This window comes from Variovorax humicola, assembly GCF_037889915.1.
GTDB lineage: Bacteria > Pseudomonadota > Gammaproteobacteria > Burkholderiales > Burkholderiaceae_C > Variovorax > Variovorax humicola.
In genome coordinates, this window is the sequence record NZ_JBBKZV010000005.1 from 286,428 (window position 1) to 343,628 (window position 57,201).

At 65.1% G+C, this 57,201-nt stretch carries 51 protein-coding genes, 5 pseudogenes and 1 riboswitch (1 of these 57 cut by a window edge); of the genes and pseudogenes, 29 read left to right on the forward strand and 27 right to left on the reverse strand.

Going from position 1 to position 57,201, the window contains the following annotated elements; genetic code table 11:
* The 4 genes in view from WKW80_RS11855 to WKW80_RS11870 are tightly spaced (at most 42 nt apart) and all read right to left on the reverse strand, a layout consistent with a single transcriptional unit that may run on beyond the window.
* Nucleotides 1-617, reverse strand: the beginning of a protein-coding gene (locus WKW80_RS11855) for a class-II fumarase/aspartase family protein (protein ID WP_340363755.1). 730 nt of this gene lie to the left of the window's left edge; only the first 617 of its 1,347 coding nucleotides appear in the window; it begins with the start codon at nt 615-617; the stop codon falls past the left edge of the window.
* 42 nt (nt 618-659) lie between these two features.
* The gene (locus WKW80_RS11860) at nt 660-1,490 is read right to left on the reverse strand and encodes an HpcH/HpaI aldolase/citrate lyase family protein (protein ID WP_340363756.1); all 831 of its coding nucleotides are present in this window, start codon (nt 1,488-1,490) and stop codon (nt 660-662) included.
* A 10-nt stretch (nt 1,491-1,500) separates the two neighbouring features.
* Nucleotides 1,501-2,691 (reverse strand): CaiB/BaiF CoA transferase family protein, encoded by a 1,191-nt coding sequence (locus tag WKW80_RS11865; RefSeq protein WP_340363757.1) that lies wholly within the window; start codon nt 2,689-2,691, stop codon nt 1,501-1,503.
* A gap of 29 nt (nt 2,692-2,720) precedes the next feature.
* On the reverse strand, nt 2,721-3,581 hold the full coding sequence (locus WKW80_RS11870) for an HTD2 family dehydratase (RefSeq protein WP_340363758.1): 861 nt from the start codon (nt 3,579-3,581) through the stop codon (nt 2,721-2,723).
* 351 nt (nt 3,582-3,932) lie between these two features.
* Between WKW80_RS11870 and WKW80_RS11875 the strand changes: the two genes are divergently transcribed.
* From WKW80_RS11875 to WKW80_RS11945, 15 genes and pseudogenes are all read left to right on the forward strand, one after another.
* On the forward strand, nt 3,933-4,904 hold the full coding sequence (locus WKW80_RS11875) for a tripartite tricarboxylate transporter substrate-binding protein (RefSeq protein ID WP_340363759.1): 972 nt from the start codon (nt 3,933-3,935) through the stop codon (nt 4,902-4,904).
* 36 nt (nt 4,905-4,940) lie between these two features.
* Complete coding sequence (locus tag WKW80_RS11880) at nt 4,941-6,410, forward strand: sulfatase family protein (RefSeq protein WP_340363760.1); 1,470 nt, start codon at nt 4,941-4,943, stop codon at nt 6,408-6,410.
* Nucleotides 6,411-6,461: 51 nt separating this feature from the next.
* The gene (locus WKW80_RS11885; protein WP_340363761.1) at nt 6,462-7,385 is read left to right on the forward strand and encodes a LysR family transcriptional regulator; all 924 of its coding nucleotides are present in this window, start codon (nt 6,462-6,464) and stop codon (nt 7,383-7,385) included.
* Between the two features lie 88 nt (nt 7,386-7,473).
* Complete coding sequence (locus WKW80_RS11890) at nt 7,474-8,880, forward strand: FAD-binding oxidoreductase (protein WP_340363762.1); 1,407 nt, start codon at nt 7,474-7,476, stop codon at nt 8,878-8,880.
* Nucleotides 8,858-9,127, forward strand: a complete 270-nt coding sequence (locus WKW80_RS11895) for a hypothetical protein (RefSeq protein WP_340363763.1) — start codon at nt 8,858-8,860, stop codon at nt 9,125-9,127. The genes WKW80_RS11890 and WKW80_RS11895 overlap by 23 nt, the downstream gene beginning before the upstream one ends.
* A gap of 228 nt (nt 9,128-9,355) precedes the next feature.
* Nucleotides 9,356-10,231 carry a tyrosine-type recombinase/integrase gene (locus WKW80_RS11900; protein ID WP_340363764.1) on the forward strand — a complete coding sequence of 292 codons (876 nt, stop codon included), beginning with the start codon at nt 9,356-9,358 and terminating at the stop codon, nt 10,229-10,231.
* Between the two features lie 9 nt (nt 10,232-10,240).
* Nucleotides 10,241-11,437, forward strand: a complete 1,197-nt coding sequence (locus WKW80_RS11905) for an IS91 family transposase (protein WP_422822891.1) — start codon at nt 10,241-10,243, stop codon at nt 11,435-11,437.
* Between the two features lie 771 nt (nt 11,438-12,208).
* Nucleotides 12,209-12,517 (forward strand): hypothetical protein, encoded by a 309-nt coding sequence (locus WKW80_RS11910; RefSeq protein ID WP_340363765.1) that lies wholly within the window; start codon nt 12,209-12,211, stop codon nt 12,515-12,517.
* A 377-nt stretch (nt 12,518-12,894) separates the two neighbouring features.
* Nucleotides 12,895-12,988: riboswitch (TPP riboswitch) on the forward strand.
* 68 nt (nt 12,989-13,056) lie between these two features.
* Nucleotides 13,057-14,160, forward strand: coding sequence for a LuxE/PaaK family acyltransferase (locus WKW80_RS11915; protein WP_340363766.1), 1,104 nt, complete (start codon nt 13,057-13,059; stop codon nt 14,158-14,160).
* Entirely contained in the window at nt 14,157-15,626 is a 1,470-nt protein-coding gene (locus tag WKW80_RS11920; protein WP_340363767.1) for an acyl-CoA reductase, read from the forward strand. Before WKW80_RS11915 ends, WKW80_RS11920 begins: the two co-directional genes overlap by 4 nt.
* 9 nt (nt 15,627-15,635) lie before the next feature.
* Entirely contained in the window at nt 15,636-16,382 is a 747-nt protein-coding gene (locus WKW80_RS11925) for an ABC transporter ATP-binding protein (RefSeq protein ID WP_340363768.1), read from the forward strand.
* Entirely contained in the window at nt 16,379-17,146 is a 768-nt protein-coding gene (locus tag WKW80_RS11930) for an ABC transporter permease (protein ID WP_340363769.1), read from the forward strand. Before WKW80_RS11925 ends, WKW80_RS11930 begins: the two co-directional genes overlap by 4 nt.
* A gap of 11 nt (nt 17,147-17,157) precedes the next feature.
* Complete coding sequence (locus WKW80_RS11935; RefSeq protein WP_340363770.1) at nt 17,158-18,159, forward strand: ABC transporter substrate-binding protein; 1,002 nt, start codon at nt 17,158-17,160, stop codon at nt 18,157-18,159.
* An 11-nt stretch (nt 18,160-18,170) separates the two neighbouring features.
* Nucleotides 18,171-18,938, forward strand: coding sequence for an SDR family oxidoreductase (locus WKW80_RS11940; RefSeq protein WP_340363835.1), 768 nt, complete (start codon nt 18,171-18,173; stop codon nt 18,936-18,938).
* Between the two features lie 487 nt (nt 18,939-19,425).
* Nucleotides 19,426-19,940 (forward strand): annotated as a pseudogene (locus tag WKW80_RS11945) (acyl-CoA dehydrogenase family protein); the annotation flags it as partial.
* A gap of 454 nt (nt 19,941-20,394) precedes the next feature.
* Here WKW80_RS11945 and WKW80_RS11950 read toward each other — a convergent pair.
* From WKW80_RS11950 to WKW80_RS11960, 3 genes and pseudogenes are all read right to left on the reverse strand, one after another.
* Nucleotides 20,395-21,135: an alpha/beta hydrolase family protein gene (locus WKW80_RS11950; RefSeq protein WP_340363771.1), complete on the reverse strand. Its 741-nt coding sequence runs from the start codon at nt 21,133-21,135 to the stop codon at nt 20,395-20,397.
* Nucleotides 21,136-21,369: 234 nt separating this feature from the next.
* A pseudogene (locus tag WKW80_RS11955) lies at nt 21,370-21,558 on the reverse strand (DDE-type integrase/transposase/recombinase); the annotation flags it as partial.
* Between the two features lie 298 nt (nt 21,559-21,856).
* Nucleotides 21,857-22,321: a serine/threonine protein kinase gene (locus tag WKW80_RS11960; protein WP_340363772.1), complete on the reverse strand. Its 465-nt coding sequence runs from the start codon at nt 22,319-22,321 to the stop codon at nt 21,857-21,859.
* A gap of 1,004 nt (nt 22,322-23,325) precedes the next feature.
* Here WKW80_RS11960 and WKW80_RS11965 point away from each other — a divergent pair.
* Entirely contained in the window at nt 23,326-23,661 is a 336-nt protein-coding gene (locus tag WKW80_RS11965; RefSeq protein WP_340363773.1) for a hypothetical protein, read from the forward strand.
* Between the two features lie 261 nt (nt 23,662-23,922).
* Here WKW80_RS11965 and WKW80_RS11970 read toward each other — a convergent pair whose 3' ends face one another.
* Together WKW80_RS11970 and WKW80_RS11975 are read right to left on the reverse strand one after the other, a co-directional pair.
* Complete coding sequence (locus tag WKW80_RS11970; RefSeq protein WP_340363774.1) at nt 23,923-24,738, reverse strand: hypothetical protein; 816 nt, start codon at nt 24,736-24,738, stop codon at nt 23,923-23,925.
* A gap of 608 nt (nt 24,739-25,346) precedes the next feature.
* Nucleotides 25,347-26,051, reverse strand: a complete 705-nt coding sequence (locus WKW80_RS11975; protein ID WP_340363775.1) for a glycosyltransferase family 2 protein — start codon at nt 26,049-26,051, stop codon at nt 25,347-25,349.
* Between the two features lie 298 nt (nt 26,052-26,349).
* Between WKW80_RS11975 and WKW80_RS11980 the strand changes: the two genes are divergently transcribed.
* The 9 genes and pseudogenes from WKW80_RS11980 to WKW80_RS12020 all read left to right on the forward strand — a co-directional run bounded on the left by WKW80_RS11980 (nt 26,350) and on the right by WKW80_RS12020 (nt 33,962).
* Complete coding sequence (locus WKW80_RS11980; RefSeq protein ID WP_340363776.1) at nt 26,350-28,773, forward strand: catalase; 2,424 nt, start codon at nt 26,350-26,352, stop codon at nt 28,771-28,773.
* 2 nt (nt 28,774-28,775) lie between these two features.
* A complete protein-coding gene (locus WKW80_RS11985) occupies nt 28,776-29,888 on the forward strand; it encodes an acyl-CoA dehydrogenase (RefSeq protein ID WP_422822892.1) in 1,113 nt (370 codons plus the stop codon).
* On the forward strand, nt 29,876-30,643 hold the full coding sequence (locus tag WKW80_RS11990) for a PIG-L deacetylase family protein (RefSeq protein WP_340363837.1): 768 nt from the start codon (nt 29,876-29,878) through the stop codon (nt 30,641-30,643). The genes WKW80_RS11985 and WKW80_RS11990 overlap by 13 nt, the downstream gene beginning before the upstream one ends.
* Nucleotides 30,640-31,245 carry a class I SAM-dependent DNA methyltransferase gene (locus tag WKW80_RS11995; protein ID WP_340363777.1) on the forward strand — a complete coding sequence of 202 codons (606 nt, stop codon included), beginning with the start codon at nt 30,640-30,642 and terminating at the stop codon, nt 31,243-31,245. The genes WKW80_RS11990 and WKW80_RS11995 overlap by 4 nt, the downstream gene beginning before the upstream one ends.
* Nucleotides 31,246-31,394: 149 nt before the next feature.
* Nucleotides 31,395-31,870: pseudogene (locus tag WKW80_RS12000) on the forward strand (catalase); the annotation flags it as partial.
* Nucleotides 31,871-32,428: 558 nt separating this feature from the next.
* A complete protein-coding gene (locus tag WKW80_RS12005; protein WP_340363778.1) occupies nt 32,429-32,755 on the forward strand; it encodes a hypothetical protein in 327 nt (108 codons plus the stop codon).
* A 26-nt stretch (nt 32,756-32,781) separates the two neighbouring features.
* Entirely contained in the window at nt 32,782-33,144 is a 363-nt protein-coding gene (locus WKW80_RS12010) for a phage holin family protein (RefSeq protein WP_340363779.1), read from the forward strand.
* Complete coding sequence (locus tag WKW80_RS12015; RefSeq protein WP_340363780.1) at nt 33,137-33,634, forward strand: hypothetical protein; 498 nt, start codon at nt 33,137-33,139, stop codon at nt 33,632-33,634. Before WKW80_RS12010 ends, WKW80_RS12015 begins: the two co-directional genes overlap by 8 nt.
* A 70-nt stretch (nt 33,635-33,704) precedes the next feature.
* Nucleotides 33,705-33,962, forward strand: a complete 258-nt coding sequence (locus WKW80_RS12020) for a hypothetical protein (RefSeq protein WP_340363781.1) — start codon at nt 33,705-33,707, stop codon at nt 33,960-33,962.
* A gap of 110 nt (nt 33,963-34,072) precedes the next feature.
* On the opposite strand, the pseudogene WKW80_RS12025 reads toward WKW80_RS12020, so the two are convergent.
* The 5 genes and pseudogenes from WKW80_RS12025 to WKW80_RS12045 form a co-directional block, all read right to left on the reverse strand.
* A pseudogene (locus WKW80_RS12025) lies at nt 34,073-34,243 on the reverse strand (IS6 family transposase); the annotation flags it as partial.
* Nucleotides 34,244-34,258: 15 nt separating this feature from the next.
* Nucleotides 34,259-36,991, reverse strand: a complete 2,733-nt coding sequence (locus WKW80_RS12030) for a hybrid sensor histidine kinase/response regulator (protein ID WP_340363782.1) — start codon at nt 36,989-36,991, stop codon at nt 34,259-34,261.
* A gap of 322 nt (nt 36,992-37,313) precedes the next feature.
* Entirely contained in the window at nt 37,314-38,582 is a 1,269-nt protein-coding gene (locus tag WKW80_RS12035) for a class I SAM-dependent methyltransferase (protein WP_340363783.1), read from the reverse strand.
* Complete coding sequence (locus WKW80_RS12040) at nt 38,579-39,373, reverse strand: DUF1365 domain-containing protein (RefSeq protein ID WP_340363784.1); 795 nt, start codon at nt 39,371-39,373, stop codon at nt 38,579-38,581. The genes WKW80_RS12035 and WKW80_RS12040 overlap by 4 nt, the downstream gene beginning before the upstream one ends.
* Nucleotides 39,370-40,749, reverse strand: coding sequence for an NAD(P)/FAD-dependent oxidoreductase (locus WKW80_RS12045; protein ID WP_340363785.1), 1,380 nt, complete (start codon nt 40,747-40,749; stop codon nt 39,370-39,372). Before WKW80_RS12045 ends, WKW80_RS12040 begins: the two co-directional genes overlap by 4 nt.
* Before the next feature lie 8 nt (nt 40,750-40,757).
* Between WKW80_RS12045 and WKW80_RS12050 the strand changes: the two genes are divergently transcribed.
* Together WKW80_RS12050 and WKW80_RS12055 are read left to right on the forward strand one after the other, a co-directional pair.
* Entirely contained in the window at nt 40,758-41,495 is a 738-nt protein-coding gene (locus WKW80_RS12050) for a sigma-70 family RNA polymerase sigma factor (RefSeq protein WP_340363786.1), read from the forward strand.
* A complete protein-coding gene (locus tag WKW80_RS12055) occupies nt 41,492-42,151 on the forward strand; it encodes a ChrR family anti-sigma-E factor (RefSeq protein WP_340363787.1) in 660 nt (219 codons plus the stop codon). The genes WKW80_RS12050 and WKW80_RS12055 overlap by 4 nt, the downstream gene beginning before the upstream one ends.
* 11 nt (nt 42,152-42,162) lie before the next feature.
* Here WKW80_RS12055 and WKW80_RS12060 read toward each other — a convergent pair whose 3' ends face one another.
* From WKW80_RS12060 to WKW80_RS12090, 7 genes and pseudogenes are all read right to left on the reverse strand, one after another.
* Nucleotides 42,163-42,582 (reverse strand): DUF2177 family protein, encoded by a 420-nt coding sequence (locus tag WKW80_RS12060; RefSeq protein WP_340363788.1) that lies wholly within the window; start codon nt 42,580-42,582, stop codon nt 42,163-42,165.
* 23 nt (nt 42,583-42,605) lie between these two features.
* On the reverse strand, nt 42,606-43,217 hold the full coding sequence (locus WKW80_RS12065; protein WP_340363789.1) for a DUF6134 family protein: 612 nt from the start codon (nt 43,215-43,217) through the stop codon (nt 42,606-42,608).
* Entirely contained in the window at nt 43,214-44,020 is an 807-nt protein-coding gene (locus WKW80_RS12070; RefSeq protein WP_340363790.1) for a DUF1295 domain-containing protein, read from the reverse strand. Before WKW80_RS12070 ends, WKW80_RS12065 begins: the two co-directional genes overlap by 4 nt.
* Nucleotides 44,010-44,612: a DUF2878 domain-containing protein gene (locus WKW80_RS12075; protein ID WP_340363791.1), complete on the reverse strand. Its 603-nt coding sequence runs from the start codon at nt 44,610-44,612 to the stop codon at nt 44,010-44,012. Before WKW80_RS12075 ends, WKW80_RS12070 begins: the two co-directional genes overlap by 11 nt.
* Nucleotides 44,609-45,652 carry an SAM-dependent methyltransferase gene (locus WKW80_RS12080; RefSeq protein ID WP_340363792.1) on the reverse strand — a complete coding sequence of 348 codons (1,044 nt, stop codon included), beginning with the start codon at nt 45,650-45,652 and terminating at the stop codon, nt 44,609-44,611. Before WKW80_RS12080 ends, WKW80_RS12075 begins: the two co-directional genes overlap by 4 nt.
* 337 nt (nt 45,653-45,989) lie before the next feature.
* Nucleotides 45,990-46,229 (reverse strand): annotated as a pseudogene (locus WKW80_RS12085) (DDE-type integrase/transposase/recombinase); the annotation flags it as partial.
* Between the two features lie 243 nt (nt 46,230-46,472).
* Nucleotides 46,473-47,168, reverse strand: coding sequence for a LysR substrate-binding domain-containing protein (locus tag WKW80_RS12090; RefSeq protein WP_340363793.1), 696 nt, complete (start codon nt 47,166-47,168; stop codon nt 46,473-46,475).
* 110 nt (nt 47,169-47,278) lie between these two features.
* Here WKW80_RS12090 and WKW80_RS12095 point away from each other — a divergent pair, with 110 nt between their 5' ends.
* Together WKW80_RS12095 and WKW80_RS12100 are read left to right on the forward strand one after the other, a co-directional pair.
* Complete coding sequence (locus WKW80_RS12095) at nt 47,279-48,259, forward strand: Bug family tripartite tricarboxylate transporter substrate binding protein (RefSeq protein ID WP_340363794.1); 981 nt, start codon at nt 47,279-47,281, stop codon at nt 48,257-48,259.
* 8 nt (nt 48,260-48,267) lie between these two features.
* A complete protein-coding gene (locus WKW80_RS12100) occupies nt 48,268-49,896 on the forward strand; it encodes an FAD-dependent oxidoreductase (protein WP_340363795.1) in 1,629 nt (542 codons plus the stop codon).
* Nucleotides 49,897-50,271: 375 nt separating this feature from the next.
* On the opposite strand, the gene WKW80_RS12105 is transcribed toward WKW80_RS12100, so the two are convergent.
* From WKW80_RS12105 to WKW80_RS12130, 6 genes are all read right to left on the reverse strand, one after another.
* Entirely contained in the window at nt 50,272-51,333 is a 1,062-nt protein-coding gene (locus tag WKW80_RS12105; RefSeq protein ID WP_340363796.1) for an Ldh family oxidoreductase, read from the reverse strand.
* A gap of 49 nt (nt 51,334-51,382) precedes the next feature.
* Nucleotides 51,383-52,657 carry a fumarylacetoacetase gene (gene fahA, locus WKW80_RS12110; RefSeq protein WP_340363797.1) on the reverse strand — a complete coding sequence of 425 codons (1,275 nt, stop codon included), beginning with the start codon at nt 52,655-52,657 and terminating at the stop codon, nt 51,383-51,385.
* A gap of 26 nt (nt 52,658-52,683) precedes the next feature.
* On the reverse strand, nt 52,684-53,976 hold the full coding sequence (gene hmgA / locus WKW80_RS12115) for a homogentisate 1,2-dioxygenase (protein WP_340363798.1): 1,293 nt from the start codon (nt 53,974-53,976) through the stop codon (nt 52,684-52,686).
* A gap of 2 nt (nt 53,977-53,978) precedes the next feature.
* Complete coding sequence (locus WKW80_RS12120) at nt 53,979-55,421, reverse strand: MFS transporter (RefSeq protein WP_340363799.1); 1,443 nt, start codon at nt 55,419-55,421, stop codon at nt 53,979-53,981.
* Between the two features lie 127 nt (nt 55,422-55,548).
* Nucleotides 55,549-56,634 (reverse strand): 4-hydroxyphenylpyruvate dioxygenase, encoded by a 1,086-nt coding sequence (gene hppD, locus WKW80_RS12125; RefSeq protein ID WP_340363800.1) that lies wholly within the window; start codon nt 56,632-56,634, stop codon nt 55,549-55,551.
* A gap of 30 nt (nt 56,635-56,664) precedes the next feature.
* A complete protein-coding gene (locus WKW80_RS12130) occupies nt 56,665-57,189 on the reverse strand; it encodes a gamma carbonic anhydrase family protein (RefSeq protein WP_340363801.1) in 525 nt (174 codons plus the stop codon).
* Between the last annotated feature and the right edge of the window lie 12 nt (nt 57,190-57,201).

The window sequence follows — 57,201 nt, forward strand, 5'->3', positions numbered from 1 at the left end:
TTCTCGAGCGAGGACAGCGTGCCCGACGCGCCGCCGAACTCGCCCATCAAGACGCGCGGCTTGAGTTGCTGCAAGCGCTCCCGATGACGGTCGATGCCCGCGAGGATGCTGGCCATCTTGTAGCCGAAGGTGATCGGGGTGGCCTGCTGCAGGTTGGAGCGGCCGATGATCGGTGTATCGCGGTATTTCTTCGCGAGCGAGGCCAGCGCGTCGCCAATCTCGTCCAGGTCCTGCTCGACCAGCGCCAGGCCCTCGCGCATCTGCAGTACGGCGGCGGTGTCGGTGATGTCCTGCGTGGTCGCGCCCCAGTGGCAGAACTCGCCGAGCTTGTCGCGGCAGTTGGCGTTGATCTGGTTGACCACCGCAATGATCGGATAGCCGATCTGCTCGGTCTTGGCCTTGAGCTTGACCCAGTCGATCTGCGACAGCTCGCAGTTCTTGACGATCTCGTCGGCCGCTTCCGTCGGGATGATGCCGAGGTCGCCTTGCACCTTGGCAAGTGCGCGTTCGATGTCGAGGTACTTGGCGGTGCGGTTCTCGTCGGACCAGACGTCGCGCATGCGCACATCGCTGAACATGTCGCCGAAGATGCGGGAGTCGATGATGGTGGAGGCCATGGTGGGTTGTCTCTTTCTGCTCTGGAAGTTTGGAAAATGGGATCAGTCGCGGGCCATCGCCAGCGTGCGTTGCGCCTGCAGCACGACGGGGCGGTCGACCATGCGGCCGTCCAGGCGTGCGGCGCCGGGGGATGCAGCATCGGCGACCAGTACGCGGCGCGCCCAGTCGAGCGCTTTTGCGTCGGGGCGCAGGGCGGTGTGGATCGGCTGCACCTGCTTTGGATGGATGCACAGCTTGGCGCCGAAGCCAAAGCGACGTGCCTCGATCAAGTCGGCCAGCAAGCGCGCCTCGTCGTCGAGTTGCGGCGTGACGCCTGCGACCGGTGCAGGCAAGCCTGCGACACGCGAGGCGATCGCGATGCGGCTTGCGGCGTAAGCCAGCCCGGATGCGTCGGTGCCGATGTCCATGTCGAGGTCGAGCGCAAAGTCGAGTGTTCCGAACACCAGGCGCGATGCGCCGGCAGATGCCACGCTATCGACTTGCGCGACGCCGCGGGCGCTTTCGATGAGCGCGAGCACGGTGGCGCCGGGTAGCGCAGTTTGCGTTGCGGCGATCTGGTCGGCCGACTCGGCCTTGGGCAGAAGCACTGAGGGCACTCCTGCGTCGCGCATCGCGGAGAGATCGTCGCCAAACCACGTCGATCCGGCATCGTTGATGCGCACCACGATGCGCGAGCGGGCTTCGGTGGAGGCGCTCGCAAACCAAGTCCCGATCGCGCTGCGGGCCGTTGCCTTGTCGTCCGCGGCCACGGCGTCCTCGAGGTCCAGGACGACCATGTCGGCGCCACTCGCCAGTGCTTTTCCAAAGCGTTCGGGCCGCGTGCCGGGCACGAAAAGGTAGGTGCGTGCCGGTGTCGGGGCATCGGATTTCATGGCTCGCACCTCAGACGGCTTTGGACGCATGCAGCGCGGCAATCTGGCCCGCGCTGTAGCCCAGCTCGGCCAGGATCGCATCGGTGTGCTCGCCCAGCGCGGGGACCGGGTCCATGCGCGGGCCGGTATCCCAGGTGCCGGGCGGCAGCATCGCAGGCACAGGGCCTTTCGCGGTGCCGACCTCGGTCCATCGACCGCGCGCCTCCAATTGCGGATGCGCCCAGACGCCTGCCATCGTGTTGACCTGCGCATTGGCGATCTGCGCATGCTCCAGCCGCTCGACCACCTGCGCGCCGGTCAGCGGCTTGAAGGCGTCCACGATGATCTGGCGCAATGCGACGCGCTCGGCCGCGCGCTTGAAGTTGGCAGTGAAGCGCGGGTCTTTTGCGAGGTCGGGCTGCTGCAGCACCTTGTCGCAGAAACTGACCCATTCACGCTCGTTCTGCAGGCCCAGCATCACCGTGGTGCCGTCGCCTGCCGGGAACGGGCCATACGGGTAGATGGTCGCGTGGCTGGCGCCAGTGCGCGGTGGCGGTGCTGCTCCTTCGAAGGCGTAGTAAAGCGGGTAGCTGGTCCATTCAGCCAGCGACTCGAGCATCGAGATGTCGATGCGCTGGCCCCTCCCGGTCTGGCCGCGCTGCAGCAGTGCGGCCAGGATGCTGCTGTACGCGTACATGCCGGCGGCGATGTCGGCAATCGACGGGCCGGCCTTGCAAGGCTCGTCCGGCGTGCCCGTCACCGAGACGAAACCGGCTTCGCTCTGGATCAGCAGGTCATAAGCTTTCTTGTCACGGTACGGGCCGGGGTTGTCCTCGTCGTCGCCATAGCCGGAGATGTCGCAAACGATCAGGCCGGGCTTGGCCGCCGAGAGCTTCTTGTAGCCTAGCCCGAGGCGCGTTGCCGCGCCGGGCGCGAGGTTCTGGACGACGACGTCGGCCTTCTCCATGACCAGGCGTTCGAGCACCTGGGCCGCCTCGGGGTGCTTCACGTCCAGCGTGAGGCTTTCCTTGGATCGGTTGGTCCAGACGAAGTGAGAGGCGAGGCCGCGCACGCGCTCGTCGTAGCCACGGGCGAAGTCGCCAGAGCCGGGGCGCTCGATCTTGATGACGCGGGCGCCGAGGTCGGCCAATTGCCGGGTGGCAAAAGGCGCGGCGATGGCGTGCTCGAGCGTGACGACAGTAGTGCCCTTGAGTGGCTGCATGTGCTTGTCTCTCTGGATGTTTGGGTGAATCAGCGCAGGACCGCGGTCGCGTCCATCGTCAGCCAGCCCTCGTGGTCGGAGGCCCAGAGCCGGATCGTCTTGCCGTCGGCCTGCGGCTGCCCGCTGACGTGGAAAGCATTCAGGTCGAAGGTCGGTCGAACGGCCTTGAAGCGGAAGCTCGCGACTTCGGCGTCGGGCAACTTGCGGCGCAACAGGTCCATCAGGAGCGTGGCGATCAGCGGGCCGTGCACGATCAGGCCGGGATAGCCCTCGACCTGCGTGACGTACTGGCGGTCGTAGTGGATGCGGTGACCGTTGAAAGTGAGTGCCGAATAGCGAAACAGCAGCACGTCGTCCGGCACGATCTCGCGACGCCATGCGGCTTCGGCCGGTGCAGCCTGGGGCGGCGGTGCAACGTCGTTCGGCCCCTGCGCTTCGCGGTAGACGATGTCGTGGAACTCGACCAGCGCCGGCTCGGCGGCCTCGTTGCAACGCACCTCGTGGCGTACCTTCACGAACACCAGCTTGCCGGTGCGACCTTCCTTGGTGGTGACATCGTCGATCGTCGAGGTGCGGGCGACGCGGTCACCCACGCGGATCGGCGAACGGAACTCGAACTGGCTGCCGGCCCACATGCGTCGCGGCAGCGGCACCGGCGGCAGGAAGCCGCCGCGCTTGGCGTGGCCATCGGCACCGATCTCGCTTTGCCGATGCATCGGCAAGAAATAGAGCCAGTGCCACAGGGGCGGAAGTACGGTGCCGGCCGCGACCGGGCTCGCGGGATGGTCAAGCGTCGCGGTGAGTGCGACCACGGGGGTGGGGTTGACGGCGTCTTGAACCGTCTCGCTGCGTCCAATCCAGGATTGCAACTCTTCTTGCCGGGCTTCCACTATTTGTCTCCTTCGTTGACTGCACCGAATGGCAGCAGTACTTGCGGATGGAGTTTGCGGCGCATCGGAGATGAAGTGAATTGCATTATTTAGACGTATTGATGCATCCACTGCAATAAGCAGGAGAACCTCTGTTGCCATCGGGCTTGATGGCAACGGACCTGACCCGCCGCCCGGCAAGAACGCTCTATGTGCCGATCGCTGAAATCGGACCGGCACTATTTCTCGGGTTGCCTGCGTATCGTGAGGGGCATAACTTTTTTCGCATGCCTAGTCCTGGCAAACGGTATTTCACAAGTTGCCGCGCTGCCCCAATACTCGTGCCACACCAGAACATCGCCAGGAGACAACATGACTCTCAACCGCCGCCAGTTCACGGCTTGCCTTGGCGCATCCGCGATCGCCGGGTTGCCCGGCATTTCCTTCGCGCAGAACAAGACGCTGCGCGTGCTCGTGGGCTACGCGGCCGGCGGGGCCGCAGACACCGTGGCGCGCGCCGTGTCTGAAGGCCTTCGCGAAAGCGGCTACACCGCCATCGTCGACAACAAGGTCGGCGCGGCCGGCCGACTTGCGACCGAAGCGCTACTGACCCTGCCGCCCGACGGCAACACGCTGCTGATGACGCCGCTGGGCAACCTGACGCTCTATCCCCACATCTTCAAGGCCCTGCGTTATGACCCGCTGAAGGACTTTGCCGCGGTCGGAACGGCCAGCAGCATGAGCTTTGCACTCGCAGTCGGCGCCGACAGCCCGGTCAAGACACTGCAAGAGTTCTTGGCACTGGCTGCCAAGGACCCCAAGTTCGCGGCGTACGGCACGCCCGGCGCGGGCACGGCCATGCACTTCCTCGGCGCCATGCTGGGCAAGGACGCGAAGCTGAATCTCACGCACGTCGCCTACAAGGGTGGCTCGGCGGCGCTCACGGACGTGATCGGCGGGAGCCTCCCCTGCGTCATCACGACAACGCCGAATCTCTTGCAGATGCACCGTGCCGGCAAGATCCGGATCCTCGCGATCTCGGAAGCGACCCCCAACGCGGCCTTGCCCGGCGTGCCTACGTTCAAGTCTGCCGGCTTCCCCGACCTGGTCATCACCGAGTCTTTTGCCTTCTTCGCGCGCACGGGGACGCCGCCTGCGACGCTCGCGCAACTCGGCCAGGCGGTGGCATCTGCGGTCAAGGCGCCTGCGGTCACCGCCCTGCTGAAGAAGGCCGAATACGAACCGCTCACGATGACGCCCGAAGCGCTCGACAAGCAGGTGCGCGCCGACTACGCGAGTTGGGGCCGCATCGCCAAGGCCGTCGGCTACACGCCGGAAGACTGATCCATCTGTTCGCTCATCCACACACCAGGAGTTGCTGTGCCACGTCGCAACGTTGTCATCATCATGTCGGACGAACATGATCCGCGGATCATGGGATGCGCCGGTCATCCAGTCGCAAAGACGCCCCACCTCGATGCCCTCGCGGCACGCGGTGTGCGATTCACCAATGCCTACACGCCCAGCCCGATCTGCGTGCCGGCGCGCGCCGCCTTCGCCACTGGCATGCGCGTGCACCAGACCCGTCACTGGGACAACGCCATGCCCTACGCCGGCGACCCGCGCGGCTGGGGTCACGTGCTCCAGCGACAACATATTCGCGTGGAGAGCATCGGCAAGCTGCACTACCGCGCGGAAGAAGATCCCGCCGGATTCGACAAGGAGCACATCCCGATGCACGTGGTCGGCGGCCACGGCATGGTCTGGGCGTCGATTCGCGACCCCTACGTTTCCACGCCATCCGACAAGCGCATGCTGGGCGACCGGGTCGGTGCGGGCGAATCGGCCTATACCTCGTACGACCGCTCGGTCACCTCGCGTGCGGTGGAGTGGCTGCGCGATGCGGCGCAGCGTGACGACGAACCCTTCGTGCTCTATATCGGCCTGGTCGCGCCACACTTCCCGTTGATCGCGCCGGAGGAATTCTTCTCGCTCTATCCGCTCGAAGGCTTGCCCACGCCCAAGCTGCATCCATCCGAGGGTTACCAGCGGCACCCATGGGTGCAAGCGTATGCCGACTTCATGAAGAATGAAGAGCAGTTCAAGTCGCCGCAGGAAAGGCTCGAAGCCTTCGCCGCGTACTACGGCCTGTGCAGCTTCCTCGACCACAACGTCGGCGCCGTCGTCGACGCGCTTGCGCAAGCCGGCCTGCGGGACGACACCACGGTCATCTACACCTCCGACCATGGCGACAACCTCGGCACGCGAGGGCTGTGGGGCAAGTCGACGCTGTACCAGGAAAGCGTGGGCATTCCGATGATCGTGAGTGGCCCGGGCGTGGCGCCGGGCGTCTGCGAAACGCCAGTCGACCTGCTGGACCTGTTTCCGACGATCCTGGAAGGCGTCGGCCTCGATCCCGCGCCCGAGATGGGCAGCCGCCCCGGCCGATCGCTCTTCACGCTCGCTGCCGCACCGGCAGACCCTGAGCGAGTGGTGTTCAGCGAGTATCACGCGGCGGGCAGCAACACGGCCGGCTTCATGGTGCGCAAGGGTCGATGGAAGTTTCACTACTACGTCCGCCACCGACCCGAACTGTTCGATCTGGATGCAGACCCCGAGGAACTTCGCGACCTGGCTGGCGATCCTGCTTTCGCCCACGTCGTGAAGGACATGGAAGCGGAGTTGCGGCGCATCTGCGATCCGGAATCGATCGACGCGCTCGCCAAGTCGGACCAGCACGCCATGATCGAAAGGCTCGGCGGCGTGGACATCGCCTCAACAATGGGCGCGGGCGGCGCAACGCCGGTGCCGAAGAATGCACTAGCGGACGAGACCGCGACACACGCCTGAGTGAAGGGTGCGCCAAGGCCAGCTACTGGCTCTTGCATTAGAGTGGGCGCCGTGACACCGCGGCAGCTCAAATACTTCGTGGAGATTGCCCGCACCGGCAGCATCACCACCGCAGCCAGCACCCTGCACATCGCGCAGCCGGCGCTGAGCCATCACATCTCGGCCATGGAAGAGGAACTGGGAGTCGCGCTGCTCGAACGCCATGCCCGCGGCGTCAAGCTCACTGCTGAAGGGCAGCGTCTGCTCGAACGTGCCGTCTCGATATTGCGGCAGCTCGACCGGCTCAATGACGATGTGCGCGATGCAACGACGCAGGCGCGTGGCAAGGTCAGCCTCTGCCTCGTCGGCTCGGTCGCGCAAGTGCTGACGGTGCCTCTTTATCGCCTGCTGGCCGAGCGCGCGCCCGAGGTTCGCCTCCAGATCAGCACCGGCATGTCGCGCGAGGCCCGCGCGCTGGTCGAAGCACGCCGCGTCGACCTGGCGCTGCTGCCAGTCGCCTACGAGCTCACCCGCCTGGAATCGATCCCCGCCTTCGAAGAGCGCTTCTGTCTGTTCGGGCTGGATCTTCTGTTCGAAGGCGAAACCGGCCCGATCCGCTTCGCCGGCATCGGGGATCGTCCGCTGGTCGCGCCCGACCGCGACCATGACCTGCGCAAGCTGATCGAGCGCACCGCCCTGGCACACAACTGTGCGCTCAACGTCCAGTACGAACTCAACAACCCGGAGCTCTACCGCCGGGTGGTGCAAGAAGGCCTGGCCTTCGCGATCATGCCGCGCAACGCCTTCTCCGATGCGGAGACTTTCGGCGTGGTGGCGCGTGACATCGTCGAGCCTAGCATCGAGCGCACCCAGTCGGTCGTGTGGATGGTCGACCATCCGCTCACGCCAGCCGGCGAAGCGGTCCGCATCGCGCTACTCGATGTGATCGCGTCATTGATCGCCGACGGCACCCTGAAGGCCCGCCAGCTCCCATAAGCTTTACCTCATGGGAGGCGCGCGCAAACGGTATTTCACGCCGCGCGCCCTGGCCCCTAGAGTGCGGAAAGCAACCGGAGACAAATGCATGGTCGAAATCGAAGCCCCCGCCCTCGTGAGCGATGAACTGCGCGATGCGCTGATGTCCGTGCTGGGCAAGTCCGGCGTCGTGTCGGACCCAGCCGTGGTCGCTGCCCAGTCCGGCGACTGGAGTGAAGCCACGAAGGTAGCCCCCGCCTGGGTCCTGTTTCCGCGGACGCCGCAGCAAGTCGCCGATGTGCTCGCGTTGTGCTCGCATCACCACCAGAAGATCGTCATCCAAGGGGGACTGACAGGCCTGGCCGGCGGCGCGACGCCAACCCATGGGGAAGTGGCGCTGTCACTGGCCAAGCTCAACCAGATCGAGGACATCGATACCGTCGGCGGTACGGCGACCGTACAGGCCGGCGTCATCCTCGAGGAACTGCAGACGCGCGTCGAAGCACAAGACTGGTACTTTCCGCTTGACCTCGGCGCGCGCGGCTCCTGCCAGGTCGGCGGCAATGCGGCGACGAATGCCGGCGGCAACCGCGTGATCCGGTACGGCACCATGCGCGAGCTGGTGCAGGGCATCGAGGTTGCGCTGCCCAGCGGCAAGCTGCTGACCATGATGAACCGCGTGACCAAGAACACCACGGGCATCGATTTGAAGCACCTGTTCATCGGCGCCGAAGGCACCCTGGGCGTGATCACCCGGCTGGTGCTCAAGCTTTCGCCGAAGCCAACGGCGGCCAACACCGCACTGTGCGCCTTGCCCTCCTTCGAGGCAGCAACTCGCCTCGTGCGGGACATGCGGCGCGCCCTGCCTGGCCTTTCTGCGTTCGAGGTCATGTGGGCCGACTTCATGGAAGCCGCGCAGGAGATCGGCAACTTGCGGCCCGCCTTTGCCACTGGCTCACCCGTGTACGCGCTGGTCGAAACGCTGGGCGCACACCAGGAAGATGACCGCGAGCAACTGGAGCGCTTCCTTGGTGAAGCGCTGGAAGCCGGGACCGTGTGCGATGTCATCGTCGCTCAGTCGCTGGAGGATTCACGCAGCCTCTGGTCTTACCGCGAAACGATCGGCGAAATGCTGGGCCAGCTCAGGCCGCACGCGGCGTTCGACGTGGGTGTGCCGATGGCGGCGATGGCATCGTTCGTTGAGTCGGTCCGTGCATCTCTGAGAGCCCGGTTTCCAGATCAACGGCATCTCTTTTTCGGGCATATCGGCGACGGGAATCTGCACGTGCTGTCCGGCCCGCATGTGTCGGCCGACTCGCTTCACATGGTCGAGCAAGTGGTCTACGAGGCCGTCAGGAAGGTCGGCGGCTCGATCTCTGCCGAGCACGGCATTGGCGTGATCAAAAGAGAATTCCTGCACCTCTCGCGTGGCGCCGGCGAAATCGAATTGATGCGCGGCCTGAAGGCCATGCTGGACCCCGTCGGAATACTGAATGCGGCAAGAGTCTTCGCGTAGGGAGCCTAAGCCGGCAAAGTCAGGATTGGTGGCGCCGGCCTTTGGCTATGAGTACAACCTGTCAAAGCGAACCGCGATCTACGCAACGGCGGCATACATTCGCGTGAAGGATGGGCAAAACAACCCTGCCATCATGGGCGCTGCCATCGGGGGAACCGCCGGCTATCTCTCCACCGGCAACGGCGTTTCTGGCTATGCGCCAAGCAGTTCTAAAGGGTACGACTTCGGCACCAGGCACATGTTCTAGCGCCGAGGCGAGGATAGTTTTTCGCGAGGTTGCGGTGACAGCAAAGCGGGCGCGACCGGTCGCAGCGCGCTGGCGCGCGACTGACTGACTGGTCATGGCCGGTGGACTAAACCGCTCGCACCGCTCGCGGTAGCCCGCCGCTGAGCCCGCGGCGGATGGCAAACATTGCGCCCCTGTCTATGTTGCGGAGCGAGGCAATTGGCCTCGTTCTTCGACAGGAGCACGATCATGACCCCAGCGACACCAGCGGTCTCTGCGTTGCGCCAACGCATGCTTGACGACATGCGCTTGCGCAAGCTCGAACCCAAGACTCAATCCACCTACATTCGCGCAGTACGGCATCTCGCCGGCTTTTTGCAGCGCTCTCCCGACACTGCAACCGTGGAGGATCTGCGGCGCTTCCAGTTGCACATGGTCAATCAGGGTGTCTCGCCGATCACGCTCAATGCAACCATCACCGGCTTGAAGTTCTTCTTTGACGTCACACTCGGGCGTGGCGAGCTGATGGCCGGGATGAGCCCCGTTCGTGTGCCCCAGACGCTGCCGGTGGTGCTCAGCCGCGAGGAGGTCGCACGCCTGATCGCTGCGGCGTCCAACCTGAAGTACCAGACGGCACTGTCCATTGCCTACGGCACAGGACTTCGGGTCGGCGAGATCGTCGCGCTGAAGGTCGGTGACATCGACAGCCAGCGCATGACTCTGCGCGTCGAGCAGGGCAAGGGCCACAAAGACCGCTACGCCATGCTCTCGCCAGTCCTGCTGGAGCTGCTGCGCGCCTGGTGGCGACTGGCCCATGCACAGGGCAAGATGCTGCCGGGCGGTTGGCTGTTCCCGGGGATGAACCCGGTCGATCCGTTGACTCCGCGCCAGCTCAACCGCGCCGTTCATGACGCTGCCGACGCGGCCAAGATCGACAAGCGCGTCACCATGCACACGCTTCGCCACTGCTTCGCCACCCACCTGCTGGAGCAGAAGGTGGACATCCGCGTGATCCAGGTCTTGCTTGGGCACAAGCGGCTCGATACGACATCGATCTACGCGCACGTGGCCACCGAGATCCTGCACGAAGTGGTCAGCCCGCTGGAGAACTTGCAACCTGCGTAGGTCATCTCTGTGGCGCATTGCGCCCTGGAAGTCGCCGACATTTTCCGCACCCACGGCCCCGATTGGCGCAAGGCTCAGCGTGGGCACTTGAGCCTGGGCCAGCTCAAGGTCATGTCGGCCATTGAACAGTGCCGCAGCGCGGCGCTGGGAGGTCACGTGTTGCGTTGCGAGGGCTGCGGACACGACCAGATCGCCTACAACTCGTGTCGCAATCGACATTGCACGAAGTGCCAGGCCAGTGCGGCCCAACGTTGGCTTGAGGCACGCCAAGCCGATCTGCTGCCGGTGGACTACTACCACGTCGTCTTCACCTTGCCAGCGCCGATCAGCGCCATCGCGTACTACAACAAGGCTGCGATCTACGGCCTGTTGTTCGACGTGGCCGCCGAGACCATGATGACCATCGCGGCCGATCCGAAGCACCTGGGCGCAAGGATCGGCGCAACCCTGGTGCTGCACACGTGGGGGTCGGCCCTGACGCACCACCCCCATGTGCATGGCATCGTGCCGGGCGGAGGCTTGTCGCCGGACGGCGAACGCTGGATCGCATGCAAGCCCGGGTTCTTCCTGTCCGTGCGCGTGCTGTCGCGCCTGTTCCGGCGCCGCTTCCTTGAAGCGCTTGAACAGGCGCATCGCGCCGGCCTCCTACAGTTCTTCGGTGCGTTCACGGCACTTGCCGACTGGCATGCCTTCGCCGACTGGCTCGCGCCGCTGCGCAAGTGCGAATGGGTCGTCTATGCCAAGCGTCCGTTCGCCGGCCCCCAAGCGGTGCTGGCTTATCTGTCGCGCTACACCCACCGGGTTGCCATCTCCAACAGTCGGCTTGTCGCGATGGACGAGCGTGGCGTCACCTTCAGATGGAAAGACTATCGCGCCAAGGGCCGAACTCGCCACAAGACGATGACGCTCGACGCCGACGAGTTCATGCGCCGCTTCCTGCTGCATGTCTTGCCGGGAGGCTTCCATCGCATCCGCCACTACGGGCTCTTGGCCAACGGCGCTCGCAAGGTCAGCTTGGTACGCATTCGCGAACTCCTGCTGCAAGAAGCCGATGCCACTGCTCAAGCCTCGGACGCCGATCGCGAGCCAGGTCCCGCGCAACCGACCTTCCTCTGCCCGCACTGCGGTGGCCCGATGATCATCCTGCAGACCTTCGCTCGCGGGCAATCCATCCGCGCACCGCCTCAGCAGCCTCGGGCACCATGAGTACTGATCTTCATCAGCGTCCAAACCAAGCTTCGCCTCTCCATCTTCCAGGGTCGATGTGGGGTGGTCTCGCCTTCGCGCCTCACGAAGCCCTTGCCGTCGGCCATGCCACCGGGCGACTCAACGCTCCGGCTTCGATCCGCTGTACCTCATCGACGCCATCGGCCGAATTCTTGGGCGCATCGCCAGCACCTGCTCGATCCACGCATCCCGAATCCCCATAGCTTCGTAGCCTTCTCAGGCGTCAGAGGTGCATTCCGCGGTTTCCTCCCTCGAGGCTTGCCCAACACCTGCCCTCAGGCCGCAGCCGTGCTTGGCGCTGCGCTTCGCAAGGGCAGGTATCGGGCAACCCTTAACATGTACGGTAGTAGCCAGTTAGTCACCCTACGACTGCTTTCGCAGCGAGTACTGGAGTTTGAAGGAGCCAGGCGAGGCCGAGACAAAGCCTTCAGGCATACCGCAGGAGGCCGCTCAGCGAGTCGGCGGTTCGCGTACCTTCTCACGGGCCGCAAACCCACAGGTCGACCGAACTCCAGGCGCTCTTGGAGTGGCGTCATACCGGGCTGCCTCGGAGATACCATCCGCGCGCTCCGAAGCTCAGGCTCGCACATGAATCATGGAGCGCGAGCGGGTCGAGAAATGCTGTCTCCTTGGCGGCGCGGGCGCGGGCACTGTCGGTTTCGCACCGACAAAAGGGTCAGATTGTTTGCTACTTGCACCCTGCAGACGAGGGCGATATTTTTCGCGCGCCAAGTTTCCAAAGGAGATCTCATGTCCGTTGAATTCTTGCGACAGATCGCTGCCTCGCCCCTGCCCAAGTCGTACGCCGCACCGAAGGATATCGACGCCGTCAGGATCCTGCGGCAGGCGGGCCTGGTGATTGCATCGGTGGACGAGCCGCCACTGGCGGCTGCCAGAGTCTTGGCCATCACGGAAAAGGGGAGGATCGAACTTCTTCGATTTCACTACCCGGAGGCGCGCCCGAATCAAGGTCCCGCCAAGGCCAGCTGGTTGCAAATCGCAGCCCAACGTGCCCGCGAAGCAATCACGACATCGCACCGACGCGACCCTACGCCCTGAGCGACTGGGGCAGCGCCGCGGAATCCGTTGTCCGCTCCCCCAGACGTTCTGGAAACCCGCGCTCGCAAAGATCGGGCAGCCCATTCGTGGTGGCCGCTCAAATTTGCATGCGCTCGAAAGCAACATGTCGAAGGAAACTGCCGCGGGTCTACGTCGATCAGGGGCCGTCGCCCATGACGGCCGCGGTCCGCCGCAGCCCAATACCGTAGCCACTATCTCAATTTCGCGTGCGACATTGTCGCAAGGGCGCAGACTTGGCCGAATCCCCCGCAATGGTCACAAAGTAACGTCAATGCAAGGGTCACGGATTCAGGTTCTGGCAAAGGAGATGGAAATGTCGCGCCTTGCAATGGCAGGTCCGCAACGGATGTAGTATCGGTAGCGCTCCGGGGTGCACGCGACAGTGCTGAGATTCAAACCCGTGAACTTGAACCGGTTCATACCGGCGGAAGAAGAGCTTTCACTTTTGCCATCGGCGCATCTTGCCGAAGTCGAAGTGGCCTTCGGAGCAACTGTTTCACGCTCACGAAGAAGTCCTCATGAACCAGACCCCTGCAGATCGGCCCGCGGCCACTAGTCCAGCCGCCGAAGTGCTCGCCTTCATTGCACAGGACGGGTGCACCGACGACGAGTTCGATCGACTGGCGTTGCGTCTGTTCTCCCTCCAGTACGACAGCAATCAGGCGTATCGACGCTTCTGCCAGCGGCGCGGCGCAACCCTGCGCAATGTCAAGTGCTGGAGCGACATCCCGGCAGTACCGATTGACGCCTTCAAGGAGCTGGACCTGCGGTGCCAGCCGCCGGCCCCAACGGACCGGGTCTTCATGACCAGCGGCACGACCCGCAGCGAGGTCAAGGGCCGTCACTATCACCCGACGCTGGCGGTCTACGACCGGTCGATGATCAGCAACTTCTCGCGCCGGTTCATGCGCGGCAGCGGCAGGATGCGCATGTGCATCCTGTTCCCGACGGAGACCATGATGCCCAATTCCTCGCTGGCTCACTACCTTGCGCTTGCGCGCAGTGAATTCGGCACCGAGGAGAGCCGATACTTTTTCGGCCCGAGCGGGCTGGATATCGACGGGCTGTGCAATGCGCTGACACAAGCCGAGCGCAGCGGCTTGCCCTGCGCGCTGCTGGGCGCGAGCTACAGCCTGGTGCACCTGATGGACGAGCTTGGGCCGCATGGGAAATCGTTTCACCTGCCGGCGGGCAGTCGCGTCCTCGACACCGGTGGCTACAAGGGGCAGTCGCGCGAACTGCCACTCGACGCCTTCTATGCGCAGCTGTCCGCGCTGCTCGGCATCGAACGATCGCAGTGCATCAACATGTACGGCATGACCGAGCTGAGCACGCAGTTCTACGACGCGGGCAATGCCTCGGTGCCGTCGGTGAAGTCGGGGCCGCACTGGATCCGCTCACGGCTGGTCGACCCACTGACGGGCCGCGAAGTCGCGCGTGGCGAACGTGGCATCCTGGTCCATTGCGACCTCGCAAACTTCAACTCGGTCACCACCATCCTGACGGAGGACGTGGGTCAGGCAGTCGACGGCGGGTTCCTTCTGCTCGGTCGCGCCGAGGGCGCGCACGCCAAGGGCTGCTCGTTGGCGGTGGAGGAATTCATCCGGGCAGCTACGGCATGACGACGCTGCAAGCGGTTGCCGGGTACTTGCCGGGCTTGGCGCCGGCCGAAGTGCAATGGCACCCGCTGATCTTCGAGTCGGGGGCCACGCGGGTCGAAGTCGCCGCGCCCGTGTTGAGCCCGACACAGATGGCGGCACTCGCCTTGCGGGTCAAGCAGGCGAGCCGTCTGCATCTGAAGACGATGACCGTGTCGCAGATCGTGGCCGTGGTGGATCGCGCGATGGCCCGCCTGCTGGACCCGGCCGATTGCTACCGCATCCAGGCCGACCAGTTGCTGCCGATCATCAGCGGGTACGACGCGAATATGGTTCGCCTGGGCCTCACGGCTTTCTTCAAGACCTTTCGCGCGCCGCAACTGCACCGCTTCGTCGCGGAAGACTTCGCCAACCCCAAGTTGCTGGACGAATTCCAGCCACGACCCAAAGGGGGCGCCGCCAGGGCGTTCGGGCCGGACCTGCTGGTTCATAGCTGGGCCGGAAATGTTCCAGCACTGCCGCTGTGGAGTCTGGTCTGCGGATTGCTGGTGAAAGCGGGCAACATCGGCAAGGTGCCGAGCGCGGAACCGTTGTTCGCGGGCTTGTTCGCGCGGCTGCTGGTCGAGGTCCACCCGCCGCTGGCCGATTGCCTGGCCGTGGTGTGGTGGAAAGGCGGCGGGGATGAACAGGCGTCGGCCCTTTACGCCGAAGCCGATACGGTGCTCGCCTACGGGGCCAACGATTCGCTCGAAGGGATCCGCCACCGGCTGCCGGTCACGACGCGCTTCCTGCCATACGGCCACAAGATCGGCTTCGGCCTGGTCAGCGCCGCAGCCCTGGACACCCTGCGTGGGCCGGCGACGGCACGCCTGGCCGCTTGGGACGCGACGCGCTACGACCAGCAAGGCTGCTATTCGCCCCATGTCTTCTACGTGGAACGCGGTGGCAAGGTCTCGCCGCGAGAATTCGCGCAGTACCTCGCCAGCGAGCTCGCCAACCTGCAGCTCCGCTTCCCGCGTCGCGCCCTTGCGCTGGAGGATTCGGCCGCCGTCGCCGGATGGCGCCAAGCCATCGAGCTGCAGTCGATGTCGGCAGGCGTCGCGTCGGCGGCCGCGCTGATCGGCGAGCCCGATGAAACCTGGGGTGTCGCCTACGCGGACGTAGCGCAGGCCTTGGCACCCACAGCGCTGAACCGGAGCATCCAGGTGGTCGCGGTCGACTCGCTGGAACAGGTGATCGCGCAAGTGACAGTGCACCAACCCTTCCTCCAGACGGCGGGCGTCGCCGCAGCACCGGCAGAACTGTTCCGGCTGGCGGAACTGCTGGGTGCCGCCGGCGTGACCCGCATCTGCGCCATCGGCTCGATGACGTCGCCGGAGGCGGGCTGGCATCACGACGGCCGCTTCAACCTGCTGGACCTGGTGCGGATGGTCGAAATCGAGCAGACGGCCGAACTGGCCGCCGACAAACTCGCGCCGTACGCGGACTAAGGACTGGTCGTGAGCTTCCTCGACATCGACAAGGTGAGCTTCATCTACCCTGGCTGGCCGCCGGTGGTTCGTGACGTCGACTGGACCATCGAGGAAGGCGAGTTCCATTGCCTGGTGGGGCGCAGCGGCTGCGGCAAGACGACCTTGCTCAAGCTCGCGGCAGGCCTGCTGCATCCGCACACGGGCAGCATCCGTTTGCAGGGCAGGGAGGTGGTCGCGCCCGGCCCGCAACTGGGCTTCGTGTTCCAGTCGCCGACGCTGCTCGAGTGGCATCGTGTGATCGACAACGTGCTGCTGCCGGTCTCGCTGCAACACAAGCCACGCGCACAGGAGATCGAGAAGGCGCAGCAGCTGCTGGCGCTGCTCGGCCTTTCGGCCCATGCGCAACACTACCCCCGGCAGTTGTCCGGCGGCCAGCAAAGTCGGGTCGCCCTGGCGCGCGCACTGATCCTGGAGCCGGCGTTGCTGCTGCTGGACGAACCTTTTGCCGCGCTGGACGCAATCACTCGCGGCGACCTGCAGGACGACCTGCTGCACATGTGCCGCCTTCGCCGCACCACCGTGCTGTTCGTGACGCACGACATCGCCGAGGCGGTGTACCTCGGCGACCGGGTCGCGGTGATGGAAAGCGGCCGGATCGTGCGGGACATCCGCGTCGAGGTCAGCAGACCGCGCGCGCCGGCGATGCGGTACGGCGCAACCTTCAACCTGCATTGCGCGCAAGTGCGCGATGCGATGGACGTTGCGACGGCATGAAGCTGAGCCTTGCACGCACGCAGCTCGGCTCCTGGGTGCTCCTGCTCGCACTGCTGGCGGGATGGGAGCTGGCATCGCGCGCCTCCGGCGTTTCGGCTCTGGTTCTGCCGGCGCCTTCGGCGGTGATGAAGTCGCTCTGGATGGGCCTGTCTTCCGGCTATCTCTGGCCCCACATCCGCACGACAGCGCTCGAACTCGTGTTTGGGCTGTTCTTGGGCTGCCTGATCGGTTTCGTCAGCGGGGTGGCGATGGCCGAGTGGGCGTTGCTGCAGCGCGTGCTCAAGCCCTACATCGTGGTGAGCCAGGTCATCCCCAAACTGGCGCTGGCACCGCTGTTCATCGTTTGGTTCGGCTTTGGCATGACGTCGACCGTGGTGATCACGGCGCTGATCTGCTTCTTCCCCTTGATGGAAAACACCATGACCGGCCTGCAGCAGGTGGACCCGCAACGTCTGGAGCTGTTCCGGATGCTGGGCGCCACGCGGCGTCAGACCCTGCTGCGCCTGAAGCTGCCTTCCGGCCTGCCCGGCATCCTGGCGGGCCTGCGGGTGGCGGTGGTACTCGCGCTGGTCGGGGCGGTCGTCGGCGAGTTCATCGGCGCCAGCCAGGGGCTCGGTGCGCTGATCATCGCCTCCCAGGGAATGATGGACACGCCGCTGATGTTCGCGGTGCTGGTCGTCATCGCCGCGCTCGGCCTCCTGCTCTACCAAATCACGCTCGCGGTCGAGAAACGGCTGCTGCTGCCCTACACCCGAACCTCATGAAGGAATAGTCCATGCACAACCCCATCACACGCCGTTGCGCGCTGCTGGCAGCCGCTGCGGTTTTCACCTTGCCGGCCGCAAGCAGGGCGCACGCTGCCGACACGCTGGAGAAGATCACCGTGGCCGGCTGGAGCAAGCCGATCACCGAAATCACGCACCTGCTGGTTGAACCCGACAAGGGCGTCTTCAAGGCCAACGGGATCGATCTGGCCTACGTGTCGGGCGCCGGCGGCGGCGACGCGATCCGCAACATCCTCACGGGCCAGGCGGACGTGGCCTTCACCGATCCGGGTGCGTTCTTCTCGGCCCTCGACAAGGGCGAGAAGCTGCGCGCGATCTATGACATCTACCCACAGAACGTCTTCAACGTGGTCTCGCTCAAGTCCTCCAACATCACGAGGCCGGCCGACCTGAAGGGCAAGAAGATTGGTGTCTACAGCCTGTCCAGCGGAACGCGCCAGAACCTGCTGGTGCTGCTGCACCAGGCAGGGCTGTCCGAATCCGACGTCACCATCGTCGTTACCGGGCTGTTGAATTTCGCGCCGCTGCTGCAAGGCCAGGTCGATGCGACCGCTGCCACCGACACCGGCTTGCTGGTGGGCCAGCGCAAGGGGCTGGGAGAGGTCAATGTGATGGAAGTGCGCAACTACTTGAACGTGTCGAGCGACCTGTTCGTGGTGCGGGAACAGGTCTACCAGCAGAAGAAGCCCTTGCTCAAGCGGTTCCTCAAAGCCTATCGAGAGAGCGCGGCCTGGATGATCGCCAACCCCGAAGAGGCGGCCGGACTGGCGGTGAAATATGCCATCGACGGTACCGATCGCGCCGCCAACCTGGAAGTGATCCGCCTGCGCAATGCCGCCACTGTCTCCCCGACCACGATGAAGGACGGTCTTGGCTCCTTCGACCTCGCGTCGCTGCAAAAGGCCGCGGACACCTATCGCAAGCTGGGCCTGATCGAGCACGACATCAAGGTCTCCGACGTGGTGAGCACGGAACTGCTGCCGGCGCGATGAAGCTCGAAGCCATGAAGTTCAACGGCAAGGTGGTACTGGTCACCGGTGCGAGCCGTGGCATCGGCGCAGCGATTGCGCAGGCCTTCGGCAGCGAAGGCGCGACGGTGGTGGTCAACTACTTGAGCAACGACGCCGCAGCCGCCGATGTGGTCGCGAGTTGCAAGGCGGCCGGTGGCGACGCCTGGTCAGTGAAGGCCGACGTCAATTCGAACGCGGCCGTTCAGGCCATGGTGGAACAGGCCCTGGAAGAAGCGGGCCGCATCGACGTGGTGGTCAACAATGCCTTCCGCCCGTATTCATTCGACCCGCAGCGCCGCACCTTGTTTGGTGACATGGCGTGGCAAGACTACCAGGCGCAGTTCGATGGCGCCGTCGGCGGCGCCTATAACGTCTGCAAGGCCGTGCTGCCGCACTTCAGGCAGCGCACCCAGGGCAGCATCGTCAACATTGTCAGCGACCTGGTCGAGCGCCCGGTAATTCCGTACCACGACTACACGACCGCCAAGTCGGCGCTGGTCGGCTTCAGCCGCAACCTGGCCGCCGAACTGGGCCCGCTCGGCATTCGCGTCAACTGCGTCGCGCCGGGCCTGGTCTACCCGACGCAGGCCAGCAACGCGACCCGGGAAGAGTTCCGCGAGTCGCTGATCGCCGCAACCCCGCTGCGACGCATCGCACAACCCGAGGACGTTGCCGGCCCGGTCCTGTTTCTCGCTTCCGAATGGAGCCGTTTCATGACGGGACAGGTGCTGTTTGTCGATGGCGGCCTGGTCATGAGGTGAAGACTCGGCCTAGTTCGAGTTGCTGCCTTGGCAATCGCAGCGCGATGACACCGAACGCGCCGCTTGTCACTGCCAGAGCACTCGTCTGACCGAGCAAGGCTTGCCGTTGAATCGAAGAGACGCTGTCGCGCGCAGCTCGATCGCGTTCGATCTCTTGAGACGAAGCAATGCGCTTGTGCCGAGAAGGTTTGCCATTTCCTTCGTGCGCGCGCATGGCCTCTACAGACCTTGCCGTGACGAAGCAATAGAGCAGTGACCATGGGTGCCTGGCATCGCGACATCGACGGAGACCTCCGGACGGCGTTAAGACACCGCATCACAAAGTGGTCGCGCAGGCACGCATGCCATGGGCCGGCGCCGCCCAACGCCGCACACATCGTGGTGCCGCGGGTATAGATGAAGTCGATGACCGTCCGGGCGCTCTCGTTGGTCAGAAGTTGCGCCAGCTTTAGAGAGGGTGGTCGGAAATGAGTGATTGCGTCGGCTGGCGCGCTTCGTCCACCTGAACCTGTTTGGCCGCAGCCGGTGGTCGTGTTCCACACTGACGACCAGAAGCGGCGCAGGCTGCCGCCGCTGATCGCCGGCACCGATCGCGCCTGCTTCGGCGTGACCGAGCCCGGCGTCGGATCCGACACCACGCGCGTGCGAACCTTCGCCCGCCGGGACGGCGACCGCTACATCGTCAACGGCCAGAAGGTCTGGACCTCGACCGCGCAGCACGTCAACAAGATCCTGCCGGTGGCGCGCACGGCGCCGATCCAGGACTGCGCGCGCCCGATGGAAGGCGTGACGCTGTTCTACACGGACCTCGATCGCTCGCGCGTGCGCGTCAGCGAAATCGAGAAGATGGCGCGCAAGGCCGTGGACTCGAACGAACTGGCCATCGAAGGGCTGGAGATTCCCGTCGACGATCGCATCGGCGAGGAAGGCCAGGGCTTCAAGTACTTGCTCCTCGGGCTAAACCCCGAGCCAATACTGTTCTTTTGCGAACCTGAGGGTTTGTTGGCGACCATGGCCGAACGCCGGAGCGCCAGCGACCAGTCGCCCAGGGTGGGCGCCAGTCTCGAATTACCTCGTCCGCGGGTGGGCGCGGCACCAAGGAGAAGCGGTCGACGTGAAAAAGCGGCACCCTCGTGCGCGAGCTCCACTTAAGGCTGAAGATATCGATCCAGCGCGACAGCTTGGAGATGGGCTGGTCCATGCGCCTGCGCAGCAACTCGGTATCAGTCTTTCCGACTCGACCAACCCTCCGTGCTGGCGGAAAGGGAATTCCAGTTCGCTTCGACTTCGGGGGCGGGCAGTGCCGCGGATGCGAGGATCCGCGGGCCGCTTTTCAGCAGGTCGTATCCGTGCATGGCGTTCTCCCTTCGGTTGCAGGCTGGCGAGACCTTCGAGCTCGTGCTCAATCGAATCAAGCACTTCGCCGGCTCCACACCTGCCAGTTGAGAAAGATGGGCTAGGCAGCCCGCCAATCGATGAGCATCTGGGTCAGCCACGAGGTAAACACCATGTCGTACGCCTGCTGACTGGCGCCGGACGACAGGGCGTGGTCCGCGCCGGCGACGCAGCGATAGGTCAACGAACGGGCCGGCTTGAGCGCTTCGACGTAGCTTTCGATGACCGGTAGAGGAATCACCGAATCAAGCTCCGACCGCACAATGAGCGCATCGCCCCTGAAGGCTGCGCACGCGGCCAGGGCGCGATTGGCATCGGGCGCCCTGACTTCTTGCCGGTACCTGTCGATCGCGTCACGGTCCAAAGCTTCCTTGGGCACGTCCCATTGCGCGTCGGGATAGATCGCGGGTGCGCGCAGCGCCAGCCAGCGGACAGGGCGCAGATTGCAGGCAAGTGCCGCCAGGTAGCCGCCATAGCTGGTACCGACCAAGGCGATGGCTTTCGAGTCCACCGTGTCCTGGCGTGCCAGCAGGTCATAGGCCGCCAGGACATCGCGCAGGTTGTCCTCCCGACTGACCGCATCGTGCTGCGCCTGGTTGCATCCGTGTCCGCGCATGTCGAAGGTGAGGCAGACGCAGCCCAGCGCCACGATGTCCTCGGCCCGGGTGCGGTAGTGGCCCTGGTCGCTGTCCCACCCGTGCACCAGCAGTACGCCAGGAACCCGGCTGGCGCCTGCCGTCAGCATCGCGTTGAGCGACCGACCTTCGACCATGATCTCTGTGGGTACGGTTCGGATGAACATGCGCGGCGGCGTCGGTGGAAGACCTCCGTTTGTCGTGTGCTCGAAGGCTCGCTCGCCTGAGCATTGCGCCCGCCTTGCCGACAGCCGCGGCCTACAACGCCTTGCCTGCATCGCGGCCGGCACTGGCCTGTGGTCGCCGCGGGGCAGCGGACGCAATGTCGCACTGCGGCGCGCCGAAGTGTTCTGTCGCGGTAACGGCGCGAAGCCCAGCAGAGTCAGGCTGGCGCCTACCGATCAAAATGCCAGCGAATGGAACTTCGATCCTGCGGGCGAGACTTGGCCTTCGGCGCACTCGAGCTGGCCCTTCTTGATCATGTGCATCAACTCAATGCCGGCAATGAGGATGCGTGCGCAGCGAAAGGCCTTGAATCAGAGCATGGGCCGCACCATGCGCTTGGTGGCCCGGTGGTCCTGCTCCACGATGATCACGCCACCGTCCATCGTCTGTCACGTGATCTTCCCCGTTCGGCGTATGTCTGCGCAAGAGCAGCGCGGCAGGTCTGCGTCCGCGCCATAGAGTGATCGCCACCGCGATTGGCCCGCAGACCGCGTGGCATCCAGTCCGAGTTGCCGGGGCTGCCATTCGGATGAGAGCAACGCTGCCGCCCCTCCACATTCGCGCTCGCACGGACACTGTGGCCGCGCCAGGGCGCGCAGCCCGTACGCGGTGACCACCCGCTCGCCCCTATGGGCCTATGGGAGCGAGCGGGCCACGTAAATCCTACTTCGGGGTGCCCGTCTTTTCAGTCGGATTGGTCGGCACGTCCGGCCGTTCGCCCTTCTTGCCGATCTGAGGCTTGAGCTCGTTACGCGTCGGCTTGACCTCGGCGCGGCTCAATTGCCCCGTCTGCTGCGCGGCGTTGGGCTGGTTGTTGGTCATGGTCGATGGCTCGCCCTTCGGCACCGTGGTATTGGCCGTATTCCTGTTCTCCATCCGCGCTTCGGCCTTCACGTCGGCCCTTGATGCCGGCTCGGATCCGTCTGGGCGCTGCGTCGGATTGGCGACGCCGGCAGGTGTCTTTGTACTGGCTTGCCCACCCACTGCGGGATCGGGTGTAGCAGGCACCGCGGTCGTTTGGGCGAGCGCGGTGCTTGCAAGGACCAGCAAACCGGTCATGCAATGGATAGCGAATAATCGTTGCTTCATGGCAATGTCTCCAGTCAAGAAAATCGTGTTGAAAGACACCCGTATTTCGACGCATGCGTCGAGCGACGGTGTGGGGGCTTCGCGTCACTCCATGTAGGTCAACGCGTTCGCAGGTGTGCGGATGCGAGGGCCAGACAATGCCCAAGTCGACAGCCCTGCGCGATTCGCGCCGGAGTGGCCGGACGTAGCCTCACCATCGCTTCCATGCCGTGACGGAGGTTGTACGTCAGGGCTCAGCGTTGCCACGAAGTGCGATCGTGCCCAGTTGCACATCCACGCCGGGCTCAGCCTCCAAGCCTAGCAACCACACGGTAGATAAGCGCCCCCCGCCACTCGTATTAGGTTGCTCATCGCTGCCTCTGCAGAGAGTAGAGAGTGGGGCGGAAGACGCGACATCGACTATATCGACCGCGGCGCTCGTCCTATGGGGTGTGATGACCCATGCACTTGCCGGCGCTTCCTTGTCGCGCACCCATGGGCCGCTCGGCTACCTGGCGCGTGAGTCGGCCGGAGAATTCCCGAACCAGCTTCACGCGCTCAGTCGTCAAGTTGCCAAGATTCGCTCCTGAGCGGGTGCTGCGCAAGCCGCCGCGCGGGGCCAAGAGGCGGCCAGATCCCTTGAGTTGACGCGGCGGGTTGAGTGCTGTCGAGCAAGCCGGCGTTGGTAAGCTGATGCGAGACTGAGGACGGGACGAAGACATGATCGAGTCGCTGCGCAAGGTGATCAAGCGGGTAACTGTTGCAGTAGCTGTCGGTTTGGCACCGACATGAGGGTCAGACTGTTTACGACTTGCACCTCAGAGACGAGGGCGATATCTTTTCTCGCGCGCCAAGTTTCCAAAGGAGGTGCGATGTCCGTTGACTTCTTGCGACCGATGGCTAGCTCGATACACACGATCCTGTCGATGGCGGCTACAACATGGCGCCCCGCAACGCCACTGACGAGTGCGACGCCTCGCGTCCCAGCAAGCGTCGTTGCCCTCCGCGACCGCGACTGGCGTGTCGGCCGAGCCGATTGCCAAGCTTCCCACAAGGCCTGAATCATGCACCCTTACGTAACGCAGCCGTTTCACTATCGCGGACATGACTTCATGTGCGCCGCATACCGGGTGGGCGACGAAACTTTTCAACCTCGGGTGCTGTATCTCCGCGGCAATGACAGCGTGCAGCAGGTGGAATTGCCGCAAGACAGCGATGCCTATGCGTCTTCGATGGAGGCCTTGCGGCACGCTGAGCAACAGGCTGTTCGCTGGGTGCATGATCACACCGGCGACGCTCAAGGCCGTTTCCAGGAACGGATGCTTGGTCCCGCGAAGGACGCCTCCTTGGCAACGCACGGGGTTGAGTGCGAGATCGTCAGGCGCCGCGGGTTTAAATGAGGATGGCGCACATCACGTCGGCGCCAAGATCTATCAGGCGCTGAACGACCTCGGGTTTTCTCTCGCGGCCAACGCATTGATCTACCCCTGAAGGCGCTGCCGGCGCGCCAGATGAGGCAGGCTTTCTCGTCGTATTGTGGGTCTCTCGCGAGTCGAAATCTATGCTCGGCTTTTGTGAGGCTGGACGGCGACGGAGCGATTTCTTGACGAATAGTCGGGAGCCCCGCGACCGCCGTCCCCAGCGTCGCAACGACCTCGACGCTAGCCTTGCTGCTTGCTTCCCGAGCTTCCACCGCTGGTGGCCCCGGCATCACTGCTCGAGAGCGTGCCGCCCTTGCCGCTGCCACTTGTGTCGCTGCTCAATGAGCCGCTGCCGGCTTTGCTCTTGGTGTCGCTGGCGCTTGCCTGCCGAGATTGCGCCCGGCCGGCTCGCCACGTGTTGAACTCGTCGGCGAATTTGCCGTAGCGCTCGCGGCGGAACGCCTCGTAGTCGTCATCGAGCTGCTGCATCTGCTCATTGCGCCACTGGTCGTAGTCGGGGTCGCGATGGCGGCTCTGGAACCGGTCGGGAACGTGGCCCCAACGGGCCTGACCTTGTATCTCGTCGCGACCTTGACCATAGCGGCTCTGGCCGCCGGATCCGCGGCCGTAGCCGCCATCCCCTCCCTGGCCGCTGCCGCCATCCCCGCCAAAACGGCCACCGTCTTCTCCGCCCCACGGGGCACGCCAGTCTTCGGCCCCGCCGCGACCTTGGCGCGATTGTTGTCGACCGCGCTCAAAGTCGCCGTAGCGCTCGTCGTCCGGATGGCCGTGCCAGCTGCCTTGGCCCGTGCCTTGGCCCGTGGTGCCGCGGCCATAGTCGGCGCTGCTCATCCGGTTGTAGCCGCTGCCGGTGTTGCGATCGCGATAGCCGCCCCGACTGTCGCCACCATAGTCCGATCCTCCCGTACCGCTGCCATATCTGCCGCCTGGGCCGCTGTACGGCGTCTCGTAATCACCCTGCTGGCCGCCGCGGCCACGCTGAAACTGTTCCTGCTGGCGCCTGTAGCGGCGGTCATCGTCGTCACGTGAGTCCATCCTGTATCTCCTTGGCTTTGCGTGCGCTGGTGGAAAGCTGGGCAGCGGTGCGCACCGGATCGCTGCTGCATGGTTTCAATTTAGGCCTTGTGAAGGGGTGCGCTGTAGGCGTGCTTCGCACCCGCTCCGTCTGGCTTGGCGGACAGCAGTGCGCTCGCCCACGGGGAGCCGAGCGGTCGCCTTGGGCTTTGCGGATGTGTCTTGACCTATTTCTTGCGAGGCATCGAGCGCCAGCGCGCGAGGTCACGATGTGCGCAGCTTCGCCGCGAAAGATGCAATGCGAACGAACGATTCTTCAGGGTGCTTGCTACCGGCGCCGCGAACGTCGCGCCTCGTGTGATCTTGTCATCGAGACGAATACGCCATCGGTCCTGCTTCAGGCCCTCGTCGAGCGAGAGCTGCGCCAGGCCATGACGCGCGAGGGCATCGAAGAACTTTCCATCTATCCCGAGCAACGACATTGCGCGCACCCCACCACCGAGCAGGTGCTACGGCTGTTCAGCCTCGCCGAGCGCCACCATCTGCTTCAGCACGGGCGCAGCGCAAATGCGTATGGCGACCTGCGGAAAGTAAGACTGGATCAGGTCGAGAAGCTGCATGGTGGCGGATCAGGTTGTCGGCAACACGGCAGGAAAGGTGCCGGTTCGAAGTCGATCGGCGACGGCCTCCATCAAGGCGTCGGCAAATCCTCCCGCGGCGCGCGCGATGCGCCTTGCGCTCGTTGAGACGCGCGGTCGAGCGCTCCAGGCGATTTGGGCTCCCGAGGCCTCCAGCGCGGCGATCAGTGCGACGTCTTCGCTGCAAGCCAGGTGCTGGAAGCCGCCGGCGCGAAGGTACGCTGCCGCGGACACACCCAGATTGGCGCCATGGATGTGCCGGTGATGGTCCGAATCCGTGTAGGTCACGCCGAAGTGCCAGCACAGCAGGTCGGCGTGCTCGCCATGTGGCGTCCAGTCGTCCACCCCTACCGTGCCGCAAACCGCATACGCGTCGAGAGCGAGTTGTTCGGCCAACCAGTCGCGCGACACCAGCGTGTCCGCGTCCGTGAAGGCGAGCCAACGTGCACCGCGGGACAGGAGCAAATCCGCACCCGAGGCGCGTGCGAGACCCACATTGCGTGCATTGATCTCGAGGGTCAGCGCGCCGGCTTTCGCGGCCAGCAAGGCGGTAGCGTCCGTGCAGGCATCGGCGACCACTGCCAGCTCCACGGTTTCACCATGCAAGCGTGGGTTGCCCGCGCACTGCTGAATGCGAAGAATGCACTCACCGATCACGTCCGCTTCGTTGTGGGCGGGCACAACAACTCCGAGCATGGTTGGGACTCCCTGTGGCCAACATGGGGGCGGCACGCTAGGGCCCGGCCAAGTAGGGCGTCGTCGGTGAACAGTGGCATTCGTTGTAGGCGTCGTTGCGCGACGGCGGCGAAAGACGGACTGGGGGGACTTGTCGATCAATCTTGGACAACCACCCCGCCGGCCGCTGGCCGCTGGCGGAGTCACGTTCGGGTGAGGCGACCGCGCGCATGGCCGCCGCCTGTCCGGAATGGAACGTCTCCTACAAATGAGGAGTGTCGGTGCGTCTAGCCTCGCACGCCCCACTTTGAGAGACGTCATGGCCAAGAAACCCACACGTTCTACCGCGCAGCTTGACGCCGCTCACGCGGCTGCACGCAATACCGACAGCGCGCCAGCGGATCCTGCGCCTCCCGAGGCCGGCAAGGGCGATTTGCCGACGCAGAAGTCCATCGATACACAGTCGCTCGCAAGCGCTATTCCCGTCAACTCCAACAAGCCGCTGGAGCATGGCGAGGCAAACGCGCCTCTGACCCCCGAGGGGCTTAGGGCGCATCCGCCGTCAAGGCTGCCGGGTGCAAGCACCTTGTCCGAAGAGAACTTTTCCGGCAAGACCGGCACCGTGGCACCGGAAGGCGTCAACGCCTCCATCGACACGCTCGATCGTGTACGCGTCGATTCGAGCGGCCAGCGGCTGACGACGAACCAGGGTGTCCCGGTCGCTGACAACCAGAATTCGCTCAAGGCAGGAGCGCGCGGACCGGTGCTCCTGGAGGACTTCATCCTGCGCGAGAAGATCACGCACTTCGACCACGAGCGGATTCCCGAGCGGATCGTGCATGCGCGCGGGTCAGGCGCCCACGGGTTCTTCGAATGCTACGAGCCGCTGACGCAGTACACCAAGGCCGCGCCGTTCGAGAAAGCCGGCAAGGTAACGCCGGTGTTCGTTCGCTTCTCGACGGTGGCGGGGGAGCGTGGATCCAAGGACACGGCGCGCGACGTGCGCGGCTTTGCGGTCAAGTTCTATACCGACGAGGGCAATTGGGACCTGGTCGGCAACAACATGCCCGTCTTCTTCATCCAGGATGCGATGAAATTCCCCGACCTCGTCCACGCAGTCAAGCCCGAGCCGCACCATCAGATTCCGCAGGCTGCGAGCGCACACGACACATTCTGGGACTTCGTCTCGCTGATGCCGGAGTCCACCCATATGCTGATGTGGCTGATGTCCGATCGCGCGATCCCGCGCAGCTATCGCACGATGCAGGGATTTGGTGTTCACACATTTCGCTTGGTGAATGACAACGGCGAGTCCTTCCTCGTCAAGTTTCACTGGCAACCGAAGCTCGGCACGCACTCCATGGTCTGGGAAGAGGCCGTGAAGATCTCCGGCGCCGACCCGGACTTCCATCGTCGCGACCTGTGGGAAGCCATCGAAGCGGGCGAGTACCCGGAATGGGAACTCGGCCTGCAAATCTTCACCGAGGAGCAGGCCGAGTCATTCAGTTTCGACATCCTGGATGCGACCAAGCTGATTCCGGAGGAGCTGGTTCCGGTGCAGATCGTCGGGCGCATGGTGCTCAACCGAAACCCCGACAATTTCTTCGCCGAGACGGAGCAGGTCGCGTTCTGCGCGGCACACATCGTGCCGGGGCTGGACTTCACGAACGATCCGTTGCTGGCCGGTCGCATTCATTCCTATGTCGACACGCAGATCAGTCGACTCGGCGGACCGAACTTTCATGAACTGCCGATCAACGCGCCGGTCGCGCAGGTGCACAACAACCAGCGCGACGGCATGCATCGCCAGGCCATTCACCGCGGGCGGGTGGCCTACGAGCCTAATTCGCTGGCCGGGGGATGTCCATTTCAGGCCGGTGCGGGGCAGGGGTTTGCAAGCGTGGCGCGCCGCCTGGATGCCAAGGAAAGCGCCGACAAGGTGCGCATCAAGCCCGAGAAGTTCGCAGATCACTACACCCAGGCGCGCCTCTTCTTTGAAAGCCAGACCCCGGTCGAGCAAGCCCATATCGGCAACGCGTTCCGTTTCGAGCTGTCCAAGGTCACGGTACCGGCTATTCGCGAGCGCATGGTGGCCAGTCTGCTGAACGCGTCAACGGAACTGGGCGCTCGCCTTGCGCTGGATCTGGGAATGGAACTGCCGGCACCCTTGCCCAAGGCCCTCGAGAACCCGACGCCGCCGGAAGTGAACCGGTCTCCGGCGCTCTCGCTCATGGCACGCCCTGGCGACGGGGGGATCCGAACGCGCAAGGTGGCAGTGCTGGTGGCGCCGGGTGTCGAAGGTTCATCGCTTGGCAAGGTGGTCTCGGCACTTGTCGCGGCGGGCGCGGTACCGCGTCTGGTCGGTGCGCGCCTGGGCACCTACGTCGGCGTCGGCGGCGAGAGGTTTGCAGCCGATGCCACGCTGGAAAATTCGCCCGGCTTCCTGTTCGACGCGTTGGTGTTGCCTGACGGGGAAGAAGCGCTGCAGGCACTTGATGCGGACGCCCACACTCTCGAGTTCCTGCGCGCCCAATACTGGCACTGCAAGACCATCCTGGCTTTTGGCGCATCCGAAGCATTGCTGGCCGAAGCGCAGATTCCCATGGCGCTGCCGGATGGCGAGGCAGACCCGGGACTCATCCTTGCTGATGCCGCCAGCGCTGACGAGGCCATCGCCGATTTTGTGGCGGCCTTGGGGCGTCAGCGCCATTTTGGTCGAGAGACCGATCCCCCGAAGATTTGAAAATGACTTCGTCATCCTTCGCGACGGAACAACCTCGTGGACTGACGGAATGCGCGGGGAGTGTCATCTACGGTGGATTTGTGCATGCAGCTACGTTTCGCGATAACGCCTGCGATCTTTGCGGTCATATCGACGACCTGGCTCGCCTTCAGCGCGAGCACGGCGAAAGCCTCACGCTGGCGCAGTTGGTTGCCGCCGGCCTCGACAGACTGCCGATGCCCGGCAGCGGCAGGACGCTTCAGCGATGGCGCCAACTTGCTGCGGTGGCCGCGCACGATCTTTCATTGGTGAAGCTGTTCGAAGGACATACCGACGCGCTGGCCATCCTGCATGAACTCGACGGGCCGGCACCGCCAGAGCGTTCCCGCTGGGGCACGTGGTGTGCCGAGCCGCCGGATGCACGGCTGGCGTTCGTGCCGCAGGGCGAAGGGAACGGGGTGCAGATCCGTGGCACCAAGGCGTGGTGCTCGGGCGCGGCGAGCGTGACCGATGCCGTGGTCAGTGGCTGGAACGAAGCCGGCGAACCCTGCCTCGCCGCGGTCGCGATGCAGCAGCCGGGCGTGCAGGTCACGCAGTCCGGCTGGCAGGCCGTGGGCATGGCGGCTTCGCACAGCGTGGACGTTCAGTTCGCCGATGCGCATGGCGTGCTGCTCGGGTCGCCCGGCGACTACACCCGACGACCCGGCTTCTGGCAGGGCGCCGCCGGCATTGCAGCTTGCTGGTTCGGCGGTGCGCTGGGCATTGCGGAGATGGCCCGCGAGCTGTCCGCCACGAGCCGCGATCCGCACCGGCTCGCGCACCTGGGTGCCATCGATGTGGCGATGGCTGGCGCAGCCGCACTGCTGCGCGAGGCGGCTGCAGCCATCGATGTCGATCCTCATGCCAATGCCGAGGCGTTGGCACTGCGTACCCGACTCGCCGTCGAGGCCGCGGCCGGGACGGTGATGCACCACGCAGGCCGTGCCCTCGGCGCCGGGCCGCTGTGCCGCAACGCCAGGTTTGCACGGGCCATGGCCGACCTGCCCGTCTTCATGCGCCAGAGCCATGCAGAACGCGACCTTGCGGCACTGGGGCAGCGCATGGTCCAGGCCGGCACTTGTCCATGGGTGTTGTGATGGACGGGGATCGCCTGATCGACCAGGGTGAGGGCACGCCGGAGAGCGACTGGCTGCCATGGCTCGACGCAGCAAGTCTGCCGTCCGTCACGGCCGAAGTCCTGGTTCCCGCGGGCGCACGCGCCGTGGTCGTGGCACCCCACCCCGACGACGAGGTGCTTTCGGTGGGCGGGCTGTTGGCCCAACTCGCCGAAAGCGACCGGGAAGTCTGCGTCATCGCGGTGACCGATGGCACGGCAAGCCATCCTGGATCGAGCCGGTGGACGCCCGCGGACCTGGGACACGCGCGTGCGCTCGAAAGCCGGCGCGCGTTGGCGCTGCTCGGCTTGCTGCAGCCTCCCTTGCGCCTGGGCCTGCCCGACGGGCGTCTGTCGGAGATGCGGTCCGTACTCGAAGACAAGTTTCTGAACTTGCTGCGGCCGGGCGATGTCGTGTTCACGACGTGGCGCCTCGATGGTCATCCGGACCATGAAGCAACCGGCCATGCCAGCGCTCACGCAGCCCGGCACGTGGGCGCGAGATTGGTCGAGGTGCCGGTGTGGGCGTGGCACTGGGCCGCACCCGGCGATCCACGAGTGCCGTGGGCGGGTGCACGTCGCCTGCAACTCGATGCGAATGCATTGCCGCGAAAGATTCGCGCCACGCTGGCCTTCCAGAGCCAACTTCAGCCGGACGACACCACCGGCGCGCAGCCGATCCTGCGTGCCAGCACGGTGGCGCGTGCTCGTCGTCCCTTCGAGGTTTTCTTCACATGAGCGAGGAGCGCAAGGATTACTTCGAAGGCCTCTACGGCGCCACGGACGACCCCTACGGACTGCGCGAGCGCTGGTACGAGCAGCGCAAGCGCGCCATCCTCCTGGCGAGCTTGCCGCGTGAGCATTTCAGGAGCGCCTACGAGCCGGGTTGCGGAGCCGCCGAACTCACGGTGGAACTGGCGCGGCGCTGCGATGCGGTGCTCGCGAGCGACTTCTCCCCGAAGGCCGTGGCCGTTGCCCGCCGTCGCACCGCGAAGCTCGCCAACGTGAGTATCGAGGCGCACAGCTTGCCGGTCGACTGGCCGGCAGCGGAGGCGCCCTTCGACCTGATCGTGCTCAGCGAGGTCGGCTACTTCCTGGACCCGGGTGCGCTGCAACAGGTCGCGGCCCTGTGCGCGGCAACCCTCGCACCGGACGGCACGCTGGTCGCTTGTGACTGGCGGCCAGACTTCAGCGAACGCGCGCAGTCCACGTCGCGCGTCCATGCGACGCTGGCCGAGATCGGCCTGCCGCGCCTCGTCGTTCATGCCGAGCGCGACTTCCTGTTGCAGGTCTGGTCGCGCGACCGGCGCTCCGTGGCCGAGCGCGAAGGCATTCGCTGAGAGGATGCACATCCGGGTTCTGTCGCAGTAGCGACGCAGAGCGCAATGAAGCGAGGCTTTCGCCTGCCGCTCAAAAAGCCAGCGAATAGAACTTCGATCCTGCGGGAGGGACTTGGCCCTCGACGTCGTCAAGCTGGCCGTTCTTGATCACGTTCTGGGATTTCGTCTCGCTGATGCCCGAGTCGACGCACATGCTCATATGGCAGATGTCGGACTGCGCGATTCCGCGCAGCCATCGAATGATGCAGGGTTTCGGGGTGCACACGTTTCGCCTCGTCAACGACGCGGTTGAATCGGTGCTCCTCAAATTCCATTGGCAACCCGGGCTCGGTACCCACTCCATGGTCTGGGAGGAGGCCGTGAAATCTCTGGCGCGGATCCCGACTTCCACCGCCGGGATCTGTGGGAAGCCATCGAGGCCGGCGAATACCCGGAGTGCAAGCTCGGCCTGCAGATCTTCACCTAGGCGCAGGCCGAACAATTCAGCTTCGACATCCTCGACGCCACCAAGCTCATGCCCGAAGAGCTCATGCCGGTGCAAATCGTGGGTCGCATGTTGCTCAACCGGAATCCCGGCAACTTCTTCGCCGAGACGGAGCAGGTTGCCTTCTGCACGGCGCAGATGCGTAGATTCCAATGCGCTTGCCGGACGGCTCGCCCGATCCAGACTTGATCCTCGAGGACGCCGGTGATGCCGATGAGCACTCGCCGAATTCATCGCAGCGACGGGTTCGCCACGGCACTTCGCGCGCGAGAACGACCCGCCAAAGTCTTGATGAGGTGGTGGGTTTGCCGCAAGCAAGGTGCTCGCTTTTTTTATATCGCGGTACCAGCATGAACTCCGCCACCAGCGCGCCAAGCGTGGATGCTGAATGTTCGTCGTGCGCGCACAACAAGCTGCTCGGGCGCCTGAATTCGCAAGTCGCTGCGCCGCATTGCCCACCGCTGCCTCCTCGCGGGGCAGGCGAAATCCTACTGAAGGCTAACGCGGCATTTGTCACTTCTTTAGCGCCAAGTGCAGCACCGATCCGGTCAACCGCGCAGTCCATTGAAGGCTGCACTGCTGGCGCTGCGCCCTACGCCTACGCCTGTCCGTCAATATCCCTCACAGCGAATCGGCAAGACCGAAGCAACAGTCGCTCGGCGAGCCGGCGCTGGGCGGGCTCCAACAAAGGAGATTTTCATGGACGACTTCAACAAATCCCCCGACCAACTCGCGGACGATGCGAAGCAGGTCGGTCAAGACGCTGTCAACAAGGCCAAAGGCGTCGCCGCTGACGCGAAGCAAGTTGCGCAGGACGCGGTTGCGACCGGTCGGGCCTATGCGACGGATGCTGTCAACGCCGCGGGCAAAAAAATCGACAGCGTGAAGTCTCAACTCAGCCAGACGACCGACTACTTGACCAAGGCGATCAACGATGACCCCCTGAAGGCGGTCCTCATCACTGCCGTGGTGAGTTCCCTGATCTCGGCACTGCTGGTCTCCACGATGCGAAGCCGTTACTACTGACCTGCACCGTGATCCACCCCATTTTCATGGCGTTGTTGCGCCGCCCTGAATTGCTGTTCAGGCATCTGGCGAACTATGCGGAGTTGTTCAGGAGCGAGCTTTCCGCGATGGGATCTTCCCTGGCGACGCGGGCCGCCGGCGCCGTCGTCGCGATCCTCGCTCTGCTGCTGGCTCTGGGCCTCAGCGGCATTGCCGTCATGCTGGGTTTTCTCCAGGGTTCCTGGCACTGGGTGCTCGTTGCGGTGCCGGGCGCGGCATGGGTGCTCGGGCTCGTCGGTCTGCTGCTGGCCCTGAGATCAACGGTGAAGGAAAAGGTGGACGATGTGAAGGACGAACTGGAGGCGGATGTCAGGGCGTTGCGCCTCATCAAGGAGGCGAACGATGATTGATGCAGTCAAGCCCCGCGCCGCGAAAGCAAAGCTGGCTCTGTCACGTGCAGAACTGGTCGCTGCCATGGGCTATGAAGAAGTCAAGAGCGCAACGAATGGTGCTGTGAGCGTCGTCGAGTTGCCTCGATCCGGGACAGGCGCGGGCGCTTCGGCCGTTGCTGCAAGAGCAAGTCGAAGCGTGGTGGGTCGGTGGTGGCTCCGGCATCCGCTCAACAGCGCCTTGCAGCTGGGCCAGCCCCTGCTGGAGCGTTACGCTCAACGACATCCTGGCAAACTGGTCGCCTACGGTGCCGGCGCGGGTGCGCTGCTGTGGATCCTCAAGCCGTGGAAGTTGCTGTCCGCCGCCACGCTCGTGACGCTCATCCTCAGGAGTTCGGATATTTCCGGGATGATCTCTGACGTTGTCAGGAAGGCTACCGGGGCGGCGGAGGACAACCTGGCGGCGTCCGTGCCGGTCGGGCATCCTCTCCCGGCAACAACGCCCTCCTGAATTCGTCTGCGCCCGGCTTTCATGATGCAGCGAAGATAACCTGCCGACTGGGCACTGCACGCCACATGCCATGGAAATGAACCCGATGCGCCGGATGCTCGCAAGCTGGCGTCGCCTGGCGCGCGTGGCGATGGCGACGCGAGGTCTGCGGGTCATCTTTCTGGCCGGTCGCAACTACGTGCTGCACCAGAGCGCCAACCAGGCCGGCAGCCTGGCGTTCTCGTCATTGCTCGCAATGTTCCCCTTGTTGATTCTCCTGTCCGCGACGGCCGGCTATCTGGGGCACTCCCTGCGGCGTGGCCCAGTCAGCGTTCCACGCAGACGCTGAATTGAGCGATGCGCACTCCTTCCCGGGCGATCTCTGCATCGTCGCCGCAGCAGGGCTCGCCGATCGGGCGGCGCCAAGAAGGACCGCTGGGACGAGAAGGGCGAAAGGGTGTCCGTCCTCCGGCTCATCCCCACCGGTCGCTTGCGTTGCCGAAACGCCGCGGCCAGCACCGGCAGGATCTTCATCGCGCAACAATGGACCGTGGCGTGATCGACGCAGACACCGCGCTCGGCCATCATTCCTCAATATGTTCGGGGGTAGGCTGCATACCAGCGCACGCAGGTGCCCGAGACACGTCAGGCCCGAGAGCGAACAACTTGGTCAAGTGCGACGCGCAGCTCTTCGATTTGCGCAGGCTTCGCCATGTGCAGATCGAAGCCGGCGGCCAGTGCTCGGATGCGATCTGATTCCTGGCCATAGCCTGTGAGCGCGATCAGCAGCATCCCTCGGGTCTCCGGGCGAGCGCGTAGCGTCTGCGCCAACTCGTAGCCATTCATGCCCGGCAGGCCGATGTCAAGAATGGCCGCCTCGGGCACAAAGGTCTTTAGCAAGTCCAACGCCTGCGGACCGCTTCCCGCTGTCCTCACTTCGTGGCCGTCGAGCTGCAGCATAAGCGCGAGGACCTCCGCTGCGTCTGCGTTGTCATCCACGACCAGCAGCCGGCCTGGTGGGCGCACCGGCGCCGCAGCCGAATCCCGACCCGAGGCGGCGCCGTCGGTGAAGACTTCACCTGCCATTGCAGGCAGCCTGAGCGCAAAGACGCTTCCCAGCCCTGGCCCTTCACTTTCCGCGCGAATCTGCCCGCCATGCAACTCGACCAGGCTTCGCGCGATGGCCAGACCCAGCCCGAGGCCGCCGCTGTCACGCTGAAGGGCCTGCTCGCCCTGAACGAAACGATCGAAGATGCGGGGCAGCAGCGCCGCGGGTATTCCGATGCCCTCGTCGGCAACTGTCAAGGACACATCGGCTCCGGTGCGAGACCATTGGATGCGGATGGACTTGTCCTTGGCGGTGAACTTGGCGGCATTGTTCAGCAGGTTGCAAAGGACCTGCGTCAGCCGCGTTGAGTCCCCGCGCACAAGGATCGGACTGTCGGGCGCCACGACCAGTGGCAGACTGGAACGTGCCTCCAGCACGGGCATCGTGAGTTCCAGCGCCCTGGTGACGATGTCATGCACGTCGACCGATTCCGCATTGAGCTTGACCTTCCCGGAGGTGATGCGCGAGATGTCCAGGAGATCATCGACCATGCGTGCGAGGTGCTTCACCTGTCTACCGATGATCTGCCGCTCGCGCGGGAAGACGCTGTCATCCCTGCGCTTCATCAGTTCAAGCGCGGTGACCATCGGAGCCAGAGGATTGCGAAGCTCGTGTCCGAGCATCGCCAGGAACTCATCCTTCGTGCGGTTGGCCACTTCGGCGTGCTCCAAGGCAACTTTGCATTCACTGTAGAGGCGGCCGTTGTCCAGAGCGAGGGCCGCTCGCTGTGCCAACTCGCCGATTAGCGTCCCGTCTTCCGCCGTGAAGCGGCGTCCCGACTCGGCGTGCACCGCGGCCATCGCGCCGATGGTACGGCCCCGAGCGACCAATGGAACCACGCAGACAGCGCGCATCCCAACCGTGCGCGCGAAGGTGCGAAAAGTTGGATCGGAGATGTCCTGGTGTTCGGTCGAATCGAAGTTGCGCAAATAGGTCTGCCCCGACGCGATCACCGAAGCGAAGGAACCAGGTGTGCCGGCTGAGACCGTCCCTGTGCGCACAACCTGGGCAATGGCCTCCGTCCGGGCGGGATCAGCGTGCCTGGTCACCTTGCGTTGCAGGCGGCCCTCGCCATCGAGCAGGTCTATGCGACAGACATCAGCGATGTCCGGGACGATGACCGCTGCGATCGCCGCGAGGATCGAATCTTCCTCAAACGATCGCGACAGCAGCGCGCTGGCGCTGACAAGCCGTTGCAGGCGCTGTTGCGCCTCCTCCGCGAAGCCGCGAGCTGCCTGCTCGGCCACAAGCAGTCGTTCGCGTTCCGCTTCACCTGCAGAGCGTAGTTCCGCCGCCTCGACCAACGCGTCCGACGCCGCCTCTATCTCGACGAATCCGGCCCTGATCGGCGAGAAGGGGCCGCCTTTGCCGAACGTCGTGGCGTTGTCGCGAAGCTGGGCGACTGGCTGCACGATGCTGCGGGAGACCCGCCAGGCAGCCATGCCTCCGAGACACAACGACAGCAACAGGCCGCCGCCGAACGCAATCGCCGAGCGCCACATTGCGGTCTCAGCCACCGCCGTGGGAGCTCCAAGGGCCACGGTCCAGTCGGCCAGGGGGATCCGGACCAAGGCGGTATGCACCTTGTCGCCCTCCAGGGTGAAAGTGGTGCCGACGACTTCGCTTCGACCGGCCGCCTGCGACAGCAAGGCTTTCAGCGAGGCACTCGGAGCCGAGCCCAGGTTCTTTTCCTGATCTCGCGACCGTGCGATGCGGCGGTTGTTGGAGTCGAAAACCGAGGCGACCCACCCTTCAGGCACACGCTGTCGGTCCAACACTCGACTGATTGCGCCTGGGTCGACAATGGCGGTGAGAACGTACACGAGCTTGTCTTGGCGGAACACCGGGACGCGAACCGTAAAGCCCCAGTTGCCTCCAGGACCCTGCACGAAAGGGCCGACAGCAGGCGCACGGTTTCTCACTACATCAGCGACCGTGGTTGGCTCCATGACGCTCCACTTCGCTCCTCCGAACGGACTTTCGGTTCCGAAGACGACCTCGCCTGACGTCTTGGCGAGCACAATCCCACGCCAATCAGGTCGAGACCCGCGAAACGCCTTGGCCAGCACATAGGCGCTCGCGTTCTCACCCACGTCCGTTCCGCCAAACTGCTCTACCAACGCAAGAGCCTGCAGGGCCGAGACGGATTGCTTCAGCTCGGAATCGACCGAAGCGACCAACGCGCGTGCCAGCCTCAAGGTCGACTGCTCGGTTTGCTCTCGCTGCTGGCCCAAGAGCGTCAGCAGTGCAATGCCGAGGACCAAAGCCAAGGGAAGGACGGCGAGGGACGTTAGTAGGAGCAGTCGATGTTGCAGAGTGACCGGGCGCATCGGAGGCCTTGGAAATTCCTGATCAAATCAGCCGCCGGGTGTTCGTCGGGGCGACAACATCGCCCGATCCCTTCGTGAGTCTCATGCACGCATCTCCCGGAAAAGTGCCTGGCTAGCATGGCGACTTCGGCGCGGCGTCAAGTACGTCGGAATCTATCAGCAGGGTAGGAGATGGAGACACCTTGCAGATGGAGACGCGATGTCGGCCTACGCTCACGTGCCTGCGCGATGAGTGAAGCCTATGCTGCTCACGCGTCCCGCATCACCTATGCGCCAACGTGTAGAGGCCCACGTCCACGTGCCCCGCCCGAAAACCCGCTTCGCAATAGCACAGGTAGTACTCCCACAGCCGGCGGAATGCGTCGTCGAAGCCCAGCGCTTCGATCGCCGGCCAGGCCCGCAGAAAGCGGTGCCGCCATTCGACCAGCGTGATCGCATAGCTCTCGCCGAAGGTCTGCGTCGTCTTCATTGTCAATCCAGCCCGTTCGGCCTGCGCATTCATCGCCGAAGGCGATGGCAGCATGCCGCCCGGGAAGATGAAGCGCTGGATGAAGTCGGTGTGGCTGCGGTAGTGCTCGAAATGCGCATCGGCGATCGTGATCACCTGCAGCACGGCCAGTCCGTCGGGCTTCAGCCGCTGGCGCAGCGTGTCGAAGTAGGTGGGCCAGTAGCGTTCGCCCACCGCTTCGAGCATCTCGATCGACACGATGCGGTCGTACCGGCCTTCGACGTCGCGGTAGTCCTGCAGGCGCAGGTCGATCTGTGCTTCCAACTGCTTGCCGGCCACGCGGCGGCGGGCATGCGCGAGCTGCTCGGCCGACAAGGTCAGGCCCGTGACCTGCGCGCCTTGGGTTGCGGCCAGGGCGAGTGCCAGGGCGCCCCAACCGCAGCCGATCTCCAGCACTGACATGTCCGGTTTCAGCTCGACCAGCTCCACGATGCGTTGCAGCTTGAGCGCCTGCGCCTCCTCGAGCGACTCGCTCCCGGTGGCGTGGAGGGCGCTCGAATAAACCAGTTCGGGATCCAGCCACTGGGCGTAGAAGTCATTGCCCAAGTCGTAGTGAAAGGCGATGTTCTCGCGGCTTCCGCGCCGGGTGTTGCTGCGCGCCAGGTGCACGAGACGGCCGAACCAGCGTGCCGGCCACGAGGCGTCGAGCGCGTGACCCCACGCGGAATCGTTGCGGATGCCGAATTCGAGCAGGGCTGGCAGGTCGGGGCTCGACCAGTCGCCGTCGCGGTAGGAGGCGGCCAGACCGGTGTCGCCCTGCAGCAGCAGCCGCGCCAGCGGTCGCCAGCGATGCAGGACGATCGAGGCCTGCGGGCCGGCAGACGCGCCGCGTCCTTCGGCGCGCTCGCCATTCGGCAGCTCGACCGCAAGCGCACCGCACCGGACACCTCGCAGCATGCGCCGCAGCACCAGGCGAAACGGCACGCCTGCCCAGGACGCCCAGAGGACGGCCAGGCTCCGGCCGGCACGCCGCGCTTGCGCCAGCGGCTCCGGGGATGCGTCCGAGGTGGGGGAAGTGTTCATGGGTTCCTGCGCTTGATGATCGTCATCGCCTCGGACGGCGCAGGCGGCCGCGGATGCAGCCGCACACCCTTGATCCACAGGCGCAAGGCCTCCCAGTGAATCGCGGACACCACCTTCAGCGTGAGCAGCGGATGCGTGAGGAAGGCGATCGCCAGGGCCTTGTCGTCCAGCGCGCGGCGCCCGGCGTCCAGGCACGCGGTGAGCACCGGGCCTTCGGCATCGCTCGCGGTGATCGAGATGCGCAGTTCGCCCCGATCCGGGTGCGGCGCATCGATGCCGAAGCGGTAGCGCAGGTCCAGCGCGAGAAAGGGCGACACGTGGAAGCGCTTGGCGCAGGACTGGACGATGGTCTCGCGCTCGCCCAACGCGGGATCCACCTCGATCAGGTAGCTGTGCCGCTCTCCGAAGGTGTTGTTCACTTCATAGAGCAGCGCCTGCAGCGGGCCCTCAAGCCGGTGGCAGAAGTACACGCTCAGCGGATTGAAGACATGGCCGAGGATGCGCGGCATGCTCAGCAGGCGGATGGCGCCGCCTGTCTGGAGGCCCGCTTCGTGAAGCTGGGCGTCCACATGGGCGCGCAGGCCCCGCTCGGCGCCGGCGCCATGGTCGCGCTCATGGAGGCTGAAGAGGTTGAAGCGATTGAACGAGAACAGGCGCAGTCGCCGTGCCAGATCGGGCAGTTCGTCAAGGTCGACCAGAAGCGAGAACACCCGGTAGCGCAGCCGGTGGCGGGCCGGCCGCAGCCGCTGGTGCATCACGCTGCCGCTGTAGAGGGCCGAGTGGATGCTCATGAAGCCATCGCCACCGGCGCATGCAGGCGGATGCGGCCCGATTCGTTCGCCACGCGCCAGGGCCGCCGCACGCCACCGAGCGCCTCGGCCACCGCCAGTCCGGCTTGCAGGCCGTCTTCATGGAAGCCCGCGCCGAAGTAGGCGCCGCAGAACCAGAGGCGCCGCTGGCCCTGCAGCGACCACAGCTCCTGCTGGGCCCGGATCGCCGCGGCATCGAAGACCGGATGCTCGTAAACCTCGGTGCGGATGAGTTGATCGCCACGAGGCTCACGCGTCGGGTTGAGCGTCAGGAAGAGCGGCGCTGGGTCCGGCAGGCGCTGCAGCCGGTTCATCCAGTAGCTCACGCACAGGGCATGCGGGTTGCGGCGGTCCGCCATGTAGTTCCAGCTCGACCAGACCGCGCGGCGTTGCGGCATCAGCGTCGGGTCGCGGTGCAGTACGGCGTGGTTGCGGCTGTACGCGAAGGCGCCCAGCAGCCGTGTTTCATCGGCGCTGGGGTCCGGCAGCAGGCGCAGGGCCTGGTCGGCATGCGTGGCGATCACCACCTGGTCGAAGCGCTCGGGCGCCTCGCGCCGGCCGGTGCGCACGAGCACGCCATCTGCGAGCGCGCAGACCTCGACGGCAGCGCTGTCGAGCCGCAAAGGTTGGGCAAGACCGCGGGTCAGGCGCTCGACGTACTGGCGGCTGCCGCCCTTGACCGTGCGCCACGCCGGGCGGCCGGAGAGTTGCAGCAGCTGGTGGTTCTCGCAAAAGCGCACGAAAGCCTCGGTCGGATAGGCGCCGATCCGTGCGGCGGGCGTCGACCAGATGGCCGCCGCCATTGGATACAGATGGTCTTCCCGGAATGCACGGCCGTAGCCACACCGGTCGAGGTAGTCGTCCAGCGGCATCAGCCCCATGCGGCCGGCGTCGACGGGCGCCTGGCGATAGAAGCGGACCAGGTCGCGCAACATCGACCAGAAGCGCGGACGCAGCAGGTTGCGCGGCTGCGCGAAGAGGCCCCGCAGGTCGGTGCCGCTGTACTCCAGCGCACCCTGGTCCAGGCTGACCGCGAAGCTCATGTCGGAAGCCTCGGTCTCGACGCCGAGGTGGTCGAACAGCGCCGTGAGGTTCGGGTACGCGGCCTCGTTGTAGACGATGAACCCGGTATCGACGGCAAAGGCGCCGCTGGCGGCTGGCACGTCCACCGTGTGGCTGTGACCGCCGGGCCGGCCGTCGGCTTCGAAGACGGTGACGCGATGGCGCTGCGACAGCAGCCAGGCCGCCGACAGCCCGGAGATGCCGCTGCCGATCACCGCCACGTCGAGCACGTCGAGGTCATCATGGGATCGTGGCGGGAACTGATGGTTCTGCGAGGCGGTGGGGGTGATGGCCATGGTGCTCCTTGTACGCAACCAATGCGCGTTTGGATTTGTTTCTCGTTCGCTGTGATCTAATTTCCGCGGCGGTACGTAAGACCCGCATGACCACCGTGCGACAGCCCACCACATCGGCCTCGAAGCCCGCAGCGCCTCGAACCCCGTGGCTGTCGATCGTGACAACGCAGCAGCGGCGGGGAGCCATGCCGACCAGCGAGGAATTGAACGCTTGGGTACAAGCCGTGGCGCAGTCCGCCGATCGGCAGGCTTTTGCCGCCCTCTTCAAGCATTTCGCGCCGCGGGTGAAGGCTTACCTGATGGCATCTGGAACGCCCGAGGCCATAGCCGAGGACCTGACCCAGGAAGCCATGGTGATGGTCTGGCGCAAGGTCGCCATGTTCAATCCGGCGCGCGCCGGCCTCTCGACCTGGATTTTCGCCATTGCCCGCAACCTGCGCATGGACCATTTCAGGCGCCAGGGCAACCGCACCGTCGATGGCGCCGATGACGACATCGACGAAATCGTCGACCCCATGCCGGCGCTCGACGAACAGGTACTCGCGACCCAGCGCGAGACCCTCGTGCGCGTCGCGATGGCGCAGCTGTCGGCGGAGCAGGCGCAGATCCTGCGCCTTTCCTTCTTCGAGGAGCGGCCCCACGCGGGCATCGCGCGCGAGCTGGGCATTCCACTCGGCACGGTCAAGTCGCGCGTGCGCCTTGCCGTGCACCACCTGCGTCGAATGCTCGACGGGTTCGAACCATGACGATGATCCAACACCATCCCGCCGACGATCTCCTGCTCGCCATGGCGGCGGGCAGTCTGCCGGGCGGGCCCTCGCTGGTCGTGGCCACTCACGTCGAGGCGTGTGCGCAATGCCGCAGCCGCCTGCAACTGCTCGAAGCCGCTGGTGCGGTGGTGCTCGAAGACCTGGCGCCCGAGACGTTGTCACCGCAGGCGCTGACCCGGACGCTGGCGGCCATCGATGCGTTGCCGCCCGAAGCGACGCCGGCGCGCCCGGTGGCGCACCTGCCGGCGCCGCCTGAAGGCATGGTCTGGCCGCGCGCGCTGCAGGCCTGCACCGCGACGCGCTGGCGCTGGCTGGGTCCCGGCATGCGCTGGAGCCGGGTCGCGCTGCCTGCCGATCCGCAGGCCAAGCTGTTCCTGCTTCGCATCGGCGCCGGCATGAAGCTGGCACGGCACACGCACAGCGACACAGAACTCACCCAGGTGCTGCACGGTTCCTTTCACGACGGACGCGCCTTGTTCGAGGCCGGTGATTTCGACCAGACCGACGGCAGCATCCACCATCAACCGGTGGTTCAGGCGAGCGGCGAATGCATCTGCCTCGCCTCCATCGAAGGCCGGATGCTGTTCGACGGTGCGGTGGCGCGCACCCTGGGCGCGCTGATCGACATGTGAAGGCGGCGCTCTCAGCGCGCCGGTCCACCGAACGCCAGGGCCATGCGGCATGCCACTGCGGCCGAGACCGCGGTGACGAAAGTGCCCCAGCACAGATCGGCCAGTGTCACGCGCCACGGCCAGTCCTTGAGCGTGGCCTGGTTGGTCAGGTCGTAGGTCGCATAGGCCAGCAGCCCGAGCAGGGCGCCCATGCCGAGCGCGGATTGCCAGCGCCGCTCGGCCAGTGCAGGCGCGATCACGAAGACGACGACGCCCGCGACGTAGATCGCATAGAAGGCCAGGGCTGGCCCCAGGGCGAAGCGCTCGCGCATCAGGTGCCCGATCGCCGGGCGGTAGAGCCGCTCGGCCATGCTGCCGAGCCAGATGGCGTCCAGCGCCAGGAAGACCACGGACATGGCGGCATAGGCGACGGCGAACTGGCGAAAGGACATGGGGACTCCTGGGCGAATGGGGATCATGGGAGACGGTAGCTGAGCTTGCGCCCGCTCTCGAGCGTGGAGTCCAGGCCGATCCATTCGTCCGCGGTCGAATACCAGATGTCGATCGCGGCGGCGGGGCCGGTGATGCGCCAACGGACGGCCTGGGTTGCCGTGCCGCGCACGTCGATCACGGACTCCTCGATACGGGAGACCCGCACGTTCTCATGGAGCCCGGTCTGCGCGTTGAGGAGCCGCGTCTGCGACCGGATCGCGGGGTTCCAGTAGGCGAAGCTCATCACGCAGCCAGCCAACGGGCCGTCGCCTTCCGCGTCCAGTCGCACGCGGCTGCGCTTGCCGCCGTCGTCGGTGTCGGCTGCGAGGCGGACCAGGCAGTTGCCGCGCCACCGTTCCGTGGCGCTGTGGCGGTAACGGTAGGCCGTGATGCCGAGCAGCTTGACGGCAAAGCTCGCCTCGCTCGAAAGGCGCCGCTCGTCGCCCGCGCCGCTGAGCACGAAGCGGTGTTCGCCGATCGGCGAGCCATCCAGGAAGGCGCGAAAATTCCACTCATCGACGCCGGCCGTGGCCGGTTGCAGTACTGCGATACCCAGGCACAGGACGCCGGTCCACCGGCGCAGCGTCCGTCTCACGGGGCGCTCCTGCGCGGCGGGCCGGGGACGAAGGCGTTGGTGCGTGCGATGTAGTCGCGGTACGCGGGGCGGCGCTCGTGGATGTCCTTTTCGAGCAGTCCGACGCCCGAGACCTTGAGCAGCAGCAGCGACATCAGCACCGGTGACACCGCGCTCCACAGGCCGGCCCAACCCGCCCCCGCCAGGGCCATCAACCACAGGCCCCACCAGACGCAGGCCTCGCCGAAATAGTTGGGGTGCCGGGTAAAGCGCCAGAGTCCCCGGTCCATCACCCGGCCAGCGTTGGCGGGTTCGCGCTTGAAGCGCGACAACTGTGCGTCGCCGATCGCCTCGAAGACGATGCCGAAGCTCACCACCGCCATGCCGGCGCCGTCGAGCCAGTTCCACGCACGCCCGCCCGCCGCGCCGGCCAGCAGCGGGGCGGAGACGATCCATGCGAGCAGCGCCTGCAAGCCGAAGACCAGGTAGAGGCTCTTCAGGCCGAAGTTCGGCCCGTTGCGCGCGCGCATCTCGCGATAGCGCCGGTCTTCGCCGTGGCCACGGTTGCGCAGCGTGATGAAGATGCCCAGCCGCAGCGCCCATACCAGAACCAACGCGGCCATGCACAGGCCGCGCGAATATGCGGTGGGCCATCTCAGCACGTACAGCAGGCCGGCTCCGCCGATCAGTGCGGGCCACACCCGGTCTGCGAGGCTGGCATCCTGCCGTGCCAGGCTGGCAAGCCAGGTGAGCAGGCCGAGCGCTGCGCACCACGCAAGGCCTTCGAGCGCCAAGTGCGTCAGCATCAGCGAATCAGCCGGCATGACGTCCGCCTGAACCGCCGTCGAAGCCGCCGTAGCCGCCGTAGCCGCCGAAGCCGCCGAAGCCATCGAAGCCATCGAAGCGGATCGAAAGCCAGACCACCGCCGGCAGTGCAAAGGCCCAGCTCAGGGCCAGTGCGGCCAGCGCCGGCGCGCGATCGACAAACTGCGCGCCACCGAGCGCGACGCCCGACGCGAAGGACGCCGGCCCGGCCGCAGCACCCAGCGCCGCGGCCAGCCACCAGCGGCCCCGGAGCCAGCGCAGCGTCACGTTGAGGGCGATGGCGAGCAGCCCCCACAGTGCCACCATCCAGTAGGGTGCGAGATGCGGGTCCGGTTGGCCGGACGGATAGCGCACCAGGCCACGCGTGGCGTGGACAGATTCGATTGCAAATCCCAGCAGGCAGACGATGCCCACCAGCATCGCCTCCCTGGCCGGCTGCCTGGCGGCGACCAGGTGCCAGGCGATCGCTCCGAGCACACAGGCGGTGCCCCACAGGGGCATGCCATGCGCCGCGCCGAGCACCGCGGCAAACCACGCGGTCTGGAACACCACGAAGTTCGCCAGCCGAAGCGTGAGCGGCCGCATCGTCATGCCCGCTTCTCGAACAGGTAGTGGCTGACCCACCACTGCTGGCCGTCCTCGTAGCCGAACAGCTCCGCGACCGACAGGAAGAACACGCGCCAGCGCGCCCACCAGCGTTCGGCTTCCTGCCCGTAGACGGCGCAGAACAGCGGCCACAGCGTGGCGCGGTGCGCATCCATGTTGCGCAGCCAGGCCTCGGCCGTGCGCTGGTAATGCGTGCCGTCCCAGCGCCAGCGGCGCTGCAGCTTCAGGTGGTCCTGGCAGTGCAGCGCGAGGTCGTCGCTGGGCATCATTCCGCCCGAGAAGAAATGCCGGCTCATCCAGTCGCTGGCGTCGCGCTCGACAAAGGCGTACGGCACGGCGCGGTGCGCGAACACATGCATGAAGAACCTGCCGCCAGGGCGCAGCCAGCGCGCCACGCAGGCGAAGGCGCGCTGCCAGTTGCGCAGGTGCTCGAACATCTCGATCGAGACCACGCGATCGAAGCGCTGCGGCGTGTCGAAGCCGTTGATGTCGCAGGTGACCACGCGGACGTTGCGCAGGTCGCGGCGCACCAGTTCGGCCTCGATGTGTTCGCGCTGCGAGACCGAGTTCGACAGCGCCGTGATCGTGCTGCCTGGATAGCGTTCGGCCATCCACAGGGTCAGCGAGCCCCAGCCGCAGCCGAGCTCGAGCACCGCCTGGCCATCACCGAGACCGGCGCGCTCGCAGCTGAGTTCGAGGGCCGCCGCCTCGGCCTGCGCCAGCGTCGACACGTGTTCTGGCCAGTAGCAGCTGCTGTACTTGCGATGCGGGCCCAGTACGCCGCCGAAGAACGGAGCCGGCACTTCGTAGTGTTGCTCGTTTGCCTTTGCCGGCAGGGGCGCCAGTTCGGCGCAGCGCATCCGGTCGACGAAATCCTGGGTGGCGTCGGCGTTGCCGGCCGGGTCGCCACGCTGCAGCTCGACCAGCCGCTCGCGCAGAAGCCGGCGAATACCCTGCCTGACGACGAGATCGGGCACCAGGCCTCGTTCGACCCACTGGATCGCGAGCGCAGCGTTTGCTGGCATGAAGCATCCTTTCTGCCGGCACGGGAGTGCGCCGTCGTTGCTATACGTGATGGCGCCGCGCTTGGATCAGCAGCGCGGATGCAGAGCCGCAGCGTGTAGAGGCCCTGACGAGCCCCCTGGCGCTGCTGAGCCCGCCAATCGCTTCCCGTGATTTCTCCTGGTGTCGAGCTTGTTGTCGTAGGCGTAGATCACTGAACCGCGGGCCTCTGGACAGCAGACGCCTGCGATGGTCATAGAGCTGTCTGTCCTTTCGGGGAACGGCCGTCTGAATCTTGATGGAGTTCGTCGGGTTCTGTAACGGCGCGGAGCGCAATGAAGCCAGGCTTTCGCCTGCCGCTCAAAAAGCCAGCGAATAGAACTTCGATCCTGCGGGCGTGACCTGGCGTTCCGCGCACTCGAGTTGGCCCTTCTTGATCCTGTGCGTCAACGCGATGCCGGCAATGAGAATGCGCGCGCAGCGAAAGGACTTGAATCCGAGCATCGGTCGCACAATGCGCTTGATCGCGCGGTGGTCCTGCTCCACGATGTTGTTCAAGTATTTGCTCTGACGCAATTCGATGTCCGCGCCAGAGTCAGCACGTCGTAGCCGCACTTGTCGGCGGTGAGGCGGGCCTCGCCACCGTCGCGGATTCGAGGAGCACGTCGTAGACGGTGAGTTCGAGCCGACGCGGCGTCCCTGCCTTGGCTTCAAGGCGGCCAGACGCATGCGATCGAAGGGAGCTGGCTACTGGCGATGGAATTGCCTGACGAAGCGACGGCAGCGTCGGTGCCCGACTCAGGCGCGCTGCTGTACAGCGCCCTTCAATAGTTACGTCCCGGGCTACGAGAAGGCCGCCAATTCGCTGGCAACTATCTCGAGAAATGTCTGCCCGAGTTGGGAGGGCGGCCGGTTGACGTTGGTCACGCTGTAGATCGCGAACTGCGGCGCGTCCGGGATCTTGATCAGCGCAAGATTCTCCGAACGATGTGCCCGAGCAGACAAGTCGTCGACGAATGCAACGCCCGCTCCGGCGGCGGCCATGGCGCAGGCGGCATAGCCCGAGCGCACCTCCACTGCCACCTGCCGTGCGATGCCGAACTTCTCAAGCCAGGCATCGATGATCCGGCTCTGTGGTGCCTCAGGGCTGTAGATGATCAGGCGCTGCCTTAACGCCGTGGCCAGGTCGAACTTCCTCGCCACCAACGCGTGGCCCTTGGGCACGACGCACTGCAGCGTCCACCGCCCGATCTCCCGCACATCGAGAACCGGGTGGTCCAGTGGGGCGCTTGAAATCGCAACATCGGCCTCTTCGGCGACCAAGGTCTGCACGATCTCGCGGGTCGGCAAGGACTCGAAAAACACTTTCGAATGGACAAAGCGCTCCAGCAGCTTCGCTGTAGCACCGGGCACGAGCTGTAGTGCGGTATTGGCGCTCGACAACACCCGCAGCGTTGCATGGTCGCCAAAGCGCAGGTGAGTCGCCACGTTCTGCACGTGCTGAACACCGCGGTACACCTTGTCGACTTCCGTTTGCAAGGTGTGTGCCTCGGGCGTCGCGATAAGGCGTGCCGCTATTGGTATTGGACCCGGGTGGCGGGTGTTTCTAGCATCCATGCCATTCCTACCACCCTTGAAAGAGACAAGCCATGACCCCCTCCATCCGCCCCTTGTTGAAGGGCCTCCTCGTTGCCGGCGCCACATTGGCCCTGTGCACTGCCCACGCGCAGACCTATCCCGCCAAGCCCGTGTCCCTGGTCGTCGGCTTTGCGCCCGGCGGCTCGGCAGACAGCCTCGCGCGCCTGTTGGCACAGAAGCTCGGTAGCTCGCTCGGCCAGCCGGTCATCGTCGACAACAAACCCGGGGCGGGTGCCACCATCGCAACGGCCGCAGTCGCCGCTTCGAAGCCGGACGGCTACACGCTGCTGATGGTGACCAGCGGGCATGCGGGCAGCGCGGCGCTGTACCCCAAGCTGAGCTACGACACGCTGAAGAGCTTCGAACCCGTCGCCAAGGTCGGCGCGTCGCCCGTCGTGATCGTGGCGCCGGCCTCGGCGCCCTACAAGCAGTTGAAGGACGTGATCGATGCGGCCCGCAAGAGCCCCGGCAAGCTCAACTACGCGGCCGGCGGCGGCGGCGCAACCACCACGAGCCTGGCAGCCGAGTTCCTGAAGAACGAAGCCAAGATCGACATGGTCATGGTGCCGTACAAGGGTTCCGGCCCTGCACTGACGGCCCTCCTGTCTGGCGAGGTCGACCTGGGGTTCGACATTCCGTCGAGCGCATTGCCCCACATCAAGGCGGGCAAGCTGCGTCCGTTGGCGGTGACCACGAAAGCACGCTCGAGCGTACTGCCGGATGTGCCGACGGTCGCTGAGCAAGGTATGTCTGGATTCGAAGTGACCGGCTGGTTCGGCGTCCTGGCGCCGGCGGGCACACCGGCTGAAGTGGTCGCGCGCCTGAACAAGGAAATCAACGCGGTGCTGAGCGATCCGGAAACGAAGGCCAAGCTCCAGGGCATCGGCGTCGAGGCGACTCCGGGCAGCCCTGCCGACTTCGGCAAGCTGATCGCCAGCGAAACCCAGCGCTATGGCGACGCGATCCGCAAGCTCGGCATCAAGGCGGAGTGAGCCGCAACATGAACGCCACTGAACGAACTGCCGACGTCGTGATCATCGGCGGGGGGCTGGGCGGCGTGTCCGCCACGCTGGCAGCCGCGAGGCTGGGTGCAAGAGTCATCCTGGTGGAGGAACTCGATTGGCTCGGCGGCCAGTTGACTTCGCAAGGCGTCCCACCGGACGAATATCCCTGGATCGAATATCTGACGGCATCGCAAAGCTACGCCACGTTTCGCGAAACAATCCGCGACTACTACCGGCGACACCTGCCGCTGACGGACGCAGCGCGCGCGCGTGTGCGGCTCAACCCCGGGCAAGGCAACGTCGGTTCGCTGTGCCACGAACCGTGGGTCGCGGTGAAAGCGATCGACGAGTTGCTGGCGCCGCACGTTGCGGCCGGCCGCGTAACCGTGCTGGCCAAACATCGCATGCTGAAAGCCCAGACCGACGGAGACCGCATCCGCGCAGTGCATGTGCGAGACCTGGATGCCGGCACGGAGCTTGTGCTGATCGCCCCCATCTTTGTCGATGCCACGGAGATTGGTGACCTGCTGGAGCTGGCCGAGGTCGAGCATGTGTTCGGCGCGGAAGCGCAGTCGCAGACGAACGAATTGCACGCGCTGCCCGAAGCGGATCCTTTCGACCAGCAGGCCATCACCTGGTGCCTGGCCGCGGATTACCTGCCCGGTGAGGACCACACGATCGACAAGCCGCGTGACTACGATCGACTCAAGACACTGCAACTCGACTGCTGGCCAGGCCCGCAGTTGAGCTGGACACTGAGTGATTTCGTCACCCACCAGCCGCGCGAGCGTCCGCTGTTCGTCGGACCGACCGATACCGATTCGCTCTACGACCTGTGGCACGCGCGGCGCATTGCCTACCGGCAGAATTTCGAGCCAGGCAGCTACTCCAGCGACATCACGCTGGCCAACTGGCCGCAGATGGATTATTGGGAAAATCCGGTCGTGGGCGTGTCGCTCGACGCGCAGGCGCTCGCCCTGGACGAAGCGCGCCAATTCAGCCTGGCCTTCTTCTACTGGATGCAGACCGATGCGCCGCGCCACGATGGCGGTTACGGCTATCGCGGCCTGAGGCTGCGAGGCGACGTGCTGGGCACGACCGACGGATTGGCCAAGCAGGCCTACTACCGCGAAGGGCGCCGGATCCACGCCGAGTTCACAGTGCTGGAGCAGCATATCGGTGTGGCCGCGCGACCGGGCGGGTCTGGCGCCGAGCGCTTTACCGACAGCGTGGGCATTGGCGCCTATCGCATCGACCTGCACCCAAGCACACGGGGTCGCAACACGGTGGACATCGACTCCTTCCCTTTCCAGATTCCACTGGGCGCACTACTGCCGGTACGCGTCGAGAACTTGCTGCCAGCTTGCAAGAACCTGGGCACCACACGCATCACCAACGGCGCGTACCGCGAGCACGCAACGGAATGGAGCATCGGCGAAGCCGCCGGCACCCTGGCGGCGTTCGCCCTCGCGCGCAAGCAACCGCTGCGAGCAGTACGCGCCGACAAGGACTTGCTCGGGGACTTCCAGCGCACGCTGGAACTGCAAGGCGTTCTGCTGGCGTGGCCAAGCTTCGGTGCGTTGACGCCAGTTCAGCGCGTCGGCTACCAGCACGCCAGGCGCTAAAGTCTTGTTGATTCGCGCTGCGCGAGCGTGAAGAAGACCGCGCACGAGAATCGAGTGACCTTAGGCAAGCAATTGCGGAAGTTCCAGCACGCGATTCGAAATTCAGCTCAAGGGCCCGACCGAGTCGTCCATAGTCCGTACGCGAACGTCTGCCACCAGTCCTTGACCCGCTGTTCGCGAGACAGACAAACAAGCGGGATGACTGGATGACCTTTGGTCAAGCTAGATGGGTCGAGCGACGCGTTTTAGCGGTCGCTTCCATTTCAATGCAGTTGCGTTGCGCCCCTCTTGAGCTTTGACGTACCCCGCGGAGCTGGAATGGGCGCTGGCTCGCCGGCGATACGGCTTCGGTCGACCCAATCCCGGCCGAACACCTCAAATCCTCGCAAGGTCGAAAGGATTGCGCGCCGCGCGGCCAGCAGCCCGCAACTCAGTGAGCAGGCCGTCAGGCACCGGGATCCCTTCCCGACGTCGCAACGCCTCGCACGCGCCCTGTCGCTGGCCCGGATAGCGGGCGTCCTGTCCCGACGCCTGCAAATAGGTCCGCAGCCATGCATTGACACTTTCCTTGAAGGCATGCTCGCCGATCGCGAGTGCAGGATTGATCACGATGAGGAATGCGCTCACGTTGGATGCGGAGCCCTTGCTCGACCCCACTGGCAAGTCCTCCTGCGGCATCACGCCATTCAGGCTTCCTGCGAGGCACTCCACCAGCATGGCGAGGCCCATGCCCTTGTGGCCCGCTACAGGTTGCATCGCACCCCGCAGGGCCATGGCCGGGTCGCTGGTCGGCGCGCCGTCAGGACCGAGCGCCCAGTCACCCGGTATCGTGTCGCGGCCCTCGCGCACGGCTTGGACAACATAGCCGCGCGCCACGACACTGTGCGCCATGTCGAAGACCAAGGGTGCGCGGCCCTCCACGGGACATGCAAACGCGATGGGGTTGTTGCCGATCGCAGGCCCGATCGACCCGGGCATCGCCATGATGGGCGGTGTGCGTTGGCAAAGGATTGCCAGGAAGCCTTGTTCCGCAGCCGGAAGCACGAGTGTCCCCAGGGCACCGAGGTGCCCCGTCGATCGAACGCGGCACGCAACCAGTGCGCAGGAACGGGCCGCGAGCAACATTTGCTCAAGCGCGAAAGGGATCACCACCTGGCCGAGGCCTCCGTCCCCGTCGCAATGCATGATCCCGTCGCGCATTTCCGATTGAAGATGGGGCCGCGCATTGACTTCACCGGCCGCCACCTTCTCCAGGTAGAGCGGTAATCGGGAAAGGCCATGGGTATCGATGCCGCGGAGGCTGGTTCGAACGAGCACGCCGGCCGCAGTCAGCGCGGCGTCCTCGGCAATGCCTGCATTGGCGAAGACGGCAGCGGTCCATTCCAGGAGTTCCGCGTGGCTGAACCTGGTGGGCTGGGCGGGTACGGTCTTGTTCACGGAGGCTGCGCGCCCGAAATCGTTGTGCTATCTCGGCCCTATGCGTCTTTTACGGGCGCGCCGGCAGGACCGTACCGCGGCATTCGCCGAAGCCGATGCGGCGGAAGCCCTCGCGCTGGCAGTAGCCGCGCAGGATCACCGTGTCGCCGTCTTCGAGGAAGGTCCTCGTTTCTCCGTTGGCCAACCGGATCGGCTGCTTGCCGCCGGCGCTGAGTTCCAGCAGCGATCCGCCTTGTCCTGCTTCGGGACCAGACAACGTGCCTGAGCCGAACAAATCGCCCGCCCGAAGGTTGCAACCATTGACCGTGTGGTGCGCCACCATCTGCGCCACGGTCCAGTAGGCATCAGCGTAGTTGGAACGCATCAGGCGTTCGCCGGGCGAGCCGGCCTTCTGCATCGCCGGTGTCTGGAGCCAGACTTCCAGTTCGATGTCGACGGCCCCCATCTCGCGATTCGCTGGCGAGTCCAGGTAGGGAAGGGGCTGCGGGTCGCCCGCCGGACGGGTGAATGCCTTGCGGTAGGGCGCGAGCGCCTCCAGCGTCACCATCCAGGGCGACAGCGTGCTCGCGAAATTCTTCGACAGGAACGGGCCGAGCGGTTGGTACTCCCATCCCTGGATGTCGCGCGCACTCCAGTCGTTGAACAGCGCGATGCCGAACACGTGATCCTCGGCCGCGGCCATCGGGATGCGCTCGCCGAGGATGTTCGGACGCGAAATGAAGACGCCGATCTCCAGCTCGTAGTCCAACCGGCCGCAAGGACCGAAGGCGGGCACGTCTGAATCCGGCGCCTTCGTCTGGCCGACCGGTCGCGCGAAGCTGCTGCCGCTCACGCAGATCGACGATGCGCGACCGTGGTAGCCGATCGGCACCCACTTGTAGTTGGGCAACAAAGGGTTGTCGGGGCGGAACTGCTTGCCGACGGTGGTTGCGTGATGAATGCTCGTATAGAAATCGGTGTAGTCGCCAATCTCGCACGGCAGGCCCAATTGCACGTCCGATTGCGCAACCATCGCCGACCGGAACCTTTGCTCCTGCGAGCTGCCGCGTCGCAGTCCTTCCGAGATCGCCTGCCGGATCGCCTGGCGTGCATCGCGCGGCAGGCGCATCAGCTGGTTCATCTGCGAGTTCTGGACGATACCGGCGCGGCGAAGGTCCAGCACCTGGTCCCCGACGGCAACGGCGATGCTCCAGCCGTCGTCCTCCTCGCCGCGATAGCGGCCGAAGGGCAGGTTCTGGATCGGGAAGTCCGTGGCCGGATCGTTGGCAGATGCCAGCCAGCTGATCAAGTCGGCGTCGTGGGTGCCATCTACGGCGGTGGTCATGGTGGGTTTTCTTTCAGTCAGTAAGGTCATGGCTTTAAAGCGTCGAAGTGCTTGCGCAGCCCTTGCCAGCAGCGGTAGTAGTCGCCCTGGAGTTCTGCGGATTCGAGTGCGTGCCGTGTCGGGCGCAATACGCATCGCGTCTCGAACATGAAGGCCATCGTGTCCTTGATCACGTCCGGCTTCGACAGGTCCGCACCGCTTGCCTTCTCGAAGGTTTCGGCGTCCGGGCCGTGCCCGCTCATGCTGTTGTGCAGGCTGGCACCGCCGGGCGAAAAGCCCTCGGCCTTCGCGTCGTAGGCGCCGTGCACGAGGCCCATGAACTCGCTCGCGATGTTGCGATGGAACCAGGGCGGACGGAAGGTGTCCTGCATTGCCAGCACGCGCGGCGGAAAGATCACGAAGTCGATGCTGCTGACGCCGGGCGTGTCCGACGCGCTGTGCAGCACGAGGAATATCGAGGGATCCGGATGGTCGTAGCTGATCGAGCCGATGGCGTTGAAGCGGCGCAGGTCGTACTTGTACGGTGCGTAGCTGCCGTGCCAGGCGACGACGTCGATCGGCGAATGGTCCATGCGAGCCGACCACAGATGCCCCATGAACTTGGCGACGAGCACGTGCGATCCGTCGACATCTTCGTATGCCGCTGTCGGCGTCATGAAGTCGCGGGGGTTGGCAAGGCCGTTGGAGCCAATGGGCCCGAGGTCGGGCAGCCTGAAGTTGGCGCCGTAGTTCTCGCAGATGTAGCCCCGAGCGATGTCGTCCAGCAGTTCGACGCGAAAGCGCACGCCTCGCGGTATCACGACGATCTCCTGTGGTTCCACGTCGATGACGCCGAATTCGGTGACGAATCGCTGCCGGCCTTGCTGCGGCACGATCAGCATTTCGCCGTCGGCGTTGTAGAAGGCGCGATCCTTCATCGACCGGTTGGCGACGTATAAATGCGCGGCCGCGCCGGACTGGGCGTGCGGGTCGCCATGGCCGGCCATCGTCACGATGCCTTGAATGAAATCGGTCGGCTCCAAAGGCACTGGCAACGGGTTCCAGCGCAGTTGATTGGGCGGCGTCTCGATCGCGCCGAAATCACTGACGATGCGCCCGTCATCGACGCGCTCGAAAGGCGCGTGCATCGCCGAAGGACGGATGCGATAGAGCCACGAGCGGCGGTTGTCCGCTCGCAGGGCGGTGAACGCCGTGCCGCTCAATTGTTCCGCATAGAGCCCATAGGGACAACGCTGCGGCGAATTGCGCCCGACCGGCAGCGCGCCTTCCAACGCTTCCGTCGCGAACTCGTTGCCGAAGCCTGACTGGTATCGATTCATGATCAGTGCGAGATTTCTTCGAGCGTGAGCCCGTTGGTCTTGGGGCCGAACATGCCGATCGACACGACGACCGCCAGCATGCAACCCGTGATGCCCGCGAACACGCCAACCACGCCGAAGTCACGCAGCAGGAACGCGATCAGGAAGCCCGACAACATGGCGCCGACGCGGCTGGCCGAATACACGAGCCCGTTGGCGCGGCAGCGGACGCCGGTCGGGAAGAGCTCAGCCTGGTAGGCGTGATAGCTCGCAGAAATGACCTGGCCGGCCAGGCTGATCAGCACGCCGAACACGATCAACAACAGCGGATCCTTCATCTGTCCGAACAGGATGCCGAAGACGATCACCGCGAGGGCGGGCACCACGATCAACCACTTGCGCTGGACCTTGTCCGCGATCGTCATGGCGAAGAGCGGTCCGATCGGAAGCGCGAAGGCGATGACGAAGGAGTAGAGCAGGCTCTTGGTCACCGTGATGCCCTGGCCGATCAGCAGCGTGGGCACCCAGTTCGCGAAGCCGTAGTAGCCGATGGCCTGGAAGAAGTTGAAGACGATCAGCATGATCATGCGCGAGCGATAGGGCGGATTCCAGAGTTCGCTGAACGCAGCGGTTGCCGGCCTTGCGTGAACCTTCGGTGGCAGCGGTGCGGGCAATGGCTTACCGTATTGCGCGGCGACCTTGCCCTCGATCCGCTTGACGATCGCGTCGGCCTCTTGAGCGCGCCCCTTCTGGGCCAGCCAGCGTGGGCTCTCCGGCACGGCGCGGCGGATGAACCACACGACGATCGCACCGGCACATCCCAAAAGCACCACCCAGCGCCAGCCGTCGATGCCGAAGAGCGTGATGGGCACCAGCCAGTACGAAAGAATGGCTGCGACTGGCGCCGCCGCAAACATCACGGCCTGATTGAAGGCCATTGCGCGGCCACGCATGTGTTGAGGCACCAGCTCGGTGATGTAGGAGTCGATCGTGATGATCTCCACGCCCACACCGATGCCAGTGATGAACCGCCAGAACACGATGCCCTCGCCGGTCTGCTGCAAGGCCATGATGGCCGATCCGACGCAGTACCACAGCAACGAATAGGTGAACACCGCGCGGCGTCCAAACCGGTCCGGCAAAAAGCCGAGGAAGAAGGTACCAACGAACAGCCCCGCGAAGGTGGCTGCAATGAAGCCCGCGATGCCCTCGAAGCCGAAGAAGGTCTGGGTCGTCGTGGCCAGCATGCCGCTCTTGGCCATGCCGGGCGCGATGTAACCGGTGAAGATCAGGTCGTAGATCTCGAAGAAGCCACCGAGCGAGATCAGGAATACCAGCAGCCACAGGTGCCTGGTCGTGGGCAGGCGGTCCATGCGGGCCGTGATGGCCGCGGCGGAGGTGGGATCCAAGGCGGGAGGTGCGATGGTTGCCGAGCCGTATGGACTTGCTGCGATTGTCGGGGGCATTTCTTGTCTCCTGTACTGAAAACGGTTCGTGGAAATCAGCTACCCAGCGGGCGCGCCTGTTCCCTGCGGCAACCTGACGCACTGTCATTTCTGAATCAAAGGTGCCTGCTTCCCGCAGGCAGCGATCTCAGGCGGTCTGCAGCACGCCGCGGCGCACCTGGTCGCGCTCGATCGACTGGAACAGCGCCTTGAAGTTGCCTTCGCCAAAGCCGTCGCTGTAGTCGCCCTTGCGCTGGATGAACTCGAAGAACACCGGGCCGCCGAAAACGGTCTCCGAGAAGATCTGCAACAGAAGGCGAGGCTGCCCGCCCTCGGTGGTGCCGTCCAGCAGAATGCCGCGCGCCTGCAGCTCGGGAATGGACTCGCCATGGCCCGGCAGGCGCGTTTCGAGCATCTCGTAGTAGATGTCGTTGGGTGCGGTCAACAAGGGAATGCCGGCCAGGCCCAGCTGGTCGATGGTGTCGATGAGGTTGTCGCTCAACAGCGCGATGTGCTGGATGCCCTCGCCGTTGAACTTCATCAGGAACTCCTCGATCTGGCCGGAGCCCTTCGACGACTCTTCGTTCAGCGGGATGCGGATCTTGCCGTCGGGCGCGGTCAGTGCCTTCGAGGTCAGGCCGGTGTATTCGCCCTGGATGTCGAAGTAGCGGATCTCGCGGAAGTTGAATAGCTTTTCGTAGAAGTTGGCCCAGAAGGTCATGCGGCCGCGATAGACGTTGTGGGTCAGGTGGTCGATCACCTTCAGGCCAACGCCCGGCGGGTGGCGGTCCACGCCTTCGATGAATTCGAAGTCGATGTCATAGATCGACTTGCCGTCCTCGAAGCGGTCGATGAGGTACAGCGGCGCACCGCCGATGCCCTTGATGGCCGGCAGGCGCAGCTCCATCGGGCCGGTGGCGATCTCGATCGGCTGGGCGCCGAGTTCCAGTGCGCGCGCGTAGGCCTTGTGCGAGTCCTTCACGCGAAACGCCAGCCCGCAGGCCGAGGGGCCATGCTCCGCGGCGAAGTACGCGGCCGGGCTGTGCGGCTCGCGGTTGACGATGAAGTTGATGTCGCCCTGACGGTAGAGCACCACGTCCTTGGAGCGGTGTTTGGCCACGAGCGTGAAGCCGAGCTTCTCGAAGAAGGGTTCCAGCGTGTTGGCCACGGGCGCCGCGAATTCCACGAATTCAAAGCCTTGCAGGCCCATCGGGTTGTCAAACAAATCAGTCATGGGGGTCTCCAGTCAGCTATGCAAATCAATTCAATCGATGCGCTGAAGCCCTGCCGCATAGGTCGCGGCGCGCTCTGCGTAGTTGGCGGCGCTTGTCATCAGGCGGGCCACGTCTTCGTCGGTCAGTTGCCGCGCCACTTTGGCGGGTGCGCCAAGGATCAGGGAGCGGTCGGGGAAGACCTTTCGTTCGGTCACGATGGCGCCGGCGCCGACAAGGCAGTTCTTGCCGATGACTGCGCCGTTGAGGACCACAGCCTGGATGCCGATCAACGATCCCTCGCCGATCGTGCAGCCGTGCAGCATTGCCTGGTGTCCGATGGTGACATTGGCTTCGATGCGCAGCGGGAAGCCCGGGTCGGCATGCAACACGGCGCCTTCCTGCACGTTGCTGGCATCGCCGATGTCGATCGGTTCGTTGTCGCCGCGTGCCACCGCGCCGAACCAGACGCTGGCCCGTTCGCCGAGCCTGACCTGGCCAATCAACGTAGCTTCAGGCGCCACGAAGGCCGAGGCCGGGACTTGTGGCGTGTGTCCGCCGATTCGATAGAGCGTCATGGTCGAGATCCT

Coding starts and splice junctions, on each gene's coding strand:
- WKW80_RS11860 (WP_340363756.1), bottom strand. CDS start 1,490: ATGAAATCCGATGCCCCGACACCGGCACGCACCTACCTTTTCGTGCCC.
- WKW80_RS11865 (WP_340363757.1), bottom strand. CDS start 2,691: ATGCAGCCACTCAAGGGCACTACTGTCGTCACGCTCGAGCACGCCATC.
- WKW80_RS11875 (WP_340363759.1), top strand. CDS start 3,933: ATGACTCTCAACCGCCGCCAGTTCACGGCTTGCCTTGGCGCATCCGCG.
- WKW80_RS11890 (WP_340363762.1), top strand. CDS start 7,474: ATGGTCGAAATCGAAGCCCCCGCCCTCGTGAGCGATGAACTGCGCGAT.
- WKW80_RS11895 (WP_340363763.1), top strand. CDS start 8,858: ATGCGGCAAGAGTCTTCGCGTAGGGAGCCTAAGCCGGCAAAGTCAGGA.
- WKW80_RS11900 (WP_340363764.1), top strand. CDS start 9,356: ATGACCCCAGCGACACCAGCGGTCTCTGCGTTGCGCCAACGCATGCTT.
- WKW80_RS11910 (WP_340363765.1), top strand. CDS start 12,209: ATGTCCGTTGAATTCTTGCGACAGATCGCTGCCTCGCCCCTGCCCAAG.
- WKW80_RS11915 (WP_340363766.1), top strand. CDS start 13,057: ATGAACCAGACCCCTGCAGATCGGCCCGCGGCCACTAGTCCAGCCGCC.
- WKW80_RS11920 (WP_340363767.1), top strand. CDS start 14,157: ATGACGACGCTGCAAGCGGTTGCCGGGTACTTGCCGGGCTTGGCGCCG.
- WKW80_RS11930 (WP_340363769.1), top strand. CDS start 16,379: ATGAAGCTGAGCCTTGCACGCACGCAGCTCGGCTCCTGGGTGCTCCTG.
- WKW80_RS11935 (WP_340363770.1), top strand. CDS start 17,158: ATGCACAACCCCATCACACGCCGTTGCGCGCTGCTGGCAGCCGCTGCG.
- WKW80_RS11940 (WP_340363835.1), top strand. CDS start 18,171: ATGAAGTTCAACGGCAAGGTGGTACTGGTCACCGGTGCGAGCCGTGGC.
- WKW80_RS11950 (WP_340363771.1), bottom strand. CDS start 21,135: ATGTTCATCCGAACCGTACCCACAGAGATCATGGTCGAAGGTCGGTCG.
- WKW80_RS11965 (WP_340363773.1), top strand. CDS start 23,326: ATGCACCCTTACGTAACGCAGCCGTTTCACTATCGCGGACATGACTTC.
- WKW80_RS11970 (WP_340363774.1), bottom strand. CDS start 24,738: ATGGACTCACGTGACGACGATGACCGCCGCTACAGGCGCCAGCAGGAA.
- WKW80_RS11975 (WP_340363775.1), bottom strand. CDS start 26,051: ATGCTCGGAGTTGTTGTGCCCGCCCACAACGAAGCGGACGTGATCGGT.
- WKW80_RS11980 (WP_340363776.1), top strand. CDS start 26,350: ATGGCCAAGAAACCCACACGTTCTACCGCGCAGCTTGACGCCGCTCAC.
- WKW80_RS11985 (WP_422822892.1), top strand. CDS start 28,776: ATGACTTCGTCATCCTTCGCGACGGAACAACCTCGTGGACTGACGGAA.
- WKW80_RS11990 (WP_340363837.1), top strand. CDS start 29,876: ATGGGTGTTGTGATGGACGGGGATCGCCTGATCGACCAGGGTGAGGGC.
- WKW80_RS11995 (WP_340363777.1), top strand. CDS start 30,640: ATGAGCGAGGAGCGCAAGGATTACTTCGAAGGCCTCTACGGCGCCACG.
- WKW80_RS12005 (WP_340363778.1), top strand. CDS start 32,429: ATGGACGACTTCAACAAATCCCCCGACCAACTCGCGGACGATGCGAAG.
- WKW80_RS12010 (WP_340363779.1), top strand. CDS start 32,782: ATGGCGTTGTTGCGCCGCCCTGAATTGCTGTTCAGGCATCTGGCGAAC.
- WKW80_RS12015 (WP_340363780.1), top strand. CDS start 33,137: ATGATTGATGCAGTCAAGCCCCGCGCCGCGAAAGCAAAGCTGGCTCTG.
- WKW80_RS12020 (WP_340363781.1), top strand. CDS start 33,705: ATGGAAATGAACCCGATGCGCCGGATGCTCGCAAGCTGGCGTCGCCTG.
- WKW80_RS12035 (WP_340363783.1), bottom strand. CDS start 38,582: ATGAACACTTCCCCCACCTCGGACGCATCCCCGGAGCCGCTGGCGCAA.
- WKW80_RS12040 (WP_340363784.1), bottom strand. CDS start 39,373: ATGAGCATCCACTCGGCCCTCTACAGCGGCAGCGTGATGCACCAGCGG.
- WKW80_RS12045 (WP_340363785.1), bottom strand. CDS start 40,749: ATGGCCATCACCCCCACCGCCTCGCAGAACCATCAGTTCCCGCCACGA.
- WKW80_RS12055 (WP_340363787.1), top strand. CDS start 41,492: ATGACGATGATCCAACACCATCCCGCCGACGATCTCCTGCTCGCCATG.
- WKW80_RS12060 (WP_340363788.1), bottom strand. CDS start 42,582: ATGTCCTTTCGCCAGTTCGCCGTCGCCTATGCCGCCATGTCCGTGGTC.
- WKW80_RS12070 (WP_340363790.1), bottom strand. CDS start 44,020: ATGCCGGCTGATTCGCTGATGCTGACGCACTTGGCGCTCGAAGGCCTT.
- WKW80_RS12075 (WP_340363791.1), bottom strand. CDS start 44,612: ATGACGATGCGGCCGCTCACGCTTCGGCTGGCGAACTTCGTGGTGTTC.
- WKW80_RS12080 (WP_340363792.1), bottom strand. CDS start 45,652: ATGCCAGCAAACGCTGCGCTCGCGATCCAGTGGGTCGAACGAGGCCTG.
- WKW80_RS12095 (WP_340363794.1), top strand. CDS start 47,279: ATGACCCCCTCCATCCGCCCCTTGTTGAAGGGCCTCCTCGTTGCCGGC.
- WKW80_RS12100 (WP_340363795.1), top strand. CDS start 48,268: ATGAACGCCACTGAACGAACTGCCGACGTCGTGATCATCGGCGGGGGG.
- fahA (WP_340363797.1), bottom strand. CDS start 52,657: ATGACCACCGCCGTAGATGGCACCCACGACGCCGACTTGATCAGCTGG.
- hmgA (WP_340363798.1), bottom strand. CDS start 53,976: ATGAATCGATACCAGTCAGGCTTCGGCAACGAGTTCGCGACGGAAGCG.
- WKW80_RS12120 (WP_340363799.1), bottom strand. CDS start 55,421: ATGCCCCCGACAATCGCAGCAAGTCCATACGGCTCGGCAACCATCGCA.
- hppD (WP_340363800.1), bottom strand. CDS start 56,634: ATGACTGATTTGTTTGACAACCCGATGGGCCTGCAAGGCTTTGAATTC.
- WKW80_RS12130 (WP_340363801.1), bottom strand. CDS start 57,189: ATGACGCTCTATCGAATCGGCGGACACACGCCACAAGTCCCGGCCTCG.